Annotated in this window: 48 protein-coding genes, 1 tRNA gene and 1 pseudogene (1 of these 50 running past the window's edge); 41 read left to right on the forward strand and 9 right to left on the reverse strand. The window is 40.4% G+C overall.

All coding sequences use genetic code 11. From position 1 onward, the window contains the following. The first annotated feature begins 656 nt into the window (after positions 1–656). A pseudogene (locus SK608_RS04975) lies at positions 657–1,991 on the forward strand (Nramp family divalent metal transporter). Between the two features lie 78 nt (positions 1,992–2,069). Here SK608_RS04975 and SK608_RS04980 read toward each other — a convergent pair. Further along, positions 2,070–2,157 (reverse strand) — tRNA-Ser (locus tag SK608_RS04980). A gap of 161 nt (positions 2,158–2,318) precedes the next feature. On the opposite strand from SK608_RS04980, the gene SK608_RS04985 reads away from it, so the two are divergent. From SK608_RS04985 to SK608_RS05000, 4 genes are all read left to right on the forward strand, one after another. Next, entirely contained in the window at positions 2,319–3,059 is a 741-nt protein-coding gene (locus SK608_RS04985; protein WP_033677017.1) for a DeoR/GlpR family DNA-binding transcription regulator, read from the forward strand. After that, the gene (pfkB, locus tag SK608_RS04990; protein ID WP_033677020.1) at positions 3,056–3,967 is read left to right on the forward strand and encodes a 1-phosphofructokinase; all 912 of its coding nucleotides are present in this window, start codon (positions 3,056–3,058) and stop codon (positions 3,965–3,967) included. The genes SK608_RS04985 and pfkB overlap by 4 nt, the downstream gene beginning before the upstream one ends. Next, positions 3,964–5,916, forward strand: a complete 1,953-nt coding sequence (locus tag SK608_RS04995; RefSeq protein WP_033677022.1) for a fructose-specific PTS transporter subunit EIIC — start codon at positions 3,964–3,966, stop codon at positions 5,914–5,916. Before pfkB ends, SK608_RS04995 begins: the two co-directional genes overlap by 4 nt. 84 nt (positions 5,917–6,000) lie before the next feature. Further along, positions 6,001–8,304 (forward strand): DNA translocase FtsK, encoded by a 2,304-nt coding sequence (locus tag SK608_RS05000; protein ID WP_082242416.1) that lies wholly within the window; start codon positions 6,001–6,003, stop codon positions 8,302–8,304. Positions 8,305–8,737: 433 nt separating this feature from the next. Here the strand turns inward: SK608_RS05000 and SK608_RS05005 are convergent, their stop codons facing one another. Next, positions 8,738–9,208 carry an arginine repressor gene (locus SK608_RS05005; RefSeq protein WP_033677026.1) on the reverse strand — a complete coding sequence of 157 codons (471 nt, stop codon included), beginning with the start codon at positions 9,206–9,208 and terminating at the stop codon, positions 8,738–8,740. 18 nt (positions 9,209–9,226) lie between these two features. Then, positions 9,227–11,500 carry a Xaa-Pro dipeptidyl-peptidase gene (locus SK608_RS05010; RefSeq protein WP_033677028.1) on the reverse strand — a complete coding sequence of 758 codons (2,274 nt, stop codon included), beginning with the start codon at positions 11,498–11,500 and terminating at the stop codon, positions 9,227–9,229. Between the two features lie 378 nt (positions 11,501–11,878). On the opposite strand from SK608_RS05010, the gene SK608_RS05015 reads away from it, so the two are divergent. The 3 genes from SK608_RS05015 to pyk all read left to right on the forward strand — a co-directional run bounded on the left by SK608_RS05015 (position 11,879) and on the right by pyk (position 17,633). Beyond that, positions 11,879–14,980 carry a DNA polymerase III subunit alpha gene (locus tag SK608_RS05015; RefSeq protein WP_033677030.1) on the forward strand — a complete coding sequence of 1,034 codons (3,102 nt, stop codon included), beginning with the start codon at positions 11,879–11,881 and terminating at the stop codon, positions 14,978–14,980. 81 nt (positions 14,981–15,061) lie between these two features. After that, the gene (pfkA, locus tag SK608_RS05020; RefSeq protein WP_000820862.1) at positions 15,062–16,069 is read left to right on the forward strand and encodes a 6-phosphofructokinase; all 1,008 of its coding nucleotides are present in this window, start codon (positions 15,062–15,064) and stop codon (positions 16,067–16,069) included. Positions 16,070–16,127: 58 nt separating this feature from the next. Then, positions 16,128–17,633 carry a pyruvate kinase gene (gene pyk, locus SK608_RS05025; RefSeq protein WP_001042818.1) on the forward strand — a complete coding sequence of 502 codons (1,506 nt, stop codon included), beginning with the start codon at positions 16,128–16,130 and terminating at the stop codon, positions 17,631–17,633. Positions 17,634–18,026: 393 nt separating this feature from the next. Here the strand turns inward: pyk and SK608_RS05030 are convergent, their stop codons facing one another. Then, a complete protein-coding gene (locus SK608_RS05030) occupies positions 18,027–19,013 on the reverse strand; it encodes an L-lactate dehydrogenase (protein ID WP_000204727.1) in 987 nt (328 codons plus the stop codon). Positions 19,014–19,207: 194 nt separating this feature from the next. On the opposite strand from SK608_RS05030, the gene gyrA reads away from it, so the two are divergent. From gyrA to SK608_RS05170, 29 genes are all read left to right on the forward strand, one after another. Then, complete coding sequence (gene gyrA / locus SK608_RS05035) at positions 19,208–21,676, forward strand: DNA gyrase subunit A (RefSeq protein WP_033677035.1); 2,469 nt, start codon at positions 19,208–19,210, stop codon at positions 21,674–21,676. After that, the gene (gene srtA / locus SK608_RS05040) at positions 21,676–22,419 is read left to right on the forward strand and encodes a sortase SrtA (RefSeq protein ID WP_033677039.1); all 744 of its coding nucleotides are present in this window, start codon (positions 21,676–21,678) and stop codon (positions 22,417–22,419) included. The genes gyrA and srtA overlap by 1 nt, the downstream gene beginning before the upstream one ends. Positions 22,420–22,558: 139 nt before the next feature. After that, a complete protein-coding gene (locus SK608_RS05045) occupies positions 22,559–23,356 on the forward strand; it encodes a formate/nitrite transporter family protein (RefSeq protein ID WP_033677042.1) in 798 nt (265 codons plus the stop codon). Between the two features lie 146 nt (positions 23,357–23,502). Next, positions 23,503–24,783 (forward strand): O-acetylhomoserine aminocarboxypropyltransferase/cysteine synthase family protein, encoded by a 1,281-nt coding sequence (locus tag SK608_RS05050; protein ID WP_033677044.1) that lies wholly within the window; start codon positions 23,503–23,505, stop codon positions 24,781–24,783. 95 nt (positions 24,784–24,878) lie between these two features. Then, the gene (locus SK608_RS05055) at positions 24,879–26,153 is read left to right on the forward strand and encodes a DUF2130 domain-containing protein (RefSeq protein WP_033677046.1); all 1,275 of its coding nucleotides are present in this window, start codon (positions 24,879–24,881) and stop codon (positions 26,151–26,153) included. Positions 26,154–26,163: 10 nt separating this feature from the next. Further along, complete coding sequence (gene truB, locus SK608_RS05060) at positions 26,164–27,042, forward strand: tRNA pseudouridine(55) synthase TruB (protein ID WP_033677048.1); 879 nt, start codon at positions 26,164–26,166, stop codon at positions 27,040–27,042. Between the two features lie 110 nt (positions 27,043–27,152). After that, positions 27,153–27,791, forward strand: coding sequence for a uridine kinase (udk, locus tag SK608_RS05065; protein ID WP_001181376.1), 639 nt, complete (start codon positions 27,153–27,155; stop codon positions 27,789–27,791). Positions 27,792–27,918: 127 nt separating this feature from the next. Then, a complete protein-coding gene (xseA, locus tag SK608_RS05070) occupies positions 27,919–29,259 on the forward strand; it encodes an exodeoxyribonuclease VII large subunit (RefSeq protein ID WP_033677050.1) in 1,341 nt (446 codons plus the stop codon). Beyond that, positions 29,237–29,449, forward strand: a complete 213-nt coding sequence (locus SK608_RS05075) for an exodeoxyribonuclease VII small subunit (protein ID WP_000043226.1) — start codon at positions 29,237–29,239, stop codon at positions 29,447–29,449. Before xseA ends, SK608_RS05075 begins: the two co-directional genes overlap by 23 nt. Further along, positions 29,446–30,321, forward strand: coding sequence for a polyprenyl synthetase family protein (locus SK608_RS05080; protein ID WP_033677052.1), 876 nt, complete (start codon positions 29,446–29,448; stop codon positions 30,319–30,321). The genes SK608_RS05075 and SK608_RS05080 overlap by 4 nt, the downstream gene beginning before the upstream one ends. Next, positions 30,314–31,129 carry a TlyA family RNA methyltransferase gene (locus SK608_RS05085; RefSeq protein ID WP_033677054.1) on the forward strand — a complete coding sequence of 272 codons (816 nt, stop codon included), beginning with the start codon at positions 30,314–30,316 and terminating at the stop codon, positions 31,127–31,129. The genes SK608_RS05080 and SK608_RS05085 overlap by 8 nt, the downstream gene beginning before the upstream one ends. Continuing rightward, positions 31,122–31,553, forward strand: a complete 432-nt coding sequence (locus tag SK608_RS05090; protein WP_033677056.1) for an arginine repressor — start codon at positions 31,122–31,124, stop codon at positions 31,551–31,553. Before SK608_RS05085 ends, SK608_RS05090 begins: the two co-directional genes overlap by 8 nt. 6 nt (positions 31,554–31,559) lie before the next feature. Then, the gene (recN, locus tag SK608_RS05095; RefSeq protein ID WP_033677058.1) at positions 31,560–33,227 is read left to right on the forward strand and encodes a DNA repair protein RecN; all 1,668 of its coding nucleotides are present in this window, start codon (positions 31,560–31,562) and stop codon (positions 33,225–33,227) included. A gap of 1 nt (position 33,228) precedes the next feature. After that, positions 33,229–33,957 carry a metallophosphoesterase family protein gene (locus SK608_RS05100; RefSeq protein ID WP_033677060.1) on the forward strand — a complete coding sequence of 243 codons (729 nt, stop codon included), beginning with the start codon at positions 33,229–33,231 and terminating at the stop codon, positions 33,955–33,957. Positions 33,958–34,035: 78 nt separating this feature from the next. Continuing rightward, positions 34,036–35,859 carry a translation elongation factor 4 gene (lepA, locus tag SK608_RS05105; protein ID WP_001047207.1) on the forward strand — a complete coding sequence of 608 codons (1,824 nt, stop codon included), beginning with the start codon at positions 34,036–34,038 and terminating at the stop codon, positions 35,857–35,859. 262 nt (positions 35,860–36,121) lie between these two features. Further along, positions 36,122–36,598, forward strand: coding sequence for a PTS sugar transporter subunit IIA (locus SK608_RS05110; protein ID WP_000521972.1), 477 nt, complete (start codon positions 36,122–36,124; stop codon positions 36,596–36,598). A 38-nt stretch (positions 36,599–36,636) separates the two neighbouring features. Next, positions 36,637–36,942: a PTS sugar transporter subunit IIB gene (locus SK608_RS05115; protein WP_000590547.1), complete on the forward strand. Its 306-nt coding sequence runs from the start codon at positions 36,637–36,639 to the stop codon at positions 36,940–36,942. A 47-nt stretch (positions 36,943–36,989) separates the two neighbouring features. Continuing rightward, positions 36,990–38,465 (forward strand): PTS galactitol transporter subunit IIC, encoded by a 1,476-nt coding sequence (locus SK608_RS05120; RefSeq protein ID WP_033677063.1) that lies wholly within the window; start codon positions 36,990–36,992, stop codon positions 38,463–38,465. A gap of 25 nt (positions 38,466–38,490) precedes the next feature. Continuing rightward, positions 38,491–38,637, forward strand: a complete 147-nt coding sequence (locus SK608_RS11320) for a chlorohydrolase (protein WP_082242418.1) — start codon at positions 38,491–38,493, stop codon at positions 38,635–38,637. 78 nt (positions 38,638–38,715) lie between these two features. Then, positions 38,716–39,612 (forward strand): aldose 1-epimerase family protein, encoded by an 897-nt coding sequence (locus tag SK608_RS10680; RefSeq protein WP_082242419.1) that lies wholly within the window; start codon positions 38,716–38,718, stop codon positions 39,610–39,612. A gap of 390 nt (positions 39,613–40,002) precedes the next feature. Beyond that, positions 40,003–40,428, forward strand: a complete 426-nt coding sequence (lacA, locus tag SK608_RS05130; RefSeq protein ID WP_000029277.1) for a galactose-6-phosphate isomerase subunit LacA — start codon at positions 40,003–40,005, stop codon at positions 40,426–40,428. A gap of 148 nt (positions 40,429–40,576) precedes the next feature. After that, positions 40,577–41,092 (forward strand): galactose-6-phosphate isomerase subunit LacB, encoded by a 516-nt coding sequence (gene lacB / locus SK608_RS05135; RefSeq protein WP_001216910.1) that lies wholly within the window; start codon positions 40,577–40,579, stop codon positions 41,090–41,092. Between the two features lie 10 nt (positions 41,093–41,102). Continuing rightward, positions 41,103–42,032: a tagatose-6-phosphate kinase gene (locus SK608_RS05140; protein ID WP_033677065.1), complete on the forward strand. Its 930-nt coding sequence runs from the start codon at positions 41,103–41,105 to the stop codon at positions 42,030–42,032. A 1-nt stretch (position 42,033) separates the two neighbouring features. Continuing rightward, complete coding sequence (gene lacD / locus SK608_RS05145; protein WP_001229114.1) at positions 42,034–43,014, forward strand: tagatose-bisphosphate aldolase; 981 nt, start codon at positions 42,034–42,036, stop codon at positions 43,012–43,014. A 233-nt stretch (positions 43,015–43,247) separates the two neighbouring features. After that, positions 43,248–44,084 (forward strand): PRD domain-containing protein, encoded by an 837-nt coding sequence (locus SK608_RS05150; protein ID WP_033677069.1) that lies wholly within the window; start codon positions 43,248–43,250, stop codon positions 44,082–44,084. Between the two features lie 35 nt (positions 44,085–44,119). Then, positions 44,120–44,437: a PTS lactose/cellobiose transporter subunit IIA gene (locus SK608_RS05155; RefSeq protein WP_033677071.1), complete on the forward strand. Its 318-nt coding sequence runs from the start codon at positions 44,120–44,122 to the stop codon at positions 44,435–44,437. Further along, positions 44,437–46,128 carry a lactose-specific PTS transporter subunit EIIC gene (locus SK608_RS05160; RefSeq protein ID WP_033677073.1) on the forward strand — a complete coding sequence of 564 codons (1,692 nt, stop codon included), beginning with the start codon at positions 44,437–44,439 and terminating at the stop codon, positions 46,126–46,128. Before SK608_RS05155 ends, SK608_RS05160 begins: the two co-directional genes overlap by 1 nt. 463 nt (positions 46,129–46,591) lie before the next feature. Continuing rightward, entirely contained in the window at positions 46,592–47,998 is a 1,407-nt protein-coding gene (gene lacG / locus SK608_RS05165; protein ID WP_033677077.1) for a 6-phospho-beta-galactosidase, read from the forward strand. Positions 47,999–48,039: 41 nt separating this feature from the next. Next, a complete protein-coding gene (locus tag SK608_RS05170; protein WP_082242420.1) occupies positions 48,040–48,297 on the forward strand; it encodes a DUF3884 family protein in 258 nt (85 codons plus the stop codon). A 104-nt stretch (positions 48,298–48,401) separates the two neighbouring features. Here SK608_RS05170 and SK608_RS05175 read toward each other — a convergent pair whose 3' ends face one another. The 4 genes from SK608_RS05175 to nrdH form a co-directional block, all read right to left on the reverse strand. Continuing rightward, complete coding sequence (locus SK608_RS05175; RefSeq protein WP_033677079.1) at positions 48,402–49,169, reverse strand: DeoR/GlpR family DNA-binding transcription regulator; 768 nt, start codon at positions 49,167–49,169, stop codon at positions 48,402–48,404. Between the two features lie 140 nt (positions 49,170–49,309). Next, a complete protein-coding gene (gene nrdF, locus SK608_RS05180; protein ID WP_033677082.1) occupies positions 49,310–50,272 on the reverse strand; it encodes a class 1b ribonucleoside-diphosphate reductase subunit beta in 963 nt (320 codons plus the stop codon). 194 nt (positions 50,273–50,466) lie between these two features. After that, positions 50,467–52,626, reverse strand: coding sequence for a class 1b ribonucleoside-diphosphate reductase subunit alpha (nrdE, locus tag SK608_RS05185; protein ID WP_033677086.1), 2,160 nt, complete (start codon positions 52,624–52,626; stop codon positions 50,467–50,469). An 80-nt stretch (positions 52,627–52,706) separates the two neighbouring features. After that, positions 52,707–52,925: a glutaredoxin-like protein NrdH gene (gene nrdH / locus SK608_RS05190; protein ID WP_000259240.1), complete on the reverse strand. Its 219-nt coding sequence runs from the start codon at positions 52,923–52,925 to the stop codon at positions 52,707–52,709. A gap of 350 nt (positions 52,926–53,275) precedes the next feature. Between nrdH and SK608_RS05195 the strand changes: the two genes are divergently transcribed. The 4 genes from SK608_RS05195 (at position 53,276) to SK608_RS05210 (ending at position 56,503) form a co-directional block, all read left to right on the forward strand. After that, positions 53,276–53,539, forward strand: coding sequence for a phosphocarrier protein HPr (locus SK608_RS05195; protein ID WP_000146947.1), 264 nt, complete (start codon positions 53,276–53,278; stop codon positions 53,537–53,539). A 5-nt stretch (positions 53,540–53,544) separates the two neighbouring features. Then, entirely contained in the window at positions 53,545–55,278 is a 1,734-nt protein-coding gene (gene ptsP / locus SK608_RS05200; RefSeq protein ID WP_020902391.1) for a phosphoenolpyruvate--protein phosphotransferase, read from the forward strand. Positions 55,279–55,411: 133 nt separating this feature from the next. Then, on the forward strand, positions 55,412–55,906 hold the full coding sequence (locus SK608_RS05205; RefSeq protein ID WP_033677090.1) for a YkgJ family cysteine cluster protein: 495 nt from the start codon (positions 55,412–55,414) through the stop codon (positions 55,904–55,906). A gap of 57 nt (positions 55,907–55,963) precedes the next feature. Beyond that, complete coding sequence (locus SK608_RS05210; protein ID WP_033677092.1) at positions 55,964–56,503, forward strand: ClbS/DfsB family four-helix bundle protein; 540 nt, start codon at positions 55,964–55,966, stop codon at positions 56,501–56,503. 203 nt (positions 56,504–56,706) lie between these two features. On the opposite strand, the gene dhaQ is transcribed toward SK608_RS05210, so the two are convergent. After that, positions 56,707–57,671: the 3' portion of a DhaKLM operon coactivator DhaQ gene (gene dhaQ / locus SK608_RS05215; protein ID WP_033677094.1), read on the reverse strand. Its footprint extends 25 nt past the window's final position; the window shows 965 of its 990 coding nt (coding positions 26–990); its start codon lies beyond the right edge, outside the window; its stop codon occupies positions 56,707–56,709.

Consider the following 57,671-nt stretch of genomic DNA (forward strand, 5'->3'; position numbering starts at 1 on the left):
CTGACTTCGTCAGTCTTATTTATAACCTCAAAGCTGTACTTTGAGCAACCTGCGGTTAGCTTCCTAGTTTGCTCTTTGATTTTCGTTGAGTATAAAAATGATGTATAGGACTGGTCAAAAAGATTACTTCGAAAATAGCAAAAAACGAGTATCTCTACAGATGGAGATACTCGTTCTATTATGTGTGAAGCTATGAGTCTGTCTTGCTCCATAGGATGCGCGTAGAAGTTTATACCAAAAAAATTCCAAAAGCGACACAATAAAGGAGATTAAGACAATTTTAAATTTTTTTGAGATGTAGGTAATGAGTTAAAATCAATGGCGGTTAAACAGGGTGAAAAGGATCAAGCAAAAAGTCTTTAAAATCAAAAAAACGCATAATATCAGGTGTTTTACAACGTTTTTTATTTTATTCTTTGGTATTCTTTTGCAAAAAAAGAATACAACATTTTGTTGTATCCTAAATATTAAATCAAGTCCTGAATTTTCTTAAGTTTTTATCATATTTTCTGTTATAATTAAGGTGCCTTAAGAAAAATAATGAAAAAACTAAATGTTTTTCATATAGTTTTCATTGTTTTAATAGTTTAAAGTCAATCTTATTTTTCTCTAATAGAAAATAATGAAAAAGTAGGTTTAGAAAGAGGTAAGTATCTATGTCTTCTCATAAAAAAGTGTCACTCTCTGAGATTAATCAATCTATCGATACTCCAAATAACAATCATTTCTGGCAAAATTTAAATGCCTTTTTAGGTCCGGGTGCTCTTGTCGCAGTTGGTTATATGGATCCAGGAAACTGGATTACCAGTGTAGTCGGTGGTGCTTCCTATAAGTATAGTCTCTTGTTTGTTATCTTGATTTCATCTCTCATTGCCATGCAACTTCAGCAGATGGCAGGAAAGCTTGGTATTGTAACCCAGATGGACCTGGCTCAAGCAACGGCTCATCATTCACCCAAATGGCTTCGTTATAGCTTATAGGTGATTTTGGAGTTGGCCTTGATGGCGACAGACCTGGCAGAAGTTCTAGGTTCAGCGATTGCTCTCAATCTTCTTTTTAAGATTCCGATTATGATAGCCATCCTTTTGACGGTTCTAGATGTCTTTCTCTTATTGCTTTTGATGAAATTTGGCTTTAAGAAGATAGAAGCTATTGTGACAACACTGATTTTAACGATTTTAGCAATCTTTACTTATCTGGTAGCTTTATCAAATCCAAGTTTCCAAGGAATCGCTGAGGGTTATTTACCCAATTCGACCTTATTTGAGAGTCCTTTGCCAGGTCATGAAAGTCAATTAACTTTAGCTCTGGGGATTGTAGGTGCGACGGTTATGCCTCATAACCTCTATTTGCATTCTTCCTTGTCTCAAACTCGGAAAATCAATCACAAGGACAAGGATGATGTTCGAAAAGCGGTGCGCTTTATGACCTGGGATTCAAATCTCCAATTATCCTTGGCCTTTGTGGTTAACTCCCTTCTATTAATTCTCGGGGCGGCTCTCTTTTTCGGCCATGCATCTGAGATTTCTGCCTTCTCTCAAATGTATAATGCCTTGCAGGATTCTACTATTGCAGGAGCTATAGCTAGCTCGACCTTATCAACCTTGTTTGCCTTGGCTTTATTAGCCAGTGGTCAAAATTCGACAATTACGGGTACCTTGACTGGACAAATCGTTATGGAAGGTTTCTTGCATATGAGATTACCTCAATGGTTCATTCGTTTGGCAACTCGTCTCTTTGCTTTGTTGCCTGTCATGATTGTAGCGGTTCTGTTTGGTCATCAGGAAAAAACATTGGATCAGTTATTGGTTTATTCACAAGTCTTTCTTTCGATTGCTCTTCCATTTTCAATCTTCCCACTGATTTATCTAACTTCTAAGAAATCACTGATGGGAGAATTTACCAATGCCAAATGGAATACCATCCTTGGCTATATCGTTTCCATTATCTTAACAATTCTCAATGTGAAATTGTTATTTGATATTTTCTAAGAAATTCACCCGAGTTATAAAACAAGCATATAAGAAAAAAGATACCCAAGATTTCTTGGGTATCTTTTTTAAAATAAACGGAAGACATGGGATTCGAACCCACGCACGCTGTTACACGCCTACCGCGTTTCCAACACGGCCTCTTAAGCCTCTTGAGTAATCTTCCAATACTTACTCAAATAGTCTACCATAAAGCCTCTTATCTTGCAATAAAAATTCTAGAAATAAGAAAAATGATAGAATTTGAAAGAAAATGATAAAAAATGCTTGACTTTGAAAGAAAGTATGATAGAATGAATAGTGTAAACGATAACAGGAGGTGATTCAGTGTTAAAAACAGAGCGGAAGCAACTGATTTTAGAGGAGTTAAATCAACATCATGTAGTTTCTCTAGAAAAATTAGTTAGTTTGCTAGAGACCTCAGAATCAACGGTGCGAAGAGACTTGGATGAGTTGGAAGCAGAAAACAAGCTTCGTCGCGTGCATGGTGGAGCAGAATTGCCCCACTCCTTGCAGGAAGAGGAAACCATTCAAGAGAAATCTGTCAAAAACCTTCAAGAGAAGAAGTTGCTGGCTCAGAAAGCTGCCTCTCTCATCAAGGAACAAGATGTCATCTTTATCGACGCTGGAACAACGACAGCCTTTTTGATTCATGAATTGGTTAATAAAAATGTTACAGTTGTTACCAACTCTATTCACCATGCAGCTCAGTTGGTTGAAAAGCAGATTCCGACTGTCATTGTTGGAGGAAGTGTCAAAACAGCTACGGATGCTAGCATCGGGGGTGTTGCTCTTAACCAGATTAATCAATTGCACTTTGACCGTGCCTTTATCGGAATGAATGGTGTGGACGATGGCTATTATACGACTCCTGATATGGAGGAGGGAGCTGTGAAGCGTGCTATTTTGGAGAATGCCAAACAGACCTATGTCTTGGTGGATTCATCAAAAATTGGACAAACTTGCTTTGCCAAGGTAGCACCACTCAAACGAGCAATTGTTATCACAAGTCAAGGGCATGAACTCTTGCAGACAATAAAGGAGAAAACGGAGGTAATAGAAGTATGATTTATACAGTCACACTCAATCCATCCATTGACTATATCGTGCGTTTGGATCAAGTCCAAGTTGGTAGTGTCAATCGTATGGACAGTGATGATAAGTTTGCTGGTGGGAAAGGAATCAATGTCAGTCGTGTCTTGAAACGCTTGGATATTCCAAATACAGCGACTGGATTTATCGGAGGTTTTACTGGTAAATTTATCACAGATACTTTGGCAGAGGAAGAAATCGAGACACGTTTTGTCCAAGTGGCAGAAGATACTCGTATCAATGTTAAGATTAAAGCGGACCAAGAAACAGAAATTAATGGAACGGGTCCAACTGTTGAACCGGATCAGTTAGAAGAATTGAAAGCTATTTTGTCTAGTTTGACTGCAGAAGATACAGTTGTATTTGCTGGTTCAAGTGTTAAAAACCTAGGGAATGTCGTCTACAAGGATTTGATTGCCTTGACGCGCCAGACGGGTGCGCAAGTCGTTTGTGATTTTGAAGGACAGACCTTGATTGATAGTTTGGACTACCAGCCACTTTTGGTTAAACCAAACAATCATGAACTTGGAGCAATTTTTGGGGTTAAACTCGAAAGTTTAGATGAAATCGAGAACTATGCTCGTCAGTTACTGGCTAAAGGTGCTCAAAATGTGATTATTTCTATGGCTGGTGATGGTGCCCTTCTTGTCACATCTGAGGGAGCTTACTTTGCTAAACCAATCAAGGGAACAGTGAAAAATTCAGTCGGAGCTGGCGATTCTATGGTCGCTGGATTTACAGGTGAATTTGTCAAATCAAAAGACGCAGTAGAAGCCTTCAAATGGGGAGTGGCTTGCGGAACGGCAACGACCTTCTCGGATGACTTGGCAACAGCAGAATTTATTAAAGAAACATATGAAAAAGTTGAGGTAGAAAAAAGATGAAAATTCAAGACCTATTGAGAAAAGATGTTATGTTGCTGGATTTGCAGGCGACTGAAAAAACAGCTGTCATTGAAGAGATGATTAAAAGCTTGACAGACCACGGTTATGTAACAGATTTTGAAACCTTTAAAGAAGGAATTTTGGCGCGTGAAGCTCTGACTTCTACAGGTTTGGGTGACGGAATTGCTATGCCTCACAGCAAAAACGCTGCTGTCAAAGAAGCGACAGTCCTCTTTGCCAAGTCAAACAAGGGTGTTGACTACGAGAGCTTGGATGGGCAAGCAACTGATCTTTTCTTTATGATTGCGGCTCCAGAAGGTGCCAATGACACTCACCTAGCAGCCTTGGCAGAATTGTCTCAATACTTGATGAAAGACGGTTTTGCTGATAAACTTCGTCAAGTAACATCATCTGACCAAGTTATCGAACTTTTTGACAAAGCTTCAGAAAAAACTGAAGAGCCTGTTCAAGCACCTGCCAATGAATCTGGTGACTTTATCGTGGCTGTTACAGCTTGTACAACAGGTATTGCCCACACTTACATGGCCCAAGAAGCTCTTCAAAAAGTGGCTGCTGAAATGGGGGTTGGTATCAAGGTCGAAACCAACGGTGCTAGCGGTGTTGGTAACCAACTAACTGCGGAAGACATTCGTAAGGCTAAAGCTGTTATCATCGCAGCAGACAAGGCTGTTGAAATGGATCGATTTGATGGAAAACCATTGATCAATCGTCCAGTTGCTGACGGGATCCGTAAGACAGAAGAGTTAATTAACTTGGCTCTTTCAGGAGATGCTGAAGTCTACCGTGCTGCTAATGGAGCCAAAGCTGCAACAGCCTCTAACGAAAAACAAAGCCTTGGTGGTGCCTTTTACAAACACTTGATGAGTGGTGTATCTCAAATGTTGCCATTCGTTATTGGCGGTGGTATCATGATTGCCCTTGCCTTCTTGATTGATGGTGCTTTGGGTGTCCCAAATGAAAACCTTGGTAATCTTGGTTCTTACCATGAGTTAGCTTCTATGTTCATGAAAATTGGTGGTGCAGCCTTTGGCTTGATGCTCCCAGTCTTTGCAGGTTATGTTGCCTACTCTATCGCTGAAAAACCAGGTTTGGTAGCAGGTTTCGTGGCTGGTGCTATTGCCAAAGAAGGTTTTGCCTTTGGTAAAATTCCTTATGCCGCAGGTGGTGAAGCAACTTCAACTCTTGCAGGTGTCTCATCTGGTTTCCTAGGTGCCCTTGTTGGTGGATTTATCGCAGGTGCTTTAGTTCTTGCTATCAAGAAATACGTTCAAGTTCCTCGTTCACTTGAAGGTGCTAAATCAATTCTTCTCTTGCCACTTCTTGGAACAATCTTGACTGGATTTGTCATGCTAGCTGTGAATATCCCAATGGCAGCAATCAACACTGCTATGAATGACTTCCTAGGCGGTCTTGGAGGAGGTTCAGCTGTCCTTCTTGGTATCGTCCTTGGAGGAATGATGGCTGTTGACATGGGTGGACCAGTTAATAAAGCGGCTTATGTCTTCGGTACAGGTACGCTTGCAGCGACTGTTTCTTCAGGTGGTTCTGTAGCCATGGCAGCAGTTATGGCTGGAGGAATGGTGCCACCACTTGCAATCTTTGTCGCAACGCTTCTTTTCAAAGATAAATTTACCAAAGAAGAACGCAACTCTGGTTTGACAAACATCATCATGGGCTTGTCATTTATCACTGAGGGAGCGATTCCGTTTGGTGCAGCTGACCCAGCTCGTGCTATCCCAAGCTTTATCCTTGGTTCAGCAGTAGCAGGTGGCCTCGTTGGTCTTACTGGTATCAAACTCATGGCGCCACACGGAGGAATCTTCGTGATCGCCCTCACTTCAAATGCTCTTCTTTACCTCGTTGCTGTCTTGGTAGGAGCAATCGTAAGTGGTGTGGTCTATGGTTACCTACGCAAACCACAAGCATAAAAAATAGAAAATGAAAAGATTGGACCGTTTGGTGCAGTCTTTTTCTCTTTCCGAAATGCCTGTGAAATATGGTATAATAGAAGAATGGCAAACAAGAATACAAGTAAAACAAGACGGAGACCGTCTAAAGCAGAACTCGAAAGAAAAGAAGCGATTCAACGAATGTTGATTTCTTTGGGAATCGCGCTTTTATTGATTTTCGCAGCCTTCAAATTAGGGGCTGCAGGTATAACCCTTTACAATCTAATTCGCTTGCTGGTGGGTAGCCTAGCTTATCTGGCAATATTCGGCCTATTAATCTATCTCTTCTTTTTCAAGTGGATACGAAAACAGGAAGGCCTCCTATCTGGCTTCTTCACTATATTTGCGGGCTTGCTCCTGATTTTTGAAGCTTACTTGGTTTGGAAATATGGTTTGGACAAGTCAGTTCTAAAAGGAACTATGGCTCAAGTTGTGACTGATTTGACTGGTTTTCGAACGACCAGTTTTGCTGGTGGAGGCTTGATTGGTGTTGGACTCTATGTACCAATCGCCTTTCTCTTTTCAAATATCGGTACTTACTTTATTGGTTCTATCTTGATTTTAGCAGGCGCTCTCCTAATCAGTCCTTGGTCTGTTTACGATATTGCTGAATTTTTCAGTAGAGGCTTTGCCAAATGGCGGGAAGGGCATGAGCGTCGAAAAGAGGAACGCTTTGTCAAACAAGAAGAAAAAGCTCGCCAAAAGGCTGAGGAAGAGGCTAGATTAGAACAAGAAGAGGCTGAAAAAGCCTTACTCGATTTGCCTCCTGTTGATATGGAAACGGGTGAAATTCTGACAGCAGATGTTGTGCTTGACGTTCCACCTGTTCCAGAAGAAGAGTGGGTAGAACCAGAAATCATCCTGCCTCAAGCTGAACTTGAATTCCCTGAACAGGGAGATAACTCTGATGACGAAGATGTTCAGGTCGATTTTTCAGCCAAGGAGGCTCTTGAATACAAACTTCCAAGCTTACAACTCTTTGCCCCTGATAAACCCAAAGACCAGTCTAAAGAGAAGAAAATTGTTCGAGAAAATATCAAAATTCTAGAAGAAACCTTTGCTAGCTTTGGTATTAAGGTAACGGTTGAACGGGCTGAAATTGGGCCATCAGTGACCAAGTATGAAGTTAAGCCAGCAGTAGGTGTACGGGTCAACCGCATTTCCAATCTAGCAGATGACCTCGCTCTAGCCTTGGCTGCTAAGGATGTCCGAATCGAAGCACCTATCCCAGGGAAATCTTTAGTGGGAATTGAGGTACCTAACTCTGAGATTGCGACAGTTTCTTTCCGCGAACTATGGGAACAATCTCAAACGAAAGCAGAAAATCTCTTGGAAATTCCTCTAGGAAAGGCGGTTAATGGCACCGCAAGAGCTTTTGACCTTTCCAAAATGCCCCACTTGCTCGTCGCAGGTTCAACGGGTTCTGGGAAGTCAGTAGCTGTTAACGGCATTATCGCTAGCATCCTCATGAAGGCGAGACCTGACCAAGTTAAATTTATGATGGTCGATCCCAAAATGGTTGAGTTGTCCGTTTACAATGATATTCCCCATCTCTTGATTCCAGTTGTGACCAATCCACGTAAGGCCAGCAAGGCTCTGCAAAAGGTTGTGGATGAGATGGAAAATCGTTATGAACTCTTTGCCAAAGTGGGAGTCCGTAACATTGCAGGCTTTAATGCCAAGGTAGAAGAGTTCAATGCCCAGTCTGAGTACAAGCAAATTCCGCTACCACTCATTGTCGTGATCGTGGATGAGTTGGCTGACCTCATGATGGTTGCCAGCAAGGAAGTGGAAGATGCTATCATCCGTCTCGGACAGAAGGCGCGTGCTGCCGGCATCCACATGATTCTTGCAACCCAGCGTCCATCCGTTGATGTCATCTCTGGTCTGATCAAGGCCAATGTTCCTTCTCGTGTCGCTTTCGCGGTTTCATCAGGGACAGACTCCCGTACTATCTTGGATGAAAATGGAGCAGAAAAATTACTTGGTCGAGGAGACATGCTCTTTAAACCAATCGATGAAAATCATCCAGTTCGTCTCCAAGGCTCCTTTATCTCGGATGACGATGTCGAACGCATCGTAAACTTCATCAAGGCTCAGGCTGATGCGGACTACGATGAGAGTTTTGATCCAGGTGAGGTTTCTGAAAATGAAGGAGAATTTTCAGATGGTGAATCTGGTGGAGACCCGCTTTTTGAAGAAGCCAAGGCTTTGGTAATCGAAACCCAGAAAGCCAGCGCATCTATGATTCAGCGTCGTTTATCAGTTGGATTTAACCGTGCGACCCGTCTCATGGAAGAGCTTGAGATGGCAGGTGTCATTGGTCCAGCTGAAGGTACTAAGCCAAGAAAAGTATTGCAACAATAAATTTCTCTCTTATACGGAAATGTGAACCTGACGTGATTTGAAGAGGTTTTTGAAGCGGATTATCTATGATGTATAATTAATTGAATCTAAAATAGTACGAAACGACTTTTAAAGCATGAAATTGATTTGAATTCCCTAATAAATTTGTTCACATTTTATTCAAACACTATATCAAGCTGAAACAGATTTAGAATTTCTTTTAGATATATGAAGACTCCCCTTATAGTTTCTAGTGAATATTTGTTTTTCACTAGAAACTATAAGGGGAGCTTTTGTACTCATGTATGAGATAGATTTCTTTTTTTGTTTTATTAAGCTGCATAGCTCACTTTTCAGCAGGAATCAGCTATTGTATTCGCCAGATGTTAGCTGACATCAATTCACTACTGTTTAAAATTTTGAGAGTTTTGCAGTTGTTGAGTTCGGTTTCTGTTTATTCACCAAAGAAAAATGGTGGGGCGAACCGTTTCAGCTCTTCAAAGCAATGTTGGGCTGCCTCTGCATCTTCACAGATGACAAGGCAGACATCATCACCACAGAGGGTAGCGATAGCGTCAGGGAAACTCAAAGCATCAATGATAGAACCAAATGATTGAGCCAGTCCAGGAAGGGTTTTTAGTAGGACTTGGTGTTGAACTGGGCGCATCAAGACAAGGGCATCTTCCATGTAGAGTTCGAGGCGTTTTTCCCATTTTGAGATAGAACCTGTATTGAGCACGTAGTAAGAGTTATCTTCTTCTCGTACTTTTGAGAGGTTCATACTTTTAATATCCCTCGAAAGTGTCGCTTGTGTAACTTGAATATCATTATCGGCAAGAAGAGCTTGTAACTCAGCTTGTGTGTGAATCTTATTTTTCGTTACAAGAGCTCGTATGAGTTGGTGTCGGTGTTCAGATTTATTCATAATAATTTAACTCCTTTTTTAGTGAGGTATGATAAGAGTAGACTGTTCAAGATCAACAGTCAGCTGGTAAGCGGTATTATCACGGATTGTGATTTCAAAGTCAGTAGTATAGAGGACTAAACGAAGAGTATCTCCTTCTTTTAACTTGTAAATAGTAGGTTGTAGTTCAAATTGCACATCCATCCATTCATCTGCAGTAACATCCTCTACTAACAGTAAATCATTTCTATTTTGTAAATTGAGGTAACCTTTTGTCACGACTCGTTGTGTATCTGGTCTAATTGGTAATTCACAGAGATTTTCCAACATATGGTAGCGTCCATTATCAATGGTTTTAGCACTTAAAATAGCTGGATAAGGTTGTAGGTATTTCTTTTGTCCAAGTTCCAGTAGTTGAGCAGATAAGAGCCCCTTGTTTGTGCTGGATTTGATACGAAGATTGAGTTGAGCTCGACCGTTCAAGTGAAGATCCTTAGTCACAGGAAGGTCAATAGTAATCTGATTGACTTTCCCTTGATAAAGTTCTGTATTGAAGGTCTGGTAGGTCTTACCATAGCGCTTAAAATCCTTATCTGGGTATTGGTTTTGAATGACTTTCTCTTCTTGACCAAGTGAGAAGGATTCAAAGCTTTCTTGCCCATCGAAGTTATCAAGTGATAACCAAGTCTGAGGGGCTGTATTGTCCTGCCAAATAACAGTAGGGAGTTGAAAATCTGTATCTTCTCCCAGTAATTTCTTAGTCAATAAGGCGTTCATGGACTCACGGAAGTCAATGGACTGCCAGTTGTTCATGTACACATGGGCACCATTATGGAAAAAGAGGTGCTTGTTTATATGAGTAGGTAGAGCATGGAACATCTGGTAAACATGAATTGGTTTGACATTCCAATCCTGAGAACCATGGGTAAAGACAACCTCTGCCTTTACTTTGTCAGCATTGAGCAGATAGTTGCGGTCATGCCAAAACTGATTGTAGTCGCCAGTCTTGCGATCCAGTTGCTCTTTTACTTTTTCTAAGTCAGCTTGGTGAGCCTCATTGCCACGGATATAGTCGCCAGCCAAGAGATTACGAGAATAGGTTAGCTCAGCAAGAGAGTCAAAGTCCTCACCTGGATAACCGCCTGGACTAGTTACCAGACCGTTTTCACGGTAGTAGTTGTACCAAGATGAAATGCCAGCCTCGGCAATGATGACTTCTAAACCATCGACGCCTGTAGTCGCAAGCCCATTGGACATGGTACCTAAATAGGAAAGTCCAGTTGTGGCAACTTTTCCGTTTGACCAGTCAGCTTTGACTTGACGCTGGCGCGTGTGGTCGGTAAAGGCACGACAACGACCATTAAGCCAATCGATGACATTTTTATAGGCCTCGATTTGCTGGTAGTCTCCATTAGTCATGAAACCAGTAGAGTCTTTGGTACCAACACCTGAAACATAGAGATTGGCAAATCCTCGTGGGAGGAAGTAGTCGTTGAGTGTATAGCTAGAGTTGATGTGACTTAGCTTTTCCTCAGCTTCTGACGCAAGCTCAGCTTGGCCTTGAGGTTGGACGAGATTGAGTTGAGGTTCCTCTAGCTCAATCTTGTGAGCAGGTTTAACCTCAAGCTCGCCCTCCATCTTGTAGAGAGCCTTATCGCTTGCCTTGTCATTTGTTCCCTGATGATAAGGACTGGCTGTCATGATGGCAGGGATTTGTCCCTCATAACGTGGACGAATAATGCTGACCTTGACTAGGTCTGGTAGACCTTTTTGGTCGGTATCGACACGAGACTCAACGTAGACCACTTCTCGAATAACATCATGGCTAGAAAAAGTAGCCAAACTCTTACCGTTAAAGTAGTGGTAGTCATTATCCTCCGGAATAAGACCATCACTAACAAGTTGGTCGATAAGAGTATTTCCCTTTTTGGTGCGAGTATTGAGTAACTGATAGAGATTTTCAATCAAGTCACCATATACAATAGGAAATCCAGTCTCTTTACGAAAAGCTTCACTATCTTCGAAGTCAACCAAATAAGAAAAGCCTAAAAGTTGAAAAGCAACAGTATAAAAAATATCTGCTGTCAGTTCATCTTCTGATTGAAAAAATGTCAGCAGGTCTGTTTTTTTATCAGTTGCTAGGATGGAAAGTGGGTAGTTGGTGTCTTGATAAGTGAAAAAGAAACGACTTAGAAAAGTCTCCAACATCTTTTTATTTGTTGACTCAGATGGAAAATCAAATCCATACTTTTTTAATTCATATAAAATAGTATCTCTTGGAAGTGATAAATAGCTGAATTGATTAAAGCGCATAAAACCTCCTTGTAAAATAATAATTAAGGTTATTATATCAAAAAAATAGGAAAAAGGGAATCATTAAGTGAGAAAGAAATTAATTAAAGAATAATGAATATTATTTATATGAAAAACAGGTACAACTCTATAGTTAAACACAAGTTATAATAGTAAATAGATTAACTGGATGTGTCTTTCTATTTTAAAAGATATATTCACTTCTTGGGATAAAAAAGTAAAAAATTACCGGATCATTTGATTCTTTAAATGTATTTTTGCTTTTTTCATTCAAAAAATTTTACTTTAAGGATAAAATAGAGATAGGAGTCATTGCTTTTGTATTTCTCTTTTTGAAAATGGTATAATATAGTGAGAAGGATAGAGGAGAAGTGTAAATTGATCGCACAACTAGATACAAAAACAGTCTATAGTTTTATGGAGAGCGTCATTTCGATCGAAAAGTATGTGAGAGTAGCTAAAGAATACGGCTACACTCATCTGGCTATGATGGATATTGATAATCTTTATGGTGCTTTTGACTTTCTAGAGGTTACAAAAAAATATGGCATTCATCCTTTATTAGGGCTTGAAATGAATGTGCTTGTGGATGCTCAGGAAGTGAATCTGCGCTTTTTAGCTCTATCTAGTGTGGGCTATCAGCAGTTGATGAAGCTTTCAACAGCCAAGATGCAGGGGGAGAAAAGTTGGTCAGTCTTGTCCCAGTACCTGGAGGATATCGCGGTAATTGTGCCTTATTTTGAAGAGCTTGAATCACTAAATCTAGGCTGTGATTACTATATAGGAGTTTATCCGGAAACAATAGCAAGCGAATTTCACCATCCAATCTTGCCCCTTTATCGGGTCAATGCCTTTGAAAGTAGGGATAGAGAAGTTCTGCAAGTCTTAACAGCGATTAAAGAAAATCTACCGCTCAGAGAAGTCCCTTTACGCTCGCGACAAGATGTTTTTATATCAGCAAGTTCTTTAGAGAAACTATTCCAAGAACGTTTTCCTCAAGCCTTGGAAAACTTAGAAAAGCTGATTTCAGGCATTTCTTATGATTTGGACACTAGTCTGAAACTGCCTCGTTTTAACCCAGCTAGACCAGCAGTAGAAGAGTTGAGAGAACGCGCTGAGCTTGGGCTTGCTCAGAAGGGGTTGTCTAGTAAAGAATATCAAGATCGACTAGACCAAGAATTGGCTGTTATTCATGATATGGGCTTTGATGATTATTTTTTGGTTGTCTGGGATTTGCTGCGTTTTGGACGTTCGAATGGCTACTATATGGGAATGGGACGGGGTTCTGCAGTAGGCAGCTTGGTTTCTTATGCCTTAGATATCACAGGGATTGACCCAGTAGAGAAAAATCTGATTTTTGAACGTTTCCTCAATCGTGAACGCTATACTATGCCTGATATTGATATTGATATCCCAGATATTTATCGTCCAGATTTTATCAGGTATGTTGGCAATAAATATGGAAGTAAACATGCTGCTCAAATCGTTACTTTTTCAACCTTTGGAGCCAAGCAAGCTCTACGAGATGTCTTGAAACGCTTTGGTGTTCCTGAGTATGAATTATCTGCAATTACCAAGAAAATCAGTTTTCGTGATAATCTCAAGTCAGCTTATGAGGGCAATCTCCAATTTCGTCAGCAAATCAATAGTAAGTTAGAATACCAAAAAGCCTTTGAAATTGCCTGCAAGATCGAGGGTTATCCAAGACAAACCTCTGTCCATGCAGCTGGTGTTGTCATTAGTGACCAAGACTTGACCAACTACATCCCTCTAAAGCATGGTGACGAAATCCCACTGACTCAGTATGATGCTCATGGTGTTGAAGCAAGTGGGCTTTTGAAGATGGACTTTCTGGGACTACGAAATTTGACCTTTGTCCAGAAGATGCAAGAATTGCTTGCTGAAACAGAAGGTGTTCACCTTAAAATCGAAGAAATAGATTTGGAAGACAAAGAAACTCTAGCTCTTTTTGCTTCTGGAAATACAAAAGGTATCTTTCAATTTGAGCAACCTGGTGCTATTCGTCTGCTTAAGCGTGTCCAACCAGTCTGCTTTGAAGATGTCGTAGCGACTACTTCTCTAAATAGACCAGGTGCTAGTGACTATATCAATAATTTTGTGGCAAGAAAGCATGAACAGGAAGAAGTGACTGTTCTGGATCCTGCTCTGGAGGATATTTTGGCTCCAACCTACGGCATCATGCTCTATCAGGAACAGGTTATGCAGGTAGCTCAGCGATTTGCTGGATTTAGTCTTGGGAAAGCCGATATTTTGCGTCGGGCTATGGGGAAAAAGGATGCTTCAGCCATGCATGAGATGAGGGCTTCCTTTATCCAAGGAGCATTAGAAGCTGGCCATACTGCGGAAAAAGCAGAGCAGGTTTTTGATGTCATGGAGAAGTTTGCAGGTTATGGATTTAACAGATCTCACGCCTATGCATACTCAGCCTTGGCCTTCCAGTTGGCCTATTTCAAAACACATTATCCAGCCATTTTTTATCAGGTCATGTTGAATTTTTCCAACAGTGATTACCTAACAGATGCTCTTGAAGCAGGCTTTGAAGTAGCGCCTCTGTCAATTAACACCATTCCCTATCACGATAAAATTGCCAACAAGTCTATCTATCTAGGTTTGAAATCGATTAAGGGAGTCAGCAAAGATTTGGCGCTTTGGATCATTGAAAATAGACCTTATTCTAACATTGAAGATTTTATAGCTAAATTACCTGAGAATTATCTGAAACTTCCTCTGCTAGAACCTTTGGTAAAAGTTGGCCTTTTCGATTCATTTGAAAGAAATCGTCAAAAAGTATTCAATAATTTAGCTAATCTATTTGAATTTGTGAAAGAGTTAGGAAGCTTGTTCGGTGATACGATATATAGTTGGCAGGAATCGGAAGATTGGACGGAACAAGAAAAATTCTATATGGAACAAGAGCTTTTAGGAGTAGGAGTTAGCAAACATCCCCTACAAGCTATTGCAAGTAAGGCTATTTATCCGATTACACCAATCGGAAATTTGTCAGAAAATAGTCACTCCATTATCTTGGTAGAAATTCAAAAAATTAAAACCATTCGCACCAAAAAGGGTGAAAATATGGCCTTTTTACAGGTAGATGACAGTAAGAAAAAATTGGATGTCACACTCTTTTCAGACTTATATCGTCAGGTTGGGCAGGAAATAAAAGAGGGAGCCTTCTACTATATAAAAGGAAAAATCCAGTCACGTGATGGCCGTCTGCAAATGATTGCACAAGAAATAAGAGAAGCAGTTGCTGAACGCTTTTGGATACAGGTAAAAAATCATGAATCGGATCAAGAAATTTCACGTATTTTAGAACAATTTAAAGGTCCAATCCCAGTCATCGTCAGGTATGAAGAGGAACAGAAAACAATCGTTTCCCCTCATCATTTTGTAGCTAAATCCAATGAATTAGAAGCGAAGTTGAATGAAATCGTTATGAAAACGATTTATCGCTAAAAATACGGAAAATAGAAGAATTTTAAAATCAAATGTGGTATAATCAATAAGAATGTTAAAAGAAAAAGGAGCATAACCAATATGAAACGTATTGCTGTTTTGACTAGTGGTGGAGACGCCCCTGGTATGAACGCTGCTATCCGCGCAGTTGTTCGTCAAGCAATTTCAGAAGGAATGGAAGTGTTTGGTATCTATGACGGATATGCTGGTATGGTTGCCGGTGAAATTCATCCCCTAGATGCAGCTTCAGTAGGAGACATCATTTCTCGTGGTGGTACTTTCCTTCACTCAGCTCGTTACCCAGAGTTCGCTCAACTTGAAGGGCAACTTAAAGGGATTGAGCAATTGAAAAAACACGGAATTGAAGGTGTAGTTGTTATCGGTGGTGACGGATCTTACCACGGCGCTATGCGTTTGACTGAACATGGCTTCCCAGCTATCGGTCTTCCAGGTACAATCGATAACGATATCGTTGGTACTGACTTTACAATCGGTTTTGACACAGCGGTTACAACTGCTATGGATGCTATCGATAAGATTCGTGATACATCATCAAGTCACCGTCGTACTTTTGTTATTGAAGTTATGGGACGTAACGCTGGTGATATCGCTCTTTGGGCTGGTATTGCAACTGGTGCTGATGAAATCATCATTCCTGAAGAAGGATTCAAGATTGAAGATATCGTAGAAAGCATTAAATGTGGTTATGAGTGTGGTAAAAAACACAATATCATCGTCTTGGCAGAAGGTGTGATGTCAGCAGCTGAATTTGGTAAAAAACTAAAAGAAGCTGGGGATACAAGCGACCTTCGTGTGACAGAACTTGGACATATTCAACGTGGTGGTTCTCCAACTGCGCGTGACCGTGTATTGGCGTCACGTATGGGTGCGCATGCTGTTAAACTTCTTAAAGAAGGTATCGGTGGTGTTGCGGTTGGTATCCGTAACGAAAAAATGGTTGAAAACCCAATTCTTGGTACTGCAGAAGAAGGAGCATTGTTTAGCCTTACTGCAGAAGGTAAGATTGTAGTTAACAACCCACACAAAGCCGACATTGAGCTATCTAGCTTGAATAAGAGCTTGTCATAATTTACAATTTAGTTAATAAGACCAAAAAGGTCATATATATAAAGGAGTCACAAAAATCATGAACAAACGTGTAAAAATCGTTGCAACTTTGGGTCCTGCGGTAGAAATCCGTGGTGGTAAAAAATTCGGTGAGGACGGATACTGGGGTGAAAAACTTGATGTTGAAGCTTCAGCTAAAAACATTGCTAAATTGATTGAAGCTGGTGCTAACACATTCCGTTTCAACTTCTCACACGGTGACCATCAAGAACAAGGTGAGCGTATGGCAACTGTTAAACTTGCTGAAAAACTTGCAGGTAAAAAAGTTGGTTTCCTTCTTGATACAAAAGGACCAGAAATCCGTACAGAATTGTTCGAAGGTGAAGCTAAAGAGTATTCATATAAAACTGGTGAGAAAATCCGTGTTGCAACTAAACAAGGAATCAAATCAACTCGTGAAGTGATTGCATTGAACGTTGCTGGTGCTCTTGATATCTATGATGATGTTGAAGTTGGTCGTCAAGTTTTGGTTGACGATGGTAAACTTGGTCTTCGTGTGGTTGCTAAAGATGATGCAACTCGTGAATTTGAAGTTGAAGTTGAAAACGATGGTATCATCGCTAAACAAAAAGGTGTGAACATTCCTAACACTAAAATTCCTTTCCCAGCTCTTGCTGAACGCGATAACGACGATATCCGTTTCGGTCTTGAACAAGGTATCAACTTCATCGCGATTTCATTCGTACGTACTGCAAAAGATGTGAACGAAGTTCGTGCAATCTGTGAAGAAACTGGAAACGGACATGTTCAATTGTTCGCTAAAATCGAAAACCAACAAGGTATCGATAACTTGGATGAAATCATCGAAGCTGCTGATGGTATCATGATCGCTCGTGGTGACATGGGTATCGAAGTACCATTCGAAATGGTTCCAGTTTACCAAAAAATGATCATCACTAAAGTCAATGCTGCAGGTAAAGTTGTTATCACTGCAACAAACATGCTTGAAACAATGACTGAAAAACCACGTGCAACTCGTTCAGAAGTATCAGACGTATTTAACGCTGTTATTGACGGAACTGACGCAACAATGCTTTCAGGTGAGTCTGCAAATGGTAAATACCCACTTGAGTCAGTAACTACAATGGCTACAATCGATAAGAACGCTCAAACTCTTCTTAACGAATACGGACGTTTGAACTCAGATTCATTCGAACGTAACTCTAAGACAGAAGTAATGGCTTCAGCTGTTAAAGATGCTACTAACTCAATGGACATTAAATTGGTTGTAACTCTTACTAAGACAGGTCACACTGCACGTTTGATCTCTAAATACCGTCCAAATGCTGACATCTTGGCATTGACATTCGACGAATTGACAGAACGTGGATTGATGTTGAACTGGGGTGTTATCCCAATGTTGACAGATGCTCCATCTTCAACTGACGATATGTTCGAAATTGCTGAACGTAAAGCAGTTGAAGCAGGTCTAGTAGAATCTGGTGACGATATCGTTATTGTTGCTGGTGTACCAGTTGGAGAAGCTGTTCGTACAAACACAATGCGTATCCGTACAGTACGTTAATTAATAGAAAAATAGCCTATCGTATCAAGCTGTCTAGCCTGTATGATGGGCTTTTTTGTATATGGGAAAAGTTTTCTACTTTTGATTTAATGTAACTGTAGCTAGAGAGTAAATCGTTGCTTGTTCCATACTTTTTGTGATGTGAGTATAAATCCGATTGGTAGTCTTTTTATCTTCATGCCCAAGCCATGACATGATAACTTTTAAAGGGATGTTGTTTTTTGAACGAAAATTTCATAAAATGTTTAGTTCTTATAGTGGATTGCAGCTAGAATAGTACGCCGTGGCTACTAAAACATTTCTAGAAATTAATTTGTTCATATCTTATTTCAATCTACTATAATACAGAAAAAAACAACTCCTTGATGATTCAAGGAGTTGTCTATAGTTAAATTAGTTTTTAGAAGCTTCTTGGAATTCTGGATTTTTCCATGCTTCGTCAATGATAGCTTGCAATTCTTTAGCAGATGCTTGCATTTTTTGAGTTTCTGCGTCGTTCAATGGGATATTTACTGGACGAACGATACCATGTGCACCAACAACAGCTGGTTGACCGATAAAGACGTTCTCAACTCCGTATTGACCTTCTTGGAATACTGAAAGTGGAAGTACTGCATTTTCGTCGTCAAGGATTGCTTTAGTGATACGAGCAAGGGCTACTGCGATACCGTAGTATGTTGCACCTTTTTTGTTGATGATTGTGTAGGCTGCATCACGAACACCTTCGAACAATTCAATCAATTCAGCTTCTTGAACATTTTGAGTGTCTTTAAGGAATTCTTCAAGGTTTACACCAGCGATGTTTGCGTGTGACCAAACAGCGAATTCAGAATCACCGTGTTCACCCATGATGTAAGCGTGAACTGAACGAGCATCTACATCCAATTTTTCAGCAAGTGCTTGACGGAAACGAGCTGAGTCAAGCGAAGTACCTGAACCGATAACGCGTTCTTTAGGGAAACCAGAGAATTTCCAAGTTGAGTAAGTCAAAACGTCAACTGGGTTAGCAGCAACAAGGAAGATACCTTTGAAACCGGATTCAACAACTTGAGTTACGATTGATTTGTTGATAGCAAGGTTTTTACCTACAAGGTCAAGACGAGTTTCACCTGGTTTTTGAGGCGCACCTGCAGTGATCACAACAAGGTCAGCGTCTGCACAGTCAGAGTATTGAGCTGCATAGATTTTTTTAGGTGAAGTGAAGGCAAGGGCGTGACTAAGGTCAAGCGCGTCACCAACAGCTTTTTCATGCAATTGTGGAATTTCGATAATTCCAAGCTCTTGTGCAATTCCTTGGTTAACAAGTGCAAAAGCGTAAGATGAACCTACAGCACCATCTCCGACAAGGATAACTTTTTTGTGTTGTTTAGTTGAAGTCATTGTTCTAAACATCTCCTTAATTTTATTCAGGGATTTCCCCAGTTATTTTAATTCTATCACTTTTAAAAAGCTTTGTCACGAATATGCCTTGGAGTTCTTGATGTAAACGTTTTAGCTAATTTGGATACCTGAAATATGGCGGACATTATGGTATAATATTATTAATTACTAATAGTGAAATGAGGCATTTATTAATGCAGGATAGAAATTTAGTGAATGTCAATCTGACAAAGGAGATGAAGACGAGCTTTATCGATTACGCCATGAGTGTTATCGTAGCGCGGGCTCTTCCTGATGTTCGAGATGGCTTGAAACCTGTTCACCGTCGGATTCTCTATGGAATGAATGAATTGGGTGTTACTCCAGACAAACCCCATAAAAAATCTGCTCGTATTACAGGGGACGTCATGGGTAAATACCACCCACACGGGGATTCCTCTATCTATGAAGCAATGGTCCGCATGGCTCAATGGTGGAGCTACCGTTACATGCTTGTAGATGGGCATGGAAACTTTGGTTCCATGGATGGAGATGGTGCTGCCGCCCAGCGTTACACTGAGGCACGTATGAGCAAGATTGCTCTAGAAATGCTTCGAGATATCAATAAGAATACGGTTGATTTCGTTGATAACTATGATGCTAATGAACGTGAACCCTTGGTCTTGCCAGCTCGTTTTCCAAATCTTTTAGTTAATGGAGCAACTGGTATTGCCGTTGGGATGGCGACCAATATTCCCCCTCATAACTTGGGTGAAACCATTGATGCAGTGAAGTTGGTCATGGACAATCCTGAAGTGACTACCAAGGACTTGATGGAAGTCTTGCCTGGTCCAGATTTTCCAACAGGTGCCCTTGTCATGGGGAAATCAGGCATTCATAAGGCTTATGAAACAGGTAAAGGTTCTATTGTCCTTCGTTCTCGTACTGAAATTGAAGAAACTAAGACTGGCCGTGAGCGCATCGTTGTGACGGAATTTCCTTACATGGTCAATAAAACCAAGGTGCATGAGCATATTGTTCGTTTGGTTCAGGAAAAACGGATTGAGGGCATCACAGCGGTTCGTGATGAGTCAAACCGCGAAGGGGTTCGTTTCGTGATCGAGGTCAAGCGCGATGCTTCAGCCAATGTTATCCTCAATAACCTCTTCAAGATGACCCAGATGCAAACCAACTTTGGTTTTAATATGTTGGCGATTCAAAATGGGGTGCCGAAGATTTTATCTCTTCGTCAGATTTTGGATGCTTATATTGAGCACCAAAAAGAAGTGGTTGTTCGTCGTACTCGTTTTGATAAGGAAAAAGCGGAAGCGCGTGCTCATATCTTAGAAGGTCTCTTGATTGCGCTAGACCATATCGACGAAGTGATTCGTATCATCCGTGCTAGTGAAACGGATGCTGAAGCACAAGCTGAGTTGATGAGCAAGTTTAAGCTTTCTGAACGTCAAAGTCAGGCCATCCTTGATATGCGTCTCCGTCGTTTGACAGGTTTGGAACGCGATAAGATTCAGTCTGAGTATGATGACCTCTTGGCTCTGATTGCGGATTTAGCAGATATTCTTGCTAAACCAGAACGTGTTTCTCAAATCATCAAAGATGAATTAGATGAAGTCAAGCGTAAGTTTGGTGACCAACGTCGTACTGAATTGATGGTCGGTGAAGTCTTGAGTCTTGAAGATGAGGATTTGATTGAAGAATCGGATGTCTTGATTACGCTTTCTAACAAGGGATACATCAAACGTCTGGACCAAGCTGAGTTTACTGTTCAAAAACGTGGTGGCCGCGGTGTTCAAGGGACAGGTGTTAAGGATGACGATTTTGTCCGAGAGTTAGTGTCAACTAGCACTCATGATCATTTACTCTTCTTCACAAATAAAGGACGTGTCTATCGCCTGAAAGGTTATGAAATTCCTGAGTATGGTCGGACAGCCAAAGGGCTACCAGTAGTCAATCTCTTGAAATTGGATGAAGGTGAAAGTATTCAGACTATTATCAATGTTGAGTCTGAACGCAGTGATGACGCTTACCTCTTCTTCACAACCCGTCATGGTATTGTAAAGAGAACCAGCGTTAAGGAATTTGCTAATATTCGTCAAAATGGACTTAAGGCATTGAACCTCAAAGATGAAGATGAGTTGATTAATGTCTTGTTGACGGAAGAAAATACGGATATTATCATTGGTACCAAGTTTGGGTATGCAGTTCGCTTTAATCAATCAGCCGTTCGCGGCATGAGTCGTATCGCCACAGGTGTGAAAGGTGTTAATCTCCGTGAGGGAGACACAGTAGTTGGTGCTAGCGTAATTACTGATCAAGATGAGGTTCTTATCATTACTGAAAAAGGATATGGTAAGCGTACAGTTGCGACTGAATATCCAACAAAAGGTCGTGGTGGTAAAGGGATGAAGACGGCTAATGTAGCTGAAAAAAATGGTCCTCTATCAGGTCTCTTGACTGTGAAAGGTGATGAAGACTTGATGATTATCACTGATACAGGTGTCATGATTCGAACCAATGTTGCCAATATTTCACAAACAGGACGCTCAACTATGGGAGTTAAAGTAATGCGTCTGGATCAAGATGCTAAAATTGTAACCTTTACTACGGTTGCAGCGGCAGAAAAAGAAGAAGTTGGGACAGAAAACGAAACAGAAGGTGAAGCATAATGTCTCAAAAAAATAATAAAAAGAAAAACAAACGGAAAAATCTGCTGACAAATGTCCTGGCAGGATTTCTGATACTACTATCAATTGCTTTGATTTTTAATGCTAAAATTCGTGATATTTTCATAGTTTGGAATACCAATAAGTACCAAGTTAGTCAGGTATCAAAAGAAAAAATAGAAGAAAATCAGGATACAGAAGGAAATTTTGATTTTGATTCTGTCAATGCTATCTCTTCGGAAGCTGTTCTAGCTTCTCAATGGGATGCTCAAAAATTACCAGTTATCGGCGGAATTGCAGTTCCTGAATTAGAAATGAATCTGCCAATTTTTAAAGGGCTTGATAATGTCAATCTCTTCTATGGTGCTGGTACCATGAAACGCGATCAAGTGATGGGGAAAGGAAATTATAGTCTAGCTAGTCATCATATTTTTGGTGTCAATAATGCTAATAAAATGTTATTTTCTCCTTTAGATAACGCTAAAAATGGTATGAAGATTTATCTAACCGATAAAAATAAAGTTTATACTTATGAAATACGTGAAGTCAAACGTGTTACACCGGATCGTGTTGATGAAGTTGATGATAGAGATGGGGTCAATGAGATTACATTAGTAACCTGTGAAGACCTTGCTGCCACAGAACGTATTATTGTAAAAGGCGATTTGAAAGAAACAAAAGAATATTCACAAACATCTGATGAAATCCTAACAGCTTTCAATCAACCATACAAACAATTTTATTAATACAAATCAGTGAAATCTTGGATTTCACTGATTTTTTAAGCTTTTCATAAGAATAAACTTTTATGAAATACAGAAAACGCTTCCTTAATTTTAACGTTTGTGATATAATTATCAGGTAAAAAATTTTTAGGAGTTTATTATGGTTTCTTCAGAATTTATCTCAAAGATTGAATTTGCTTGCAAGAAGAAAGAAAGTCTTTATAGTCAAAGCAAATTTAAGTATGCGATTCGTTCTATGTTCGCAGGTGCATTTTTAACCTTCAGTACTGCTGCAGGTGCAGTTGGGGCTGACTTGATTAATAAAATTGCACCAGGTAGTGGACGCTTCCTCTTCCCATTTGTCTTTGCTTGGGGATTGGCCTACATTGTTTTCTTGAATGCCGAGTTGGTAACATCAAACATGATGTTCTTGACTGCTGGTAGTTTCTTGAAAAAAATCTCTTGGAGAAAGACAGCTGAGATTTTACTTTACTGTACCTTGTTCAACCTTATTGGAGCCTTGATAGCAGGTTGGGGATTTGCTCATTCGGCAGCTTATGCACATCTGACACACGATAGTTTCATTTCAGGGGTTGTTGAGATGAAGTTAGGCCGTTCAAATGAATTAATCTTACTTGAGGCGATTTTGGCAAATATTTTCGTAAATATTGCGATTCTTTCATTTGTTTTGGTCAAAGATGGTGGTGCCAAACTTTGGCTTGTGTTGTCAGCGATTTACATGTTTGTATTCTTAACAAACGAGCACATTGCGGCGAACTTTGCTTCTTTCGCGATTGTAAAATTCAGTGTTGCTGCTGACTCAATTGCTAACTTCGGTGTTGGAAATATGCTTCGCCACTGGGGTGTAACCTTCGTTGGAAACTTGATTGGTGGAGGTCTTTTGATGGGTCTTCCATATGCCTTCCTCAATAAAAACGAAGACACTTATGTAGATTAAGAAAATGAGCACGATTGATTCGTGCTTTTTTCGATTTTGTAAGAAGTAATAGTCGCTCCTTATATCAAAATATAGAAAAGAGGTATTAGTCAAGATAGGCCGATAGTGCTAGAATATCCTTAATCAAACTATTTGGAGGTCGTTTTATGACTCGTGATTTTAAATTTGAAACTCTGCAACTACATGCTGGTCAAGTTGTGGATCCAGCTACCAAGTCTCGTGCAGTGCCGATTTATCAAACAACATCCTTTGTTTTTGATGATACGCAGGAAGGTGCCGATTTGTTTGCCTTGAGAAAACCAGGGAACATTTATACTCGTATCACCAACCCTACAACAGCTGCCTTTGAAGAAAGAATTGCTGCTCTTGAAGGTGGTGTTGGAGCTCTTGCAACCGCATCAGGTATGGCTGCAGTGACTTATACGATTTTGGCTCTTGCCCATGCTGGTGACCATGTTGTAGCAGCATCAACTATTTACGGTGGGACTTTCAATCTCTTGAAAGAAACCCTTCCTCGTTATGGGATAACAACAACCTTTGTCGATGTGGATAATTTGGAGGAAGTAGAAGCAGCTATTAATGACAATACCAAGCTTGTTCTGATTGAAACTTTGGGTAATCCTTTGATTAACATTCCTGACTTGGAAAAATTAGCTGAGATCGCGCATAGACACCAGATTCCACTCGTTTCTGACAATACTTTTGCCACACCTTACTTGATTAACGTCTTCTCTCACGGCGTAGATATTGCCATTCACTCTGCGACTAAGTTTATCGGTGGGCATGGTACGACTATTGGTGGAGTGATTGTCGATAGCGGTCGTTTTGACTGGGCGGCTTCAGGTAAATTCCCTCAATTTGTTGAGGAAGACCCAAGCTACCACAATTTGAGCTATACTCGTGATGTGGGTGTAGCAGCCTTTATTATCGCTGTCCGTGTTCAATTGCTTCGTGATACAGGTGCAGCCTTGTCACCATTTAATGCCTTCCTCTTGCTCCAAGGACTTGAAACCCTTTCTCTTCGTGTCGAACGTCATGTGCAAAATGCTGAGAAAATTGTTGATTTCCTTGTCAACCATCCTAAGGTAGAAAAAGTCAACTATCCAAAACTTGCTGATAGTCCCTACCATGCCTTGGCTGAGAAATATTTGCCAAAAGGTGTGGGCTCAATCTTTACCTTCCATGTCAAAGGTGGGGAGGCAGAAGCACGCAAGGTAATTGATAATTTGGAAATCTTTTCTGACCTAGCAAACGTGGCAGATGCTAAATCGCTTGTTGTTCATCCAGCTACAACCACTCACGGTCAATTGTCAGAAAAAGACCTTGAAGCAGCAGGAGTCACACCAAACCAAATCCGCTTGTCAATCGGACTTGAAAATGTAGAGGATTTGATTGAAGACTTGCGCTTGGCCTTGGAAAAAATTTAAAGAAAAAGAAGATAAACAGTGGGTTTCGACTCGCTGTTTTTGATTTTCCCTTAGGCATGATATAATGGTTACAGAAGTCTAGAAAGAGGAACGATATGAACGAAATCAAATGCCCCAACTGTGGGGAAGTCTTTACAGTAAATGAAAGTCAGTATGCTGAACTTTTGTCCCAAGTGAGAACAGCAGAGTTTGATAAGGAACTACACGATCGCATGATGCAGGAACTGGCTTTGGCAGAGCAAAAGGCCATGAATGAGCAACAGTCTAAACTAGCTCAAAAAGACCAAGAAATTGCTCAATTACAGAGTCAAATCCAAAATTTTGATACAGAAAAAGAATTGGCCAAGAAAGAGGTTGAACAGGCAAGTCATGAGGCCTTATTGGCTAAGGACAAGGAAGTACAGGCCTTGGAAAACCAATTGGCAACCTTGCGTTTAGAGCATGAAAATCAACTGCAAAAGACTCTTTCTGACCTTGAAAAAGAACGCGATCAGGTTAAAAACCAACTGCTTTTGCAGGAAAAGGAAAATGAATTATCTTTGGCTTCTGTTAAGCAAAACTATGAAGCCCAGCTCAAGGCAGCTAGTGAACAAGTCGAATTTTACAAGAATTTCAAGGCTCAACAATCTACAAAAGCCATCGGGGAAAGTCTGGAACAGTATGCAGAGAGTGAGTTTAACAAGGTCCGCAGTTTTGCCTTTCCAAATGCTTACTTTGAAAAGGATAACAAGGTTTCTGCGCGTGGGTCTAAGGGGGACTTTATCTTCCGTGAGTGTGATGAAAATGGAGTCGAAATCATTTCTATCATGTTTGAGATGAAAAATGAAGCAGATGGAACAGAGAAGAAGCATAAGAATGCAGATTTTTACAAGGAATTGGACAAGGACCGTCGGGAGAAGAACTGTGAATATGCGGTTTTGGTAACCATGCTTGAGGCCGATAATGATTACTTTAACACAGGGATTGTAGACGTCAGCCACGAGTACGAAAAGATGTATGTGGTTCGTCCTCAATTCTTTATTCAGTTGATTGGGCTTTTGCGAAATGCGGCGCTTAATTCCCTAAAATACAAGCAGGAGTTGGCCTTAGTTCGCGAGCAAAATATCGACATTACGCATTTTGAGGAAGACTTGGATGCCTTTAAGCTAGCTTTTGCTAAAAACTATAATTCAGCTTCGACCAACTTTGGCAAAGCTATCGATGAAATCGACAAGGCCATCAAACGCATGGAAGAGGTCAAGAAGTTCCTAACCACATCCGAAAACCAACTCCGTCTTGCAAATAACAAATTGGAGGATGTATCCGTAAAAAAATTGACCCGAAAAAATCCAACCATGAAAGCGAAGTTTGAAGCATTGAAGGGGGAGTGAGAAAGCAAAAATGAACGGTATTATTAACTTAAAAAAAGAAGCAGGGATGACCTCGCATGATGCGGTTTTTAAACTGCGTAAGATTTTGGGAACTAAGAAGATTGGTCATGGTGGGACCTTGGATCCGGATGTGGTGGGTGTTTTGCCGATTGCAGTTGGTAAGGCGACACGAATGGTCGAGTTTATGCAGGATGAGGGCAAGGTCTATGAGGGTGAAATCACTCTTGGCTATTCCACGACGACTGAGGATGCCAGTGGGGAAGTGGTCGCAGAGACACCTATTTTGTCGCACTTGGATGAAAAGCTTGTCGATGAAGCGATTGCTAGCTTGACTGGACCTATTACTCAGATTCCCCCTATGTATTCGGCTGTTAAGGTCAATGGTCGTAAGCTCTATGAGTATGCGCGTGCTGGTCAGGAAGTGGAGCGTCCAGAACGTCAGGTGACTATTTATAGCTTTGAGCGGACAAGTCCGATTTCTTATGAGGGCGAACTTGCACGCTTTACTTTCCAGGTGAAATGTAGCAAGGGGACTTATATCCGTACATTATCAGTTGACTTGGGAGAAAAACTTGGCTATGCTGCCCATATGTCACATTTGACACGGATTAGTGCAGCTGGTTTGCAGTTAGAAGATGCTCTTACCTTAGAAGAAATTGCTGAAAAAGTAGAGGCTGGTCAACTGGACTTTCTCTATCCTCTAGAGATTGGGACAGGAGACCTCGTCAAAGTTTTCCTAACTCCAGAAGAGGCTACAGAAGTACGCTTTGGTCGTTTTATAGAGCTCGAACAAACAGAACAAGAATTAGCTGCCTTTGAAGATGATAAATTGCTAGCCATTCTAGAAAAACGAGGAAATCTCTACAAGCCAAGAAAGGTTTTTATCTAATCTAACTGGAGTGCGGGGATGGAATTCTTCCCCTTGACTATCTAAATCAGACTATAAATTTTGTAAAAAATGTGATAGAATAGACGACGGATAAAAAAACGGAGGATAGCATGCAAAATAGACCAATCATTATCGGAGTGACAGGTGGTTCTGGTGGTGGTAAGACCAGTGTTTCAAGAGCCATTTTATCGCACTTCCCTGATGAAAAGATTTCCATGATTGAACATGATTCATACTACAAGGATCAGTCTCATTTGACCTTTGAAGAGCGTGTCAAAACCAACTATGACCATCCTTTTGCTTTTGATACAGACTTGATGATCGAGCAGATTAAGGAATTGTTGGCAGGGCGTCCGGTGGACATCCCGACTTATGACTATACAGAGCATACACGAAGCAGCAAGACCTATCGTCAGGAACCTCAAGATGTCTTTATCGTTGAGGGGATTTTGGTCTTGGAGGACAAGCGCCTGCGCGATTTGATGGATATCAAGATTTTTGTGGATACGGATGACGATGTGCGCATTATTCGTCGTATCAAGCGTGATATGGAAGAGCGTGGCCGTAGCCTTGATAGCGTTATTGACCAGTACTTAGGTGTGGTTAAACCAATGTACCACCAGTTTATCGAGCCGACTAAGCGTTATGCGGATATCGTCATTCCTGAGGGAGTCAGCAATACAGTGGCTATCGACCTGTTGACAACCAAGATTGCAAAGATTTTGGAAGAAGCTCGAAACAGCAAATAATCAGATGTGGAGGCTTTGCCTCCTTTTTCTATTTTTCTCTCATAATGGTACATAAATGGAGATTTTTAGGCATATTTTTGGTATAATAATACCCATGAAAGAGCAAGAAAATGAATAGTAGGTGGAGATGGAAAAGTATTTATCGGTAACAACTTTGACCAAGTATCTGAAAATGAAATTCGATAAAGACCCTTACTTGGAACGGGTCTATTTAACTGGTCAAGTTTCCAACTTTCGTAAACGACCTACTCACCAATATTTCTCCCTAAAAGATGACCATGCAGTTATTCAAGCGACTATTTGGTCTGGGGTTTATCAGAAATTAGGTTTCGACCTAGAAGAAGGAATGAAAATCAATGTGATTGGGCGTGTGCAGGTCTATGAACCAAGTGGTAGCTACTCCATCATCATTGAAAAGGCTGAGCCTGATGGGGTTGGGGCGCTTGCGATTCAGTTTGAACAACTCAAGAAAAAATTGACAGAAGAAGGCCTGTTTCAAGAACGCTTCAAGCAAGCTCTGCCCCAATTTTCTAAGAGAATTGGTGTAGTAACCAGTCGCAGTGGAGCCGTGATTCGAGATATTATCACGACCGTCAGCAGGCGATTCCCAGGTGTCGATATCCTGCTTTATCCAACTAAGGTGCAAGGTGAAGGGGCAGCAGAAGAAATTGCTCGAAATATTGCGCGTGCTAATCAACGGGACGATTTGGACTTGCTGATTATTGGTCGTGGTGGGGGTTCTATCGAGGATCTCTGGGCCTTTAACGAGGAAATTGTGGTACGAGCTATTTTTGAATCTCGTTTACCAGTTATCTCTAGTGTGGGGCATGAGACGGATGTGACCTTGGCAGATTTTGTGGCAGATCGCCGCGCTGCCACACCAACAGCAGCGGCTGAACTGGCAACACCTGTGACCAAGTTGGATCTATTAGCTCATTTGCAAAATCAAGAAAAACGGATGGCAACAGCAGTCCGAAATGTCCTATCGAAGAAACAAGAAGCTTTGAAAAAATGCAGTCAGTCTGTTATCTTTAGACAGCCAGAGCGTTTGTATGATGGCTATTTGCAACGCTTGGACCAACTGCAACTGCGATTAAAACAAAGTTTGCGAACACGGATTTCTGATAACAAACAAGTCGTCCAAGCAAGGACTCATCAACTGGTCCAATTATCACCCGTTACCAAAATTCAACGTTATCAAGACCGTCTAGGCCAGTTGGATAAGCTCCTCCGTAGCCAAATGGCTTTGGTTTATGATGCCAAGGTTGCTGAGGTGAAAAGACTTTCAGAAGCCTTGTTGATGTTGGATACCAGTCGAATCGTGGCGCGTGGTTATGCTATTGTCAAAAAAGAAGAGTCCGTTGTAGATTCAGTTGAGAGTTTGAAGAAAAAAGACCAAGTGACGCTTTTGATGCGAGATGGTCAAGTAGAATTAGAGGTTAAAGATGTCAAAACAAAAGAAATTTGAGGAAAATCTAGCAGAACTGGAAACCATTGTTCAAAGTTTGGAAAATGGTGAAATTGCTCTGGAAGATGCGATTGCTGCCTTTCAGAAGGGAATGGTCTTGTCAAAAGAGCTCCAAGCGACGCTGGACAAGGCTGAGAAGACCTTGGTCAAGGTCATGCAAGAAGACGGAACAGAAAGTGATTTTGAATGAAAAAGCAAGAAAAATTAGCTCTTGTCGAGTCGGCTTTGGAAGACTTTTATGGAGACCACCAGTTTGCCTCTAGTTTGCGAGAGTCTGTTCTCTATTCTATTCATGCTGGTGGCAAGCGTATTCGGCCTTTTCTCTTGTTAGAAGTTTTGGAAGCCTTGCATATTGCCATCAAACCTGCTCACGCGCAGGTGGCTGCGGCCTTGGAAATGATTCATACAGGGAGCTTGATTCACGATGATCTTCCGGCTATGGATGATGATGATTACCGTCGGGGACACTTGACCAACCACAAGAAATTTGGTGAAGCTATGGCAATTTTGGCTGGAGATGCTTTATTCCTAGATCCTTACGCCTTGATAGCGCAGGCAGGTTTGCCAAGTCAGATTAAGGTAGACTTGATTGCCAACTTATCCCTAGCGTCAGGTAGTCTGGGCATGGTAGCAGGGCAGGTTTTGGACATGGAAGGCGAACACCAGCATTTGTCTTTGGAAGAACTCCAGACCATTCATGCCAATAAGACTGGGAAACTACTAGCCTATCCCTTCCAGGCAGCTGCTATTATAGCTGAATTGGCTCCTGAAATACAAGCAAAACTGAAAACTGTTGGTGAATTGATTGGATTGGCCTTTCAAGTCAGAGACGATGTGCTTGATGTGACAGCTAGTTTTGAGGAAATCGGCAAGACGCCACAAAAGGACCTGCAGGCTGAAAAGTCAACCTATCCAGCCTTGTTAGGCTTGGAAGAGGCTATTGCCTTTTGTAACCAAACACTGGATCAAGCTAATGCCAAATTAGAAGACATTGCCCAGCAGATTCCCTTTGAAACAGAATCGATTGTAAAAGTAGTAGAAAGTTTGAGAATCAATGGCTAAGGAAAGAGTGGATGTACTAGCTTATAAACAGGGCTTGTTTGAAACGCGAGAGCAGGCCAAGCGCGGTGTCATGGCTGGCCTAGTCGTAGCAGTCCTGAATGGAGAACGGTTTGACAAGCCAGGAGAGAAAATTCCAGATGACACCGAGCTGAAACTCAAGGGTGAAAAACTCAAATATGTTAGTCGTGGTGGCTTGAAACTGGAAAAGGCCTTGCAGGTCTTTGATTTGTCAGTAGAAGGGGCAACAACGATTGATATCGGTGCTTCTACTGGAGGTTTTACCGATGTTATGCTGCAGAATGGTGCTGAACTTGTCTTTGCAGTTGATGTCGGTACCAATCAGTTGGCTTGGAAATTACGCCAAGACCCACGGGTTGTCAGCATGGAGCAGTTTAATTTCCGCTATGCTGAAAAGACTGATTTTGAGCAGGAACCGAGCTTTGCCAGTATTGACGTGAGTTTCATTTCCCTCAGCCTTATTTTACCGGCCTTGCACCGTGTCTTGACTAATCAAGGGCAGGTCGTGGCTTTGGTTAAGCCTCAGTTTGAAGCAGGACGTGAGCAGATTGGGAAAAATGGAATTATTCGCGATGCCAAGGTCCATCAACATGTCCTTGAATCTGTCACAACCATGGCAGTAGAGGAAGGCTTTTCAGTTCTTGGTTTGGACTTTTCTCCCATCCAAGGCGGTCATGGAAATATTGAGTTTTTAGCGTATTTGAAAAAAGAAGAGTCAGCAAGCAATCAGGTTCTTGCTGAGATTGAAGAAGTAGTAGAGAGGGCGCATAGTCAATTTAAAAATGAATAAAAAAGAGAGACTTGAAAAAATTAGACGATTTGTGACAGATTATCAAATCGGCACGCAAGAAGAAATTGTAGAACATTTGAAAGAGGCAGGCATCACTGCCACTCAGGCAACGGTATCCCGAGATATCAAAGAGCTAGGTATTGTCAAAATTCCTTTGAGAGACAACACCTATGTCTATGAATTGCCAAAATCAATCGTAAAAAGTTTGCAACTGGCTGAAGACAATATTGAGTCAGCTGAATTGATGGATAAGATGATCAATCTCCAAGTTATCCCAGGAAATACAGCTTTTGTAAAAGCTCAGTTAACCGAGACTTTTGCGGATAAGATTTTTAGCTGTTTAGCTGATGATAGCTCGATTTTAGTCATTGCCAGAAGTGAAAATCTAGCTGAGGAAATCTTTGAACAAGTAAAAAATTGGTAGGTCTATATGTTACTTGAAATTTCGATAAAAAACTTTGCCATTATTGAGGCTATTTCCCTCAATTTTGAAAAGGGAATGACTGTCCTGACTGGTGAAACGGGTGCAGGGAAGTCGATTATCATTGATGCCATGAATATGATGTTGGGGACTCGTGCTACGACAGATGTTATTCGTCATGGTGCGCCAAAGGCAGAGATAGAGGGGCTTTTCTCAGTTGAGAATAGTCGTCTTTTACAGGAAATTTTTGATGAGCAAGGTTTGGAAATGGGTGATGAGATTATCATCCGTCGAGAAATCTTGCAAAATGGTCGGAGTATTAGTCGTGTCAATGGCCAGATGGTCAATCTATCTGTTTTGCGTGCTATTGGACAACATCTAGTAGATATTCATGGTCAGCATGACCAAGAGGAGTTAATGCGTCCTCAACTGCATATCCAGATGTTGGATGAATTCGGTGATGTAGCTTTTTGGAATTTGAAAGAAACCTATCAAACGAGTTTTGATGCCTACCGTAAAATGCGTAAGCAGGTTCTGGAAGTCAAGAAAAACCAACAGGAACACAAGGCACGTATCGAAATGTTGGAATTTCAAATGGCAGAGATTGAGGCAGCAAACTTGCAGGCTGGAGAAGATCTGGCTCTCAATCAAGAGCGTGATAAACTTCTCAATCATAAAAATATTGCGGATACGTTGACCAATGCCTACAGTATGTTGGACAATGAAGACTTTTCAAGTCTGGCCAATGTTCGTTCAGCCATGAATGACATGGAAAGTGTTGAAGAGTATGACCCTGAATACCGTGAAATTTCAAGCTCTTTGTCTGAGACCTACTATGTCTTAGAAGATATTAGCAAACGTTTGGAAGCTATTATAGAGGACCTTGATTTTGATGGCAATCGTCTCATGCAGGTTGAGAATCGTTTAGACCTCCTTCATACTATTACCCGTAAGTATGGTGGGACTGTAGACGATGTCTTGCTTTATTTTGCCAAGATTACGGAAGAATACAATCTCTTGACAGGCAATAACCTTTCGTCTGAGGATATGGAAGCAGAGCTTAAGAAATTGGAAGTCAATCTTGTCGCCTTGGCAGGTCAGCTTGCCTCTGCTCGTCATGATTTGGCTCAGCAGCTCGAAGCTGAGATTAAACAAGAACTGCAAGATCTTTATATGGAAAAAGCCCAGTTTCAGGTTCGTTTTAGCAAGGGAAAATTCAGCCGTGAAGGCAATGAAACGGTCGAGTTTTACATTTCAACCAACCCTGGCGAAGACTTTAAACCCTTGGTCAAGGTTGCGTCTGGTGGGGAATTATCTCGTCTCATGCTAGCCATTAAGTCCGCCTTTTCACGTAAAGAAGGCAAGACCAGTATTGTCTTTGATGAAGTGGATACGGGAGTTTCAGGACGTGTTGCCCAGGCTATTGCGCAGAAGATTCACAAGATTGGCCAGCATGGTCAGGTTCTGGCTATTTCCCATTTGCCACAAGTGATTGCGATTGCGGATTATCAATTCTTTATTGAAAAGATTAGCAATGACCATTCAACAGTTTCGACTGTTCGTCTCTTGACGGTTGAAGAGCGAGTGGAAGAAGTTGCTAAGATGTTGGCAGGTGATGATGTCACAGAAGCCGCCCTGACGCAAGCCAGAGAATTGTTGAGAAACAGGGAGAAATAAGATGACAGACTATTATGTTATTGGAGATGTTCATGGAAAAGCTGGGATGCTAGAAGACCTTCTCAAAACCTGGGATGGTCAGACCCAGTTGCTCTTTCTAGGGGACTTGATTGACCGTGGTGAAGATAGTCGCCGTGTTCTAGAGATAGTTAAGGACTTGGTGGACAATCAAGGGGCGATCTGTTTGTCAGGAAATCACGAGTATATGTTTTTGACTTGGCTCGATGACCCAGAAGAAAGTTATGACCATTATCGTCGCAATGGTGGAGATACAACCATTAACTCTATCCTAGGTCGTCCCTTGGATGCACCAGTTGACGGAGTAGAAGATGCCAAGTGTGTTGCTACTGAAGCGGCAGATTTGGTCGAATTTATTCGTCAAATGCCATTTGTGGTAGAGACAGATAAGTATATCTTTGTTCATGCAGGTATTGATTTGACCTTGGATGACTGGCATGAAACAACAGATTACAAGAAAGTCTGGCTCAGAAAACCATTCCACGAAGCCGAAAATCATACTGGAAAAACCATTGTCTTTGGTCACACACCAGTTTATGGTTTGCTGAAGCAAGAACGCGGTACAGCTGAGCTTTGGACTACAGAAGATGGTAAGATTGGGATGGACGGAGGAGCTGTCTATGGTGGTGTCCTTCATGGGATTGTCTTTACAGACCAAGGAATGACAGAACATCACTTTATCGAAAATGACGGCTTTGTTGCTGAAGATTAGTACTCCTAGCAGGGTATGGTCTTGTCAAAATGTCAAAAACAACTTATAATAAATAGATACCCTGAAAGGAAGAGAATCATGAACTTAGAAGAATTGAAAAAACGACAGGAGAAGATCCGTAACTTCTCTATTATCGCCCATATTGACCATGGAAAATCGACTCTAGCAGACCGCATTTTGGAAAAGACAGAGACGGTTTCAAGTCGTGAAATGCAGGCCCAGCTTTTGGATAGCATGGATCTAGAGCGGGAACGTGGAATTACCATTAAGTTGAATGCCATCGAGCTCAATTATACTGCAAAAGATGGGGAAACTTATATTTTCCACTTGATTGACACGCCGGGGCACGTGGACTTTACCTATGAAGTTTCACGTTCGCTCGCTGCCTGTGAGGGGGCTATTTTGGTGGTCGATGCTGCCCAAGGGATTGAAGCTCAAACCCTTGCCAACGTTTATCTAGCCTTGGACAATGATTTGGAAATCATGCCAGTCATTAATAAAATTGACCTACCAGCTGCAGATCCTGAGCGCGTGCGTACAGAGATTGAAGATGTCATTGGTTTGGATGCCAGTGAAGCAGTATTGGCTTCTGCCAAGGCTGGTATCGGTATTGAAGAAATCCTCGAGCAAATCGTAGAAAAAGTACCAGCCCCAACGGGTGATGTGACGGCACCACTGAAGGCCTTGATTTTCGACTCAGTTTACGATGCTTACCGTGGGGTTATTCTCCAAGTGCGTGTCATGGATGGTGTGGTCAAACCTGGCGATAAGATTCAGCTTATGAGCAATGGCAAGACTTTTGATGTGACTGAGGTTGGAATTTTTACTCCTAAGGCAGTTGGTCGTGATTTCCTTGCGACTGGTGACGTTGGTTATATTGCGGCTTCTATTAAGACGGTTCAGGATACGCGTGTGGGTGATACCGTTACCTTGGCAACCAATCCTGCGGCAGAGCCATTACATGGTTACAAGCAGATGAATCCTATGGTCTTTGCGGGTCTATATCCTATCGAGTCAAACAAGTATAATGACCTACGTGAAGCCCTTGAAAAATTGCAACTGAATGATGCCAGTTTGCAGTTTGAACCAGAAACATCTCAGGCCCTTGGATTTGGTTTCCGTTGTGGTTTTCTTGGACTTCTCCATATGGATGTTATCCAAGAACGTTTGGAACGTGAGTTCAACATCGACCTCATCATGACAGCTCCATCCGTTATCTATAAGGTTAATTTGACCGATGGTGAGTCTATGGATGTGTCTAACCCATCTGAGTTCCCAGACCCAACCAAGATTGCGACCATTGAAGAGCCATATGTTAAAGCGCAAATCATGGTACCGCAAGAGTTCGTCGGAGCAGTGATGGAATTAGCTCAACGTAAGCGTGGGGACTTTGTGACTATGGATTATATCGATGATAACCGTGTTAATGTTATCTATCAAATTCCTCTTGCTGAAATCGTCTTCGACTTCTTTGATAAACTCAAGTCTTCAACACGTGGTTATGCAAGCTTTGACTATGAATTGTCAGAGTACCGCCCATCTAAGCTTGTGAAAATGGATATCCTTCTCAACGGAGACAAGGTGGATGCCCTCAGCTTTATCGTTCACAAGGATTTTGCTTACGAACGTGGGAAACTCATCGTTGATAAGCTCAAGAAAATCATCCCTCGTCAACAATTCGAGGTACCAATTCAAGCAGCAATTGGACACAAGATTGTCGCTCGTACTGATATCAAGGCCCTTCGTAAGAATGTACTTGCTAAATGTTATGGTGGTGACGTTTCTCGTAAACGCAAACTCCTTGAAAAACAAAAAGCTGGTAAGAAACGCATGAAAGCCATCGGATCAGTAGAAGTTCCACAAGAAGCCTTTCTCAGCGTCTTGAGTATGGATGAAGAATAAGTTATCAGAAATGCCTTTCCTTGTTCATAGGAAATTTATATAAGAATTAATCGTAAAGCAGGCTTAGATGGTCTGCTTTTTTAGTTTCTAGAACAGAAAAAAATGTTTGAAATGTTTGTTTATGTGTTCGTTTTTTAATAAGAAACTATAAAAACAACAAAAATATAAAAAAAGAGACAAAAAACAACAGAAAATCATTGAAAACGGTTTCATATAGTGTTATACTTATAGCATAAAGTTAATGGAAAGAAGGGAAAACCTTATGGGATTAGATCATTTCTTTGACAAAAACCTTGTGTTTTGCTTAGAAGCGGATAATCAAGAACATCTCTTTGATCAGGTTGCAACTTTATTGGAAGAACGAGAAATCGTAACTCCGACTTATCGTGAAGCCTTGATCACGCGTGAAAAGTCATTTCCAACTGGCTTAGATATGGAATTTTTGGGTAAGGATTTGCCGAATGTGGCTATTCCTCATACAGATATTGTTCATAATCTAGCTGAAAAAGTTGTGGTCGTTCGATTAGATAAACCAGTGACTTTCCACAATATGATTGCACCAGATAAGGAAGTAGAAGTATCTTTACTCTTCTTTATCATTAATAACTCAAGTTCAAGTCAAACAAACATTCTTGCTCAGTTGATGGACTTCTTTACTGGAAATGGTCATCTTGAAGACCTATCAAAAATTTCTGAACCAGAAGCCCTCTATGCTTATATAGCTGAAGCAATCGCTTAATCTTGTCTATTAAAAATATTAAATCGGAGGAAATCCATATGATTAAAATTCTTGCTGCCTGTGGTGCAGGTGTTAACTCAAGCCACCAAATTAAAAGTGCTCTTGAAGAAGAACTTTCAAACCGTGGTTTTGATGTTCACTGTGATGCTGTTATGGTAAAAGACGTTAACGAAGACCTTATCAAAGGTTATGACATCTTCACACCAATTGCTGCGACAGATCTTGGTTTTGATCCAGGTATTCCAGTTATCGAAGCTGGACCAATCTTATTCCGTATCCCAGCAATGAGCGCTCCAGTATTTGACAATATTGAAGCAGCTATCAAAGAACACGGATTAAGCTAATTCTAATTTGTTAACATTCATATAACATAAAAAAGGGAGGAACTGTTATGGATGCAATCTTTGACCTAATCAAAAAGGTCTTTACACCCGTCTTAGATATGGGTGGTCCTGTCATCATGTTGATCATTTTGACAATATTGGCTCTACTTTTTGGAGTGAAATTCTCCAAAGCGCTTGAAGGTGGTATCAAACTTGCCATCGCTCTTACAGGTATCGGTGCCATCATCGGTATGCTAAACACTGCTTTCTCAGCATCACTAGCAAAATTCGTTGAAAACACAGGTATCCAATTGAGTATCACTGACGTTGGTTGGGCACCACTTGCAACAATCACTTGGGGTTCTGCTTGGACACTATACTTCTTGCTTATCATGTTGATTGTCAACATAGTGATGCTAGCTATGAAGAAAACTGATACACTTGATGTTGATATCTTCGATATCTGGCACTTGTCTATCACAGGTCTTTTGATTAAATGGTATGCAGACAACAACGGTGTGAGTCAAGGGGTTTCACTCTTTATTGCTACAGCAGCTATCGTCCTTGTTGGTGTGTTGAAAATTATCAACTCTGATTTGATGAAACCTACATTTGATGACCTTCTTAACGCTCCAAGTTCATCACCAATGACATCAACTCACATGAACTACATGATGAACCCAATTATCATGGTTTTGGATAAGATTTTTGAGAAATTCTTCCCAGGCCTTGATAAATATGACTTTGACGCTGCTAAATTGAACAAGAAAATCGGTTTCTGGGGTTCTAAATTCTTTATCGGTTTCATCCTTGGTATTGTTATCGGTATTATGGGAACTCCACATCCAATTGCAGGTGTTGAAGATGCAGATAAATGGCGTCTGGTTATTAAAGGATGGTTGTCTCTTGGTTTGACTGCCGGTGTATCTTTGGAACTCTTCTCACTTATCGGTTCTTGGTTCATCGCAGCAGTAGAACCACTTTCACAAGGTATTACAAACGTTGCTACTAAACGTCTTCAAGGACGTAAATTCAACATCGGTCTTGACTGGCCATTCATCGCTGGTCGTGCTGAAATCTGGGCTTGTGCTAACGTACTTGCACCAATCATGTTGATTGAAGCAGTGCTTCTTTCAAAAGTCGGAAATGGTATTTTGCCACTTGCAGGTATCATCGCTATGGGTGTTACTCCAGCTCTCTTGGTTGTAACTCGTGGTAAATTGCTCCGTATGATTATCTTCGGAACACTCTTGTTGCCACTCTTCCTTCTTTCAGGTACACTTATCGCACCGTTTGCAACAGAACTTGCTAAAGGTGTAGGTGCCTTCCCAGCAGGTGTGAGCGAAACTCAATTGATCACTCACTCAACTCTTGAAGGACCAATCGAAAAACTTCTTGGTTGGACAATTGGTAACACTACAACTGGTGATATCAAAGCAATCCTTGGTGCTGTAGTCTTCCTTGTATTCTATATCGGTATCTTTGCATGGTACAGAAAACAAATGATCAAACGTAACGAAGAGTACGCAGCGAAAGCAAAATAATGCGCTCCTATAAAATGTAAGCTCAATGAAAATCAAAGAGCAAACTAGAAAGCGAGTCGCAGGTTGCTCAAAATATAGTTTTGAGGTTGTAGATAAGACTGACGAAGTCAGTGACCATATCTACGGCAAGGCGACGCTGACGAAGTTTGAATTGGATTTTCGCAGAGTGTAAATTGTTGAAACTAGGTTGTCATACCATTAGGAGTGACAGCCTAGTTTTTTATAAACTATCAAGAAATCGGAGAAAATAATGGTAATTGAATTAAAATCAGAACAACTAAGAGTTCAATTTAACAGTTTTGGTGGGGCTCTTTCTTCTATAAAAGATGCTGAAGGTCTTGAGTATTTGTGGCAAGGAGATGCTACTTATTGGAGTGGACAAGCTCCTGTTCTCTTCCCCATTTGTGGTTCATTGAGAGAGGATACAGCCTTCTATATAGATGAGAAGGGGCAAGAAAGCAAAGGAAAGATTCCTCGTCATGGTTTGGTTCGTAAGAAAGAATTTGAATTAGTTGAGAAGACAGATAAGAGTGTAACTTTTGCAATTGAAGATGATGAGAATAGCTATCAAAACTATCCTTATCATTTCCGTCTAGAAATCACTTATAGCCTTACTGGCAAGACAGTGCGGACTCAATACAAGATCTTTAATAAAGAAACTAGCAAGGTCATGCCTTACTTTATTGGTGGACATCCAGGATTTAATTGTCCTCTATTTGATGATGAAGTCTATGAAGATTACTATTTAGAGTTTGAGAAAGAGGAGACTTGCTCTGTTCCACGTCCTTTCCCAGAAACTGGTATGTTGGATTTCCAAGATAGAAATCCATGGCTAGAAGGTCAAAAAGAATTAGACCTCAGCTATGATCTTTTCAGTACAGATGCAGTCACCTTAGATGAATTACAATCTAGAACAATTTCCCTTCGTTCTCGTAAACATGATAAAGGGTTGAAAGTGCACTTTGCAGAGTTTCCAAACCTTATTATCTGGTCAACTTTGAACAAAGGACCTTTCATTGCCTTTGAACCATGGTCTGGCTTGTCAACTTCCCTTGAAGAAGGAGATCATCTAGAAGATAAGAAGAATGTTCGCCTCCTAGAACCTGGTCAAGTGGATCAAATTGGTTTTGACATTGAAATTTTTTAATTAAAAAAACACAAAAACAAACATTAACTGTTGACTTTTTTAGGAAATAGGAGTATATTATGTTTGTAAGCAACAAATGATGTTTGTAACAAACAAACAATCAATTGTTATATTTTCTTTCGTGGAGAAGGATTTTCTAGGAAACTGGTTTCCTAAATTTGAATAAGGTGTCATTCATCTCATTCAATCCAATGTGTCAATAAACTGCTAGAAAGCTTTTTGTAGGTAATACTCAATGAAAATTAAAGAGCAAACTAGGAAACTAGCCGCAGGCTGTACTTGAGTACGGCAAGGCGACGTTGACGCGGTTTGAATTTGATTTTCGAAGAGTATAAACTGCTAACTATAAAAGGTTTTATTAGCCTAGAAAAATAAAAAGGAGTATACAATATGTCTATTGTTATCGGTGCAGATGCTGCAGGTTTGAGATTGAAAGAAGTTGTGAAAGACTTCTTGGAAAAAGAAAACTTCCACGTTGTGGATGTTACAGCTGAAGGTCAAGACTTTGTTGATGTGACTCTTGCTGTTGCTGCAGAAGTAAACAAAGAAGAACAAAACCTTGGTATCGTGATTGATGCTTATGGTGCTGGTCCATTTATGGTTGCAACTAAGATTAAAGGAATGGTTGCTGCAGAAGTATCTGACGAACGTTCAGCTTATATGACTCGTGGACACAACAACTCACGTATGATCACTATGGGTGCACAACTTGTCGGTGATGAATTGGCTAAAAACATTGCTAAAGGATTTGTTAACGGAAAATACGATGGTGGACGTCACCAAATTAGGGTCGATATGTTGAACAAAATGTGCTAATACTCTTCAAAAATCAAGATAATCTGTCGTCAGCTCACTTTAGCTAACCTCAGTTATGCTTGCAGCTCGCTTCCTAAGCTAATCTTGATTTTTATTGAGTAAGGATAAATGATATTAGATTTATATAATTAATCGGAGGGAATAACTAATGAGAATTGCAATTGGATGTGACCACATCGTAACAGATGAAAAAATGGCGGTTTCAGAATTTTTGAAATCAAAAGGATATGAAGTCATTGACTTTGGTACATATGACCATACACGTACTCACTACCCAATCTTTGGTAAAAAAGTAGGGGAAGCTGTAACTAGTGGTCAAGCTGATCTTGGAGTATGTATCTGTGGTACTGGTGTAGGTATCAACAACGCTGTAAATAAAGTCCCAGGTGTCCGTTCTGCCTTGGTTCGTGATATGACAACAGCTCTTTATGCTAAAGAACAATTGAACGCTAACGTTATCGGTTTTGGTGGTAAGATTACTGGTGAATTGCTTATGTGTGATATCATCGAAGCTTTCATCCATGCTGAATACAAACCATCTGAAGAAAACAAGAAATTGATTGCGAAAATTGAACACCTTGAAAGTCACAATGCTCAACAAACAGACGCAAACTTCTTCACTGAATTCCTTGAAAAATGGGATCGCGGAGAATACCACGACTAAGAGGTGACCTATGATTTTAACAGTCACAATGAACCCATCCATTGATATTTCCTATCCCTTGGATGAGTTGAAGATTGATACTGTCAATCGTGTGGTGGATGTAACCAAAACGGCTGGTGGTAAGGGACTCAATGTTACCCGAGTACTTTCAGAATTTGGGGATTCTGTTCTTGCTACTGGTTTAGTGGGTGGCAAACTTGGTGAGTTTTTGGTTGAACATATCGATAATCAAGTAAAAAAAGATTTCTTCTCTATTCAAGGAGAAACTCGTAACTGTATCGCTATTTTACACGGAGACAACCAAACAGAAGTTCTTGAAAAAGGTCCTGAAGTATTGGAACAGGAAGGTCAAGACTTTTTGGAACATTTCAAAAAACTCTTGGAGTCAGTTGAAGTAGTAGCTATCTCAGGTAGTCTGCCAGCTGGCCTTCCAGTTGATTACTATGCGAGCTTGGTAGAACTTGCTAATCAAGCTGGCAAGCCTGTTGTCTTGGACTGCTCTGGTGCAGCACTTCAGGCGGTTCTTGAATCACCACATAAACCAACAGTCATCAAACCAAATAATGAAGAATTGTCTCAACTTCTAGGAAGAGAAGTTTCTGAGGATTTGGATGAATTAAAAGAAGTCCTTCAAGAACCTTTGTTTGCAGGTATTGAATGGATTATCGTTTCACTTGGTGCCAACGGTGCTTTTGCCAAACATGGTGACACTTTCTACAAGGTAGATATTCCTAGAATTCAGGTGGTCAACCCTGTCGGATCTGGAGACTCTACTGTGGCAGGAATTTCTTCAGGACTGCTTCACAAAGAATCGGATGCAGCATTACTCATCAAGGCAAATGTCCTTGGTATGCTCAATGCTCAAGAAAAAATGACTGGTCATGTCAACATGGCCAACTATCAAGCTCTATATGATCAATTAATAGTAAAAGAGGTATAAAATGGCTTTAACAGAACAAAAACGTGCACGCTTAGAAAAACTTTCTGATGAAAATGGTATCATCTCAGCTCTTGCATTTGACCAACGTGGTGCTTTGAAACGCCTCATGGCTCAACACCAAACAGAAGAACCAACAGTGGCTCAAATGGAAGAACTTAAAGTTTTGGTAGCGGATGAATTGACTAAATACGCTTCATCAATGCTTCTTGACCCTGAGTATGGACTTCCAGCAACTAAAGCTCTTGATGAAAAAGCTGGTCTTCTCCTTGCTTATGAAAAAACAGGTTACGACACAACAAGCACAAAACGCTTGCCAGACTGCTTGGATGTTTGGTCTGCAAAACGTATTAAAGAAGAAGGTGCAGATGCAGTTAAATTCTTGCTTTACTATGATGTAGATAGCTCAGACGAACTCAACCAAGAAAAACAAGCTTACATCGAACGCATCGGTTCTGAATGTGTGGCTGAAGATATCCCATTCTTCCTTGAAATCCTTGCTTACGATGAAAAAATTGCTGATGCAGGTTCTGTAGAATACGCTAAAGTAAAACCACACAAAGTTATCGGTGCTATGAAAGTCTTCTCAGACCCACGCTTTAACATTGATGTCTTGAAAGTAGAAGTTCCTGTTAACATTAAATATGTTGAAGGCTTTGCTGAGGGTGAAGTGGTTTACACACGTGAAGAAGCAGCAGCCTTCTTCAAAGCACAAGATGAAGCAACTAACTTGCCATACATCTACTTGAGTGCTGGTGTATCAGCTAAACTCTTCCAAGATACTCTTGTATTTGCTCATGAATCAGGTGCAAACTTCAATGGAGTTCTTTGTGGCCGTGCTACATGGGCTGGATCAGTTGAAGCTTACATCAAAGATGGTGAAGCAGCAGCTCGCGAATGGCTTCGTACAACTGGTTTTGAAAACATTGACGAACTCAACAAAGTTCTTCAAACAACAGCAACTTCATGGAAAGAACGCGTGTAAGCAAGTCCTCCTAGGTTAGGAACATGAATCTAAAAAAATTTTAAAAAAGTTGTATGTAAAGGTTTACAAAATAACTTACTTGTGCTATACTTAAATCACAAGTTAATACAAGGTGAGTGTTACTAAGTAATATTAGGCATGATCACAGGTGAATTAGAAATCGGCTGATTTTCTAGTTCATTTGTGGTCATTTTTTGTACTCATATACCTTTAAGATATAAAAGGAGGTTGACATGTATCGAATTCTAAATCCAATGAATCACAATGTCTCGCTTGTCAGAAATGATAAGGGAGAAGAAGTGATTGTGATTGGTAAGGGGATTACATTTGGAAAGAGGAAGGGAGATTTGATTGCTGAACAGCAGGTTGAGAAAATCTTTCGGATGAAGACCGAAGAGTCAAGAGAAAACTTTATGGCTCTCCTCAAAGATGTTCCGCTTGATTTTATCACAGTGACTTATGAAATCATTGATAAGCTATCAAAGAAATATCATTATCCGATTCAAGAGTATCTCTACGTAACCTTGACAGATCATATTTACTGTTCTTACCAAGCTCTAGCACAAGGAAGGTACAAGGATAGTAATCTGCCAGATATTTCTACTAAGTATCCTGTCGCTTTTCAAATCGCAAATGAAGCATTTGAAATTTACAGCCAGAAGCTAGCGGATCATTTTCCTGAGGACGAAATTATTCGGATTGCTTATCATTTCATTAATGCCGAAGGTGAAAATGAAGTGGAACTTGTGGAGTCGATTGATAAGAGGAAAGAAATTCTCAGGAATGTTGAAGAAGTTTTAACGGACTATGCAATTCAGCGAACCAAAGAGAATAACCATTTCTATGATCGCTTTATGATACATCTAAATTATTTCTTGGATTATTTAGACAGATCTAGAGATGATAACCAATCACTTCTGGATATGGAAGACCACATCAAACAATCCTATCCAAAAGCGTTCGAGATTGGTTCCAAGATCTATGATGTGATTACGCAACATACGGGTCTTGATTTGTATAAAAGTGAACGAGTTTATCTAGTTCTACATATCCAACGTTTGTTGTCATAAAAATTTAATTAAAAATATATAAGGAGAATTCTATCATGAATAGAGAAGAAGTAACATTGTTAGGTTTTGAAATCGTAGCCTATGCTGGCGATGCTCGTTCAAAACTATTGGAAGCCTTGAAGGCTGCTGAAGCTGGTGATTTTGCAAAAGCGGACGCTCTGGTAGAGGAAGCTGGTAGCTGTATCGCAGAGGCACACCATGCGCAAACAAGTCTATTGACTAAGGAAGCTTCTGGTGAGGACTTAGCATATAGTGTGACCATGATGCATGGCCAAGACCACTTGATGACAACTGTCTTGTTAAAAGATTTGATGCACCACTTAATCGAACTCTACAAGAGAGGAGTTAAATAATGAACAAACTAATTGCATTTATCGAGAAAGGAAAACCTTTCTTTGAGAAATTATCTCGTAATATCTATCTTCGTGCTATTCGTGATGGTTTCATTGCAGGTATGCCTGTTATTCTCTTCTCAAGTATTTTTATCTTAATCGCCTATGTACCAAACTCATGGGGCTTTAAATGGTCTGATGAAGTTGTAGCCTTTCTCATGAAACCTTACAGCTATTCAATGGGGATTCTAGCTCTCTTGGTAGCTGGTACAACAGCTAAATCTTTGACCGACTCAGTAAACCGTAGCATGGAGAAAACCAATCAAATCAACTATATGTCAACATTGTTGGCAGCAATTGTTGGTTTGTTGATGTTGGCAGCTGATCCTATCGAAAATGGCCTAGCTACTGGATTCTTGGGGACAAAAGGTTTGCTTTCAGCCTTCCTTGCTGCCTTTGTTACTGTAGCCATCTATAAGGTTTGTGTTAAGAACAACGTCACTATTCGCATGCCTGACGAAGTTCCACCAAATATCTCACAAGTCTTTAAAGATGTGATTCCATTCACTCTATCAGTTGTTTCTCTTTACGCTCTTGATTTACTAGCTCGTCATTTTGTTGGTGCAAGCGTAGCTGAATCAATCGGTAAATTCTTTGCACCATTATTCTCTGCAGCTGATGGCTATCTTGGTATTACCATTATCTTTGGTGCCTTTGCCTTCTTCTGGTTTGTTGGTATCCATGGTCCATCTATCGTTGAACCAGCAATCGCAGCTATTACCTATGCAAATGCCGAAGTCAACTTGAACCTTCTCCAACAAGGGATGCATGCTGATAAAATCCTTACTTCAGGAACTCAAATGTTTATTGTTACCATGGGTGGTACTGGTGCGACACTGGTTGTTCCATTCATGTTCATGTGGTTGACCAAATCAAAACGAAATCGTGCAATCGGACGTGCTTCAGTAGTTCCAACATTCTTTGGTGTAAATGAACCAATCTTGTTTGGTGCACCACTTGTATTGAACCCAATCTTCTTCATTCCATTTATCTTTGCTCCAATCGCAAACGTATGGATCTTTAAATTCTTTATTGAAACTCTTGGAATGAATTCATTTACTGCTAATCTACCATGGACAACCCCAGCTCCACTCGGTCTAGTTCTTGGTACTAACTTCCAAGTTCTATCATTCATTCTTGCTGCTCTTCTAATCGTGGTTGACGTAGTCATTTACTATCCATTCCTTAAGGTCTATGATGAACAAATTCTTGAAGAAGAGCGTTCAGGTAAATCTAATGATGAATTGAAAGACAAAGTTGCTGCAAACTTCAACACTGCAAAAGCAGATGCTATTCTTGAGAAAGCGGGTGTAGAAGCAGCACAAAATAAAATCACTGAAGAAACAAATGTCCTCGTTCTCTGTGCAGGTGGAGGGACAAGTGGACTTCTTGCAAATGCGTTGAACAAGGCAGCTGCAGAATACAATGTTCCTGTGAAAGCAGCAGCAGGTGGCTATGGTGCTCATCGTGAAATGTTACCAGAGTTTGATTTGGTTATCCTTGCCCCTCAAGTTGCTTCAAACTTTGAAGACATGAAAGCAGAAACAGATAAGCTCGGTATTAAACTTGCGAAAACAGAAGGTGCTCAATACATCAAATTAACCCGTGATGGAAAAGGTGCTCTTGCATTTGTACAAGCGCAATTCGATTAAGGCTAGGGACTCTGAAACAGTCTCCTCTCGTTACGGAAATTGCTATAGCGAATTTCCTAATCGCCTTGTTAATTCGTCGGTAAAAAGATATCGTTTTTACCTCCTCATGTCACAATTCGATTAATAATAGGGACTATGAAATAGTCTCCTCTCGTTACGGAAATCGCTATGACGAATTTCCTAATCGCCTTATTAATTCATCGGTAAAAAGATATCGTTTTTACCTCCTCATGTCACAATTCGATTAACGATAGGGACTGTGAAACAGTCTCCTCTCGTTACGGAAATCGCTATGGCGAATTTCCTAATCGCCTTGTTAATTCGTCGGTAAAAAGATACCGTTTTTACCTCCTCATGTCACAATTCGGTGACTTGGTACAAGAAGTGAGATGGAGAAGGATGGCTCACTGACTCCTCTCCTCTCACTTTTACTTTATTTTAAATCAAGAAATAGGTGAAAAAAATGACAAAAACACTTCCAAAAGACTTTATTTTTGGTGGCGCAACAGCAGCCTATCAAGCAGAAGGCGCTACACATACTGATGGGAAAGGACCAGTAGCGTGGGATAAATATCTTGAAGATAACTACTGGTACACTGCAGAACCAGCCAGTGATTTTTACAATCGATATCCAGTTGACCTCAAGCTAGCAGAAGAGTATGGTGTCAATGGCATTCGAATTTCTATTGCCTGGTCACGTATTTTCCCGACTGGTTACGGTCAAGTAAATCAGAAAGGTGTCGAGTTTTATCATAATTTATTTGCAGAGTGCCACAAACGTCATGTTGAACCCTTCGTAACTCTTCATCACTTTGACACACCAGAAGCTCTCCACTCAAATGGCGACTTCTTAAACCGTGAAAATATCGAACACTTTGTAGATTACGCTGCCTTCTGTTTTGAAGAATTTCCAGAAGTAAACTATTGGACAACATTCAATGAAATTGGGCCAATCGGTGATGGTCAATACTTGGTTGGGAAATTCCCTCCAGGTATCCAGTACGACCTTGCCAAAGTTTTCCAATCGCACCACAATATGATGGTTTCTCATGCGCGTGCAGTTAAGCTATATAAAGATAAAGGTTATAAAGGTGAAATTGGTGTTGTTCATGCTCTGCCTACTAAGTATCCTCTAGATCCTGAAAATCCTGCAGATGTTATTGCGGCAGAGTTGGAGGACATTATCCATAATAAATTTATCTTGGATGCAACTTATCTGGGTCACTACTCTGAAAAGACCCTGGCAGGGGTAGAGGCTATCTTGGCTGCCAATGGTGGTAGCTTGGATCTTCGTGAAGAAGATTTTACAGCATTAGAAGCTGCAAAAGACTTGAATGATTTTCTAGGCATCAACTACTATATGAGTGACTGGATGGAAGCATTTGATGGAGAAACTGAAATTATCCATAATGGTAAGGGTGAGAAAGGAAGCTCTAAATACCAAATCAAAGGTGTTGGTCGTCGTGTAGCTCCGGATTATGTGCCACGTACGGACTGGGATTGGATTATCTACCCTCAAGGTTTGTATGACCAAATCATGCGCGTGAAGAAAGATTATCCGAACTACAAGAAGATTTACATCACTGAAAATGGTCTCGGATATAAAGATGAGTTCGTCGATAACACTGTTTACGATGATGGACGTATTGATTATGTGAAACAACACTTGGAAGTATTATCTGATGCGATTGCAGATGGAGCTAATGTAAAAGGTTACTTCATTTGGTCATTAATGGATGTCTTCTCATGGTCAAATGGATATGAGAAACGTTACGGTCTCTTTTATGTAGACTTTGAAACTCAAGAACGTTATCCGAAGAAATCAGCTCACTGGTACAAGAAAGTAGCGGAAAGTCAGATTATAGACTAGTAGAATGAGTAATTAGATATAGAATTCTAGTGAGGCAAAAGATGTTCAAAGATTTTATCCAATCAATTTATGAAAAAGTTTATATTATCAATTTTAATAAATGTTCTCAAATACCGTGTTTGACGAATAAAGAACTGAAAAGTCTTGGGAAATGGTATGTCTCGACTGGTAAAGAATGGATTTGTCATTCAGATTATGAGCTGGAAGAATTTAAAAATATCTTTTTAAATTTTATCAGTCCTGAAGAATGGGATAATATCTCCTTTGATTCAGATTTTATGCCGTTTCAACAATCATAAAGAATCTAGGAAACTCTTTGTAAAAATCTTCATCAAAAAATGCGTCATATCAAGATTCTTATTTTCTTGATATGACGCATTTTATTTTTTATCAATCCTCAGTTTTATGGTTTAGAAAGAATAATTTTTGTTTGTTTTGAAAGTTGTTCGAAGGTTTCTTTGCTCAGTTTAGAATCTGAAACGATGGTATCAATATCAGAGATATTGTAGAAGGTGTAAAAATCAAACTTATTGAACTTACTATTGTCAGCTAGTAAGTATTTTTTATTGGAATTATTGAGGGCGATGCGTTGAGATTCGCCTTCTTCTTCACTAAAGGTCGCAATCGCATTGTCCTGAATACCATTACAGCTAACGAAAGCTTTAGAAAATTGAAGATTGGCTAAGTTTTGCAATGTTAGTGTTCCAACAAAGGCTCCAGTGATAGAGCGGTAGTTTCCACCGATTAAAATCAAATCTGTTAGTTTTCGTTCGTTTAGGATGAGAAAGACTGGTAAACTGTTTGTTACAACACGAATATTATCGATTGGAAGTTCACGGGCAAAAGATTCCAAGGTTGTACCTGGGCCGATAAAAATGGTCTCTCCCTCAGCAATTAAATGACCTGCAAAACGGCTGATTTCTTGTTTTTCTGCGATTTGTAAGCTTTGTTTTTCAATATTGGAACGTTCATTGTTTAAAATGGAGCCTGTGCGAATTTTTTCAGCTCCTCCATGCACACGAACAAGTAAATCTTTGTCAGCTAACTCTTGTAAATAGCGTCTAGCAGTCATATCTGACACATCCAGGCGAGTCATGATTTCTTTTACAGTAATAGTTCCCTTTGTATTTACCGTTTCTAGAATATTATCTAGTTTTTCCTGCTTTAGCATCGTTATCACCTCTATTTCTATTACTATTTTATCATAAAGTATTCAATCAATCAATTTAAAAACAAAAGAAAACAAAAACAAAAATATCATGGTTGTTTTAAACAAACCATGATATTGATATCAGTTTTGGGATAATTGAATTAGTCCAAACCGTAATTGTAGTCATTGTCTTGCATAGCTTCAACTTCACCAAGGAGGTAACCATTTCCGACTTGAGAGAAGAAGTCGTGGTTAGATGTTCCTGTTGAAATACCGTTCATAACGATTGGGTTGACATCATCAGCTGAATCTGGGAAGAGTGGATCTTGTCCCAGGTTCATGAGAGCCTTGTTAGCATTGTAGCGAAGGAAGGTCTTGACTTCTTCCGTCCAACCAACACCGTCATAGAGGCTTTCTGTATAGCCTTCTTCATTTTCATAAAGAGTGTAGAGCAGATCGTACATCCAATCTTTTAGCTTTTCTTGCTCTTCTTCAGGCAATTCATTGAAACCAAGTTGGAATTTATAACCGATGTAGGTTCCGTGAACAGATTCATCACGAATAATTAATTTGATGATTTCCGCAACGTTGGCTAGTTTGTTGTTACCGAGATAGTAGAGGGGAGTGAAGAAACCAGAGTAGAAGAGGAAGGTTTCGAGGAAGACACTGGCAACTTTCTTTTCAAGTGGGCTACCGTTTAGGTAGATTTCGTTGACAATCTCAGCTTTCTTTTGTAGGTAAGGATTGGTATTGGTCCATTCGAAAATTTCTTCAATCTCAGCCTTAGTATTTAAGGTAGAAAAGATTGAAGAGTAAGATTTAGCGTGAACAGATTCCATAAATTGGATGTTATTGAAAACAGCTTCCTCATGTGGTGTACGGATGTCTGCGCGAAGGGCTTGAACCCCAGTCTCAGATTGCATAGTGTCGAGAAGGGTTAAACCACCAAAGACTTTTCCGACTAAGTCTTTTTCCTTGTTTGATAGCTTTCTCCAGTCGTCTAGGTCATTTGACAAGGGAATACGTGTATCGAGCCAGAATTGCTCCGTCAGTTTTTCCCAAGTTGATTTGTCGATGACATCTTCGATGGCATTCCAGTTAATGGCTTTGTAGTAAGTTTCCATTTTGAAATCTCTTTCTGTGTTTAGTATTGCGAACTCACAATTATCTCTATTTTATCATAATCCTAGAGTAGTTTCGCACAAAAAGTCGGAAGCCCGACTTTTTGTTATTTCATAGTATAGATGCTTATTCCAGTTTAGTTTAGCAGGGTGAATGAATCACTTATCTGAGAAAATGTAGTTTCCTCAAGCAAAGATTAAATCACACAGCTTTCACATTGGTTAGCACCGACTTCTCCACCATCATCTGTAAAGGTACGGACGTAGTAGATAGACTTGATACCCTTGTTAAAGGCATAGTTACGAAGGATTGACAAGTCACGTGTCGTTTGTTTGTTTTCTTTCTTCCATTCGTAAAGTCCTTTTGGAATGTCACTACGCATGAAGAGGGTGAGTGAAAGTCCTTGGTCCACATGCTCAGTTGCAGCAGCATAGACATCAATCACCTTACGCATATCCATGTCGTAAGCAGAAGTGTAGTAAGGAATGGTTTCTGTTGACAAGCCAGCAGCAGGATAGTAGATTTTACCGATTTTCTTTTCTTGACGTTCTTCGATACGTTGCGTAATCGGGTGGATAGAAGCAGAAACGTCATTGATGTAACTGATCGAACCATTTGGAGCAACAGCTAGACGGTTTTGGTGGTAAAGTCCATCTGCTTGAATCTTGTCGCGAAGTTCAGCCCAGTCAGCAGCACTTGGGATAAAGACATCTTTAAAGAGTTCTTTAACACGGTCTGATTTTGGAACAAATTCGCCTGTCACATACTTGTCGAAGTAGCTTCCGTTAGCATAGTCTGATTTTTCAAAGTTATGGAAGGTAATACCACGTTCACGCGCGATATTGTTTGATTCTACCAAGGTCCAGTAGTTCATAAGCATAAAGTAGATGCTTGTAAATTCAACAGACTCAGGCGATCCATATTCAATCAATTGTTGGGCAAGGTAGCTGTGAAGTCCCATGGCACCAAGACCAAAGGTATGAGCTTGGCTATTTCCGTGGTCGATGGTAGGAACAGCTACGATGTGTGAACTATCTGTAACGAAAGTAAGGGCACGAACCATAGCACGGATAGAACGACCAAAGTCAGGTGAAGTCATCATGTTGACTACGTTGGTTGAACCAAGGTTACATGAAACGTCCGTTCCCATTTGAAGGAATTCTTGAGCATCGTTGATCAAGCTTGGTTCTTGGACTTGAAGAATCTCAGAACACAAGTTACTCATGATAATCTTACCATCAACAGGATTTGCACGGTTAGCCGTATCAATGTTGACGACATAAGGGTAACCAGACTCTTGTTGCAATTTAGAGATTTCAGTTTCCAAATCACGCGCCTTGATTTTTGTCTTGCGGATATTTGGATTTGCGACCAATTCATCGTATTTTTCAGTGATGTCGATATAGTTGAATGGCACACCATATTCAAGTTCTACAGAATATGGGCTGAAGAGGTACATTTCTTCATTTTTACGAGCCAATTCGTAGAATTTATCGGGTACCACGACACCAAGTGAAAGGGTCTTGACACGAACTTTTTCATCGGCGTTTTCTTTCTTAGTGGAAAGGAAGGCGATGATATCTGGGTGAAAGACGTTGAGGTAGACAACACCGGCACCTTGACGTTGACCTAATTGGTTTGAGTAAGAGAAGCTATCTTCAAAAAGCTTCATAACTGGTACGACACCAGAAGCTGCTCCTTCATAGCCCTTGATAGGAGCACCAGCTTCACGAAGGTTGCTGAGGGAAATTCCCACACCACCACCGATACGTGAAAGTTGAAGGGCAGAGTTGATAGAACGTCCAATAGAGTTCATGTCATCAGTTACTTGAATCAAGAAACAAGATACCAATTCACCACGACGAGCACGTCCAGCATTCAAGAAGGAAGGAGTAGCAGGTTGGTAGCGTTGGTGGATGATTTCATTGGCAATATCGATTGCAACAGCTTCATTCCCATCAGCGAAATAAAGGGCGTTAAAGAAGACACGGTCTTCCATACTTTCAAGATAATATTCACCGTCGTTTGTCTTCAAGGCATATTGATTGTAAAATTTATAAGCTGCCATAAAAGACTTGAATTGGAAGTTTTGTTCTTTGATAAATTGATGCAATTCTTCCAAAAATTCTGGACGGTATTTCTTGATAAAGGCTGTTTCGATGTAGTTGTGTTCAATGAGGTAGTTGATTTTATCTTTAATTGAATCAAAAACCATAGTGTTTGGAACGACATTTTCTTTAAAGAAGGCATCCAAGGCTTCCTTATCTTTATGAAGCATGATTTGTCCATTAACAGGACGGTTGATTTCGTTATTGAGACGGAAGTAAGTCACGTCTTCAAGATGTTTTAATCCCATAAAATTTCCCTTATCTAATTACAAAAGAAAGGCTTCTAAGTTAGCCCTAGAAGCAGTTTCTTCTGGATGATGTACTAAGATTATGCTAATTGTTTCAATTTTCCTGGTTGGAAACCTGAAAAGACTTCAGTTGGTGTTTGGATAACAGGAGCTGCGCTGAAACCGAGCTCTTTAACTTGATCGATGTACTCAGGTTGCTCATCAAGATTGATTTCACGATAAGCGACATTATTACTGTCCAAGAAACGTTTGGTCATCTTACATTGGACACAGTTGTTTTTAGAATAAACGGTTACCATTGTGTAACTCCTCTTTCAAAATAGATTACTTTCTTAGTATATCAGAAAATAAATTTTTGTCAATGATTTGAAACTAAATATAGTGGTCTATTTTTCTACTCGAGGTCACAAAACACAATATGTAGTGTTTGTTTTGTGAAATAGTGATAGTTATCCTACAAGTAGTTTTTTGGAAAACTATATCCTGTGTTTTGTTATCTAGAATAGAAGATTTTCAGGAAGTTATCTGAAAGGAAATCGAATAAATCCCATAAAATGCTTGAAAAAAATCCGAGAAGATGATATAATACCAAATTGTAAGGGTTATCACATATAACTCAAAAAAGAAAGAACAAAAGGAGAGTCAAACTATGGCTTCTAAAGATTTCCACGTAGTGGCAGAAACAGGTATTCACGCACGTCCAGCAACATTGTTGGTACAAACTGCTAGCAAATTTGCTTCAGATATCACTCTTGAGTACAAAGGTAAATCAGTTAACCTTAAATCAATCATGGGTGTTATGAGTCTTGGTGTTGGCCAAGGTGCTGACGTAACTATCTCAGCTGAAGGTGCAGATGCAGATGACGCTATCGCTGCAATCTCAGAAACAATGGAAAAAGAAGGATTGGCATAAGGAAAATGACAGAAATGCTTAAAGGAATCGCGGCATCTGACGGTGTTGCAGTTGCAAAAGCATATCTACTCGTTCAACCGGATTTGTCATTCGAGACTGTTTCAGTCGAAGATACAAACGCAGAAGAGGCTCGTTTGGATGTAGCTCTTGAAGCTTCTCAAAACGAGCTTTCTCTTATCCGTGAGAAAGCTGTAGGTACGCTTGGTGAAGAAGCGGCTCAAGTTTTTGACGCTCATTTGATGGTTCTTTCTGACCCAGAATTGATTGGTCAGATTAAAGAAACAATCCGTGCCAAGAAAGTCAATGCAGAAGCAGGTCTTAAAGAAGTGACTGACATGTTCATCACTATCTTTGAAGGCATGGAAGACAACCCATACATGCAAGAACGTGCAGCGGATATCCGCGACGTGACAAAACGTGTGTTGGCAAACCTTCTTGGTAAGAAATTGCCAAACCCAGCTTCAATCAATGAAGAAGTAATCGTGATTGCGCATGACTTGACACCATCTGATACAGCTCAATTGGACAAAAACTTTGTAAAAGCTTTTGTAACAAACATCGGTGGACGTACAAGCCACTCAGCTATCATGGCACGTACACTTGAAATTGCAGCTGTATTGGGAACAAATAACATCACTGAAGTAGTGAAAGACGGTGATATCCTTGCCGTTAACGGAATTACTGGTGAAGTGATTATCAACCCAACAGATGAACAAGCGGCAGAATTTAAAGCAGCCGGTGAAGCTTATGCTAAACAAAAAGCTGAATGGGCCCTTTTGAAAGATGCTCAAACAGTGACTGCTGACGGTAAACACTTCGAGTTGGCTGCTAACATCGGTACTCCAAAAGACGTTGAAGGTGTTAACAACAACGGTGCAGAAGCTGTTGGACTTTACCGTACAGAGTTCTTGTACATGGATTCTCAAGACTTCCCAACTGAAGATGAGCAGTATGAAGCATACAAAGCTGTTCTTGAGGGAATGAATGGTAAACCAGTGGTTGTTCGTACAATGGATATCGGTGGAGATAAGGAACTTCCTTACTTCGATATGCCACATGAAATGAACCCATTCCTTGGATTCCGTGCCCTTCGTATCTCTATTTCTGAAACTGGAGATGCAATGTTCCGTACACAAATCCGTGCCCTTCTTCGTGCTTCTGTACATGGTCAATTGCGTATCATGTTCCCAATGGTTGCCCTTTTGAAAGAATTCCGTGCAGCTAAAGCCGTTTATGAAGAAGAAAAAGCAAACCTTCTTGCTGAAGGAGTTGCAGTTGCGGATGACATCCAAGTTGGTATCATGATTGAAATCCCTGCAGCAGCTATGCTTGCAGACCAATTTGCAAAAGAAGTAGACTTTATGTCAATTGGTACAAACGACTTGATCCAATACTCAATGGCGGCAGACCGTATGAACGAACAAGTTTCATACCTTTACCAACCATATAACCCATCAATCCTTCGCTTGATCAATAACGTTATCAAGGCAGCTCACGCTGAAGGTAAATGGGCTGGTATGTGTGGTGAGATGGCTGGTGACCAAAAAGCTGTTCCACTTCTTGTCGGAATGGGCTTGGATGAATTCTCTATGTCAGCAACATCTGTCCTTCGTACACGTAGTTTGATGAAGAAATTGGATACTGCTAAGATGGAAGAGTACGCTAACCGTGCCCTTACAGAGTGTTCAACAATGGAAGAAGTTCTTGAACTTCAAAAAGAATACGTTAACTTTGATTAATGTCATTAACCTTGTAACTTAGTTGCAAGGTTTTTTGATACATTCGGGAATAGTGTAGTCTTGTAAAGTCCACTTTTCAATGAGTCAGAGGCATGATATAATAGGGGGAAACAAATAGAATAAGAGAGAAATCATGTCTAAAGAAATTGATATTGAGTATTACCACCAGCTAGCCTTGCAAAAGCAGAAGGAACACCGTAAAGTTTTAGCCAATCTAAAGAAAAAACCTCCTAAAAACCTAGACAAGATAGCTCAACAGATTCACCAAGAAGTTTTTGAGGAGATTGATTGCACTGCCTGTGCCAACTGTTGTAAGACATTGGGGCCTGATTTTAAAGAAGCGGATATCACCCGTATTGCCAAGTATTTCAAAATGAAATTGCCGGCTTTTGAAGCAGAGTTTCTGCAGGTGGATGAAGATGGAGACAAGGTTTTCAAATCCATGCCTTGTCCCTTTCTAGGAGAAGATAATCTCTGTTCCATCTATGACGTTCGTCCAAAGGCCTGTCGTGAATTCCCTCATACTGATCGCAAAAAGATCCATCAAATCAACCATCTGACGATTAAGAATACCTTGACCTGTCCAGCAGCCTATCTCTTTGTTGAGAAATTAAAGGATAAGTTATAGAGATTTAAAGGATAAAAAATCTCTAATAATAACTAGTAATATGAAGGAGGTGCTCCTGTGCCTAGACCAAAAACAAAAGAGGAGCTAGTGCTGGCCTCTAAGGCAAACTATGACAAGCTCAACCGTTTCATATCTCAACTAAGTGAAGAAGAGTTGCAGACTCCATTTGATTTTTCAAGAGACCAAAAGAAAAAAGAAGCTCACTGGAAAAGGGATAAGAATCTAAGGGATGTCCTGATTCATCTTTATGAATGGCAGCAGTTACTTTTGACTTGGGTACATTCTAATCAAAAAGGTCACGAAAGACCTTTTCTCCCTGAACCTTATAATTGGAAAACTTATGGAGAAATGAATGACGCTTTTTGGAAGAAGCACCAGAAAACCTCATTAGAAGAAGCGACTAGACTCCTAGAACAATCACATAGAGAGGTTTTAGAGTTGATAGAAGTTTTTAGCAATGACGAACTCTTTGCCAAAGGTATCTATCAGTGGACAGGTGGGACAAGTCTAGGTTCTTACTTTGTTAGTAGCACGTCAAGCCACTATGATTGGACTCTGAAAAAACTCAAAGCTCATCGGAAGAATTGTAAGGGATAGATGGCCTATTTGAAATGGCAAGAATGAGTTCTTTTAAACGTAATACTCTTCGAAAATCAAATTCAAACTGCGTCAACGTCGCCTTGCCGTACTCAAGTACAGCCTGCGGCTAGTTTCCTAGTTTGCTTTTTGATTTTCATTGAGTATAAGATAAAAACAAAGGGCTATCAAGTGATGTAGCCCTTTTGAGTTATACAAGCAAATTACCATGCAAAAGCTGTCGTTGGAGCATTGAGCGCTTCTAACCACTGTTTATTTTTTACGGGGCAAAGAGTTACGGATATACCTGCCATATCCAGACTGGTCATAAATGTTCCTGATTTTATAAAGGTAATAGTGACTCCTTCAATTTCTAAGAGTTGAAGGAGATCATTGATAAATATGCCCATTTCTAAGTTGCTGGTAGTGCCTAGATTATTTACAAGCAATATAAATTGATCACCCTTTTTCCAATGATAGTGCAATCTTAATTTACTTATAATTTCATTTGCTAGGATTTCCGAAGATTGGAATGGGACGATACGATATCCTTCTTCGCCATGTATCCCTATGCCATAAGAAATATTTCCTTCTTCCAAGTTAAATAGTGGGAGGGTGGCTTGGGGGAGACTAGCAGCTTTCGTTGCAAAGCCAATTGTTGCGATTTCGGGAGCAAGTTCATGACCTAAATCAGTTAGTTGCTCTATGTCGGCACCATTTTGAGCTGCATATCCTAGAACTTTATGAAGTAAAATAGTCCCTGCAAGCCCTCTTCCTCTAATTTGAAATCTATTGTGAGGTTCAATGGAAATATCGTCGTGTGCTAGACTATAGCCGACCTTAATTCCTTCTTGTCTAGCAGTATTAATGGCCCAGCTAAATTCTTTGATGTCTGCTTCGAAATTTTTTACAATGATGAAGACACCGTGGCCATTGTTTAAAAAACGAATGGACTCTAAGATTTCAGTTCTTGTAGGAGGAGTAAATAATTGGCCATAGATAGCAGCAGTAAGCATTCCTTCTCCCACATATCCAATATGAGCAGGTTCGTGACCTGAACCTCCACCCGACAATATTGGAACCTGATGAGGATTGCGATTTTTTTGATAGACTAGTGGTAAAGTAGGGTGTTTTTCTAATTCAGGATGACTGCTGACAGTTGTCGAAATGTAACTTGAAATAATTTTCT

This window comes from Streptococcus mitis subsp. hohhotensis (assembly GCF_000722775.1).
GTDB lineage: Bacteria > Bacillota > Bacilli > Lactobacillales > Streptococcaceae > Streptococcus > Streptococcus carlssonii.

Excerpts from the sequence above, each read along its gene's own strand:
- pfkB (WP_033677020.1), top strand. The coding sequence starts at position 3,056 with ATGATTTATACAGTCACACTCAATCCATCCATTGACTATATCGTGCGT.
- SK608_RS04995 (WP_033677022.1), top strand. The coding sequence starts at position 3,964 with ATGAAAATTCAAGACCTATTGAGAAAAGATGTTATGTTGCTGGATTTG.
- SK608_RS05000 (WP_082242416.1), top strand. The coding sequence starts at position 6,001 with ATGGCAAACAAGAATACAAGTAAAACAAGACGGAGACCGTCTAAAGCA.
- SK608_RS05005 (WP_033677026.1), bottom strand. The coding sequence starts at position 9,208 with ATGAATAAATCTGAACACCGACACCAACTCATACGAGCTCTTGTAACG.
- SK608_RS05010 (WP_033677028.1), bottom strand. The coding sequence starts at position 11,500 with ATGCGCTTTAATCAATTCAGCTATTTATCACTTCCAAGAGATACTATT.
- pfkA (WP_000820862.1), top strand. The coding sequence starts at position 15,062 with ATGAAACGTATTGCTGTTTTGACTAGTGGTGGAGACGCCCCTGGTATG.
- pyk (WP_001042818.1), top strand. The coding sequence starts at position 16,128 with ATGAACAAACGTGTAAAAATCGTTGCAACTTTGGGTCCTGCGGTAGAA.
- SK608_RS05030 (WP_000204727.1), bottom strand. The coding sequence starts at position 19,013 with ATGACTTCAACTAAACAACACAAAAAAGTTATCCTTGTCGGAGATGGT.
- gyrA (WP_033677035.1), top strand. The coding sequence starts at position 19,208 with ATGCAGGATAGAAATTTAGTGAATGTCAATCTGACAAAGGAGATGAAG.
- srtA (WP_033677039.1), top strand. The coding sequence starts at position 21,676 with ATGTCTCAAAAAAATAATAAAAAGAAAAACAAACGGAAAAATCTGCTG.
- SK608_RS05045 (WP_033677042.1), top strand. The coding sequence starts at position 22,559 with ATGGTTTCTTCAGAATTTATCTCAAAGATTGAATTTGCTTGCAAGAAG.
- SK608_RS05050 (WP_033677044.1), top strand. The coding sequence starts at position 23,503 with ATGACTCGTGATTTTAAATTTGAAACTCTGCAACTACATGCTGGTCAA.
- SK608_RS05055 (WP_033677046.1), top strand. The coding sequence starts at position 24,879 with ATGAACGAAATCAAATGCCCCAACTGTGGGGAAGTCTTTACAGTAAAT.
- truB (WP_033677048.1), top strand. The coding sequence starts at position 26,164 with ATGAACGGTATTATTAACTTAAAAAAAGAAGCAGGGATGACCTCGCAT.
- udk (WP_001181376.1), top strand. The coding sequence starts at position 27,153 with ATGCAAAATAGACCAATCATTATCGGAGTGACAGGTGGTTCTGGTGGT.
- xseA (WP_033677050.1), top strand. The coding sequence starts at position 27,919 with ATGGAAAAGTATTTATCGGTAACAACTTTGACCAAGTATCTGAAAATG.
- SK608_RS05075 (WP_000043226.1), top strand. The coding sequence starts at position 29,237 with ATGTCAAAACAAAAGAAATTTGAGGAAAATCTAGCAGAACTGGAAACC.
- SK608_RS05080 (WP_033677052.1), top strand. The coding sequence starts at position 29,446 with ATGAAAAAGCAAGAAAAATTAGCTCTTGTCGAGTCGGCTTTGGAAGAC.
- SK608_RS05085 (WP_033677054.1), top strand. The coding sequence starts at position 30,314 with ATGGCTAAGGAAAGAGTGGATGTACTAGCTTATAAACAGGGCTTGTTT.
- SK608_RS05090 (WP_033677056.1), top strand. The coding sequence starts at position 31,122 with ATGAATAAAAAAGAGAGACTTGAAAAAATTAGACGATTTGTGACAGAT.
- recN (WP_033677058.1), top strand. The coding sequence starts at position 31,560 with ATGTTACTTGAAATTTCGATAAAAAACTTTGCCATTATTGAGGCTATT.
- SK608_RS05100 (WP_033677060.1), top strand. The coding sequence starts at position 33,229 with ATGACAGACTATTATGTTATTGGAGATGTTCATGGAAAAGCTGGGATG.
- lepA (WP_001047207.1), top strand. The coding sequence starts at position 34,036 with ATGAACTTAGAAGAATTGAAAAAACGACAGGAGAAGATCCGTAACTTC.
- SK608_RS05110 (WP_000521972.1), top strand. The coding sequence starts at position 36,122 with ATGGGATTAGATCATTTCTTTGACAAAAACCTTGTGTTTTGCTTAGAA.
- SK608_RS05115 (WP_000590547.1), top strand. The coding sequence starts at position 36,637 with ATGATTAAAATTCTTGCTGCCTGTGGTGCAGGTGTTAACTCAAGCCAC.
- SK608_RS05120 (WP_033677063.1), top strand. The coding sequence starts at position 36,990 with ATGGATGCAATCTTTGACCTAATCAAAAAGGTCTTTACACCCGTCTTA.
- SK608_RS11320 (WP_082242418.1), top strand. The coding sequence starts at position 38,491 with ATGAAAATCAAAGAGCAAACTAGAAAGCGAGTCGCAGGTTGCTCAAAA.
- SK608_RS10680 (WP_082242419.1), top strand. The coding sequence starts at position 38,716 with ATGGTAATTGAATTAAAATCAGAACAACTAAGAGTTCAATTTAACAGT.
- lacA (WP_000029277.1), top strand. The coding sequence starts at position 40,003 with ATGTCTATTGTTATCGGTGCAGATGCTGCAGGTTTGAGATTGAAAGAA.
- lacB (WP_001216910.1), top strand. The coding sequence starts at position 40,577 with ATGAGAATTGCAATTGGATGTGACCACATCGTAACAGATGAAAAAATG.
- SK608_RS05140 (WP_033677065.1), top strand. The coding sequence starts at position 41,103 with ATGATTTTAACAGTCACAATGAACCCATCCATTGATATTTCCTATCCC.
- lacD (WP_001229114.1), top strand. The coding sequence starts at position 42,034 with ATGGCTTTAACAGAACAAAAACGTGCACGCTTAGAAAAACTTTCTGAT.
- SK608_RS05150 (WP_033677069.1), top strand. The coding sequence starts at position 43,248 with ATGTATCGAATTCTAAATCCAATGAATCACAATGTCTCGCTTGTCAGA.
- SK608_RS05155 (WP_033677071.1), top strand. The coding sequence starts at position 44,120 with ATGAATAGAGAAGAAGTAACATTGTTAGGTTTTGAAATCGTAGCCTAT.
- SK608_RS05160 (WP_033677073.1), top strand. The coding sequence starts at position 44,437 with ATGAACAAACTAATTGCATTTATCGAGAAAGGAAAACCTTTCTTTGAG.
- lacG (WP_033677077.1), top strand. The coding sequence starts at position 46,592 with ATGACAAAAACACTTCCAAAAGACTTTATTTTTGGTGGCGCAACAGCA.
- SK608_RS05170 (WP_082242420.1), top strand. The coding sequence starts at position 48,040 with ATGTTCAAAGATTTTATCCAATCAATTTATGAAAAAGTTTATATTATC.
- SK608_RS05175 (WP_033677079.1), bottom strand. The coding sequence starts at position 49,169 with ATGCTAAAGCAGGAAAAACTAGATAATATTCTAGAAACGGTAAATACA.
- nrdF (WP_033677082.1), bottom strand. The coding sequence starts at position 50,272 with ATGGAAACTTACTACAAAGCCATTAACTGGAATGCCATCGAAGATGTC.
- nrdE (WP_033677086.1), bottom strand. The coding sequence starts at position 52,626 with ATGGGATTAAAACATCTTGAAGACGTGACTTACTTCCGTCTCAATAAC.
- nrdH (WP_000259240.1), bottom strand. The coding sequence starts at position 52,925 with ATGGTAACCGTTTATTCTAAAAACAACTGTGTCCAATGTAAGATGACC.
- SK608_RS05195 (WP_000146947.1), top strand. The coding sequence starts at position 53,276 with ATGGCTTCTAAAGATTTCCACGTAGTGGCAGAAACAGGTATTCACGCA.
- ptsP (WP_020902391.1), top strand. The coding sequence starts at position 53,545 with ATGACAGAAATGCTTAAAGGAATCGCGGCATCTGACGGTGTTGCAGTT.
- SK608_RS05205 (WP_033677090.1), top strand. The coding sequence starts at position 55,412 with ATGTCTAAAGAAATTGATATTGAGTATTACCACCAGCTAGCCTTGCAA.